General features: G+C 49.5%; 61 protein-coding genes, 1 tRNA gene and 1 riboswitch (2 of these 63 only partly in view). Of the genes, 56 read left to right on the plus strand and 6 right to left on the minus strand.

Annotation, left to right across the window (positions count from 1 at the left end):
- The 20 genes from B2U90_RS06645 to B2U90_RS06740 all read left to right on the plus strand — a co-directional run.
- Window positions 1-1,342: the 3' portion of a phage portal protein gene (locus B2U90_RS06645; protein WP_292017427.1), read on the plus strand. The gene continues 26 nt to the left of window position 1, outside the view; only the last 1,342 of its 1,368 coding nucleotides appear in the window; the start codon falls outside the window, past its left edge; the stop codon is at window positions 1,340-1,342.
- Window positions 1,284-2,921: a minor capsid protein gene (locus tag B2U90_RS06650; protein WP_292017428.1), complete on the plus strand. Its 1,638-nt coding sequence runs from the start codon at window positions 1,284-1,286 to the stop codon at window positions 2,919-2,921. Before B2U90_RS06645 ends, B2U90_RS06650 begins: the two co-directional genes overlap by 59 nt.
- A 5-nt stretch (window positions 2,922-2,926) precedes the next feature.
- Window positions 2,927-3,118, plus strand: a complete 192-nt coding sequence (locus B2U90_RS06655; RefSeq protein WP_292017429.1) for a hypothetical protein — start codon at window positions 2,927-2,929, stop codon at window positions 3,116-3,118.
- Between the two features lie 195 nt (window positions 3,119-3,313).
- Window positions 3,314-3,949: a DUF4355 domain-containing protein gene (locus B2U90_RS06660; RefSeq protein WP_292017430.1), complete on the plus strand. Its 636-nt coding sequence runs from the start codon at window positions 3,314-3,316 to the stop codon at window positions 3,947-3,949.
- Window positions 3,950-3,964: 15 nt separating this feature from the next.
- Complete coding sequence (locus B2U90_RS06665; protein WP_292017431.1) at window positions 3,965-4,870, plus strand: phage major capsid protein; 906 nt, start codon at window positions 3,965-3,967, stop codon at window positions 4,868-4,870.
- Between the two features lie 16 nt (window positions 4,871-4,886).
- The gene (locus B2U90_RS06670; protein ID WP_292017432.1) at window positions 4,887-5,243 is read left to right on the plus strand and encodes a hypothetical protein; all 357 of its coding nucleotides are present in this window, start codon (window positions 4,887-4,889) and stop codon (window positions 5,241-5,243) included.
- 12 nt (window positions 5,244-5,255) lie between these two features.
- A complete protein-coding gene (locus B2U90_RS06675; protein ID WP_292017433.1) occupies window positions 5,256-5,624 on the plus strand; it encodes a hypothetical protein in 369 nt (122 codons plus the stop codon).
- Window positions 5,624-5,992: an HK97 gp10 family phage protein gene (locus tag B2U90_RS06680; RefSeq protein WP_292017434.1), complete on the plus strand. Its 369-nt coding sequence runs from the start codon at window positions 5,624-5,626 to the stop codon at window positions 5,990-5,992. Before B2U90_RS06675 ends, B2U90_RS06680 begins: the two co-directional genes overlap by 1 nt.
- Window positions 5,989-6,456 carry a phage tail terminator family protein gene (locus B2U90_RS06685; protein ID WP_292017435.1) on the plus strand — a complete coding sequence of 156 codons (468 nt, stop codon included), beginning with the start codon at window positions 5,989-5,991 and terminating at the stop codon, window positions 6,454-6,456. The genes B2U90_RS06680 and B2U90_RS06685 overlap by 4 nt, the downstream gene beginning before the upstream one ends.
- Window positions 6,457-6,459: 3 nt before the next feature.
- Window positions 6,460-7,593, plus strand: a complete 1,134-nt coding sequence (locus tag B2U90_RS06690) for a phage tail sheath C-terminal domain-containing protein (protein WP_292017436.1) — start codon at window positions 6,460-6,462, stop codon at window positions 7,591-7,593.
- A gap of 13 nt (window positions 7,594-7,606) precedes the next feature.
- A complete protein-coding gene (locus B2U90_RS06695) occupies window positions 7,607-8,062 on the plus strand; it encodes a phage tail tube protein (protein WP_292017437.1) in 456 nt (151 codons plus the stop codon).
- Between the two features lie 12 nt (window positions 8,063-8,074).
- Complete coding sequence (locus B2U90_RS06700; RefSeq protein ID WP_292017438.1) at window positions 8,075-8,437, plus strand: phage tail assembly chaperone; 363 nt, start codon at window positions 8,075-8,077, stop codon at window positions 8,435-8,437.
- 181 nt (window positions 8,438-8,618) lie between these two features.
- Window positions 8,619-11,405, plus strand: coding sequence for a phage tail tape measure protein (locus B2U90_RS06705; RefSeq protein WP_292017439.1), 2,787 nt, complete (start codon window positions 8,619-8,621; stop codon window positions 11,403-11,405).
- Window positions 11,405-12,145, plus strand: a complete 741-nt coding sequence (locus tag B2U90_RS06710) for a hypothetical protein (protein WP_292017440.1) — start codon at window positions 11,405-11,407, stop codon at window positions 12,143-12,145. Before B2U90_RS06705 ends, B2U90_RS06710 begins: the two co-directional genes overlap by 1 nt.
- A complete protein-coding gene (locus B2U90_RS06715) occupies window positions 12,142-13,632 on the plus strand; it encodes an XkdQ/YqbQ family protein (protein ID WP_292017441.1) in 1,491 nt (496 codons plus the stop codon). The genes B2U90_RS06710 and B2U90_RS06715 overlap by 4 nt, the downstream gene beginning before the upstream one ends.
- Window positions 13,633-13,643: 11 nt before the next feature.
- Window positions 13,644-14,039: a DUF2577 family protein gene (locus B2U90_RS06720; protein WP_292017442.1), complete on the plus strand. Its 396-nt coding sequence runs from the start codon at window positions 13,644-13,646 to the stop codon at window positions 14,037-14,039.
- Entirely contained in the window at window positions 14,036-14,461 is a 426-nt protein-coding gene (locus B2U90_RS06725; protein WP_292017443.1) for a DUF2634 domain-containing protein, read from the plus strand. Before B2U90_RS06720 ends, B2U90_RS06725 begins: the two co-directional genes overlap by 4 nt.
- Complete coding sequence (locus B2U90_RS06730) at window positions 14,454-15,488, plus strand: baseplate J/gp47 family protein (RefSeq protein ID WP_292017444.1); 1,035 nt, start codon at window positions 14,454-14,456, stop codon at window positions 15,486-15,488. The genes B2U90_RS06725 and B2U90_RS06730 overlap by 8 nt, the downstream gene beginning before the upstream one ends.
- Window positions 15,481-16,026, plus strand: a complete 546-nt coding sequence (locus B2U90_RS06735) for a putative phage tail protein (RefSeq protein WP_292017445.1) — start codon at window positions 15,481-15,483, stop codon at window positions 16,024-16,026. Before B2U90_RS06730 ends, B2U90_RS06735 begins: the two co-directional genes overlap by 8 nt.
- Before the next feature lies 1 nt (window position 16,027).
- Entirely contained in the window at window positions 16,028-17,266 is a 1,239-nt protein-coding gene (locus B2U90_RS06740; RefSeq protein WP_292017446.1) for a gp53-like domain-containing protein, read from the plus strand.
- Between the two features lie 13 nt (window positions 17,267-17,279).
- On the opposite strand, the gene B2U90_RS12600 is transcribed toward B2U90_RS06740, so the two are convergent.
- Entirely contained in the window at window positions 17,280-17,558 is a 279-nt protein-coding gene (locus B2U90_RS12600; protein WP_422655663.1) for a gp53-like domain-containing protein, read from the minus strand.
- Between the two features lie 187 nt (window positions 17,559-17,745).
- Window positions 17,746-18,771: a tyrosine-type recombinase/integrase gene (locus B2U90_RS06745; protein ID WP_292017447.1), complete on the minus strand. Its 1,026-nt coding sequence runs from the start codon at window positions 18,769-18,771 to the stop codon at window positions 17,746-17,748.
- 40 nt (window positions 18,772-18,811) lie between these two features.
- On the opposite strand from B2U90_RS06745, the gene B2U90_RS06750 reads away from it, so the two are divergent.
- Genes B2U90_RS06750 through B2U90_RS06770 form a run of 5 tightly spaced genes read left to right on the plus strand, consistent with a single transcriptional unit; the run spans window position 18,812 to window position 20,760 of the window.
- On the plus strand, window positions 18,812-19,288 hold the full coding sequence (locus tag B2U90_RS06750) for a hypothetical protein (protein WP_292017448.1): 477 nt from the start codon (window positions 18,812-18,814) through the stop codon (window positions 19,286-19,288).
- Window positions 19,288-19,446: a hypothetical protein gene (locus tag B2U90_RS06755; RefSeq protein ID WP_292017449.1), complete on the plus strand. Its 159-nt coding sequence runs from the start codon at window positions 19,288-19,290 to the stop codon at window positions 19,444-19,446. The genes B2U90_RS06750 and B2U90_RS06755 overlap by 1 nt, the downstream gene beginning before the upstream one ends.
- A gap of 2 nt (window positions 19,447-19,448) precedes the next feature.
- Window positions 19,449-19,901, plus strand: coding sequence for a phage holin family protein (locus B2U90_RS06760; RefSeq protein WP_292017450.1), 453 nt, complete (start codon window positions 19,449-19,451; stop codon window positions 19,899-19,901).
- Window positions 19,888-20,463, plus strand: a complete 576-nt coding sequence (locus tag B2U90_RS06765) for a GH25 family lysozyme (RefSeq protein ID WP_292017451.1) — start codon at window positions 19,888-19,890, stop codon at window positions 20,461-20,463. The genes B2U90_RS06760 and B2U90_RS06765 overlap by 14 nt, the downstream gene beginning before the upstream one ends.
- 12 nt (window positions 20,464-20,475) lie before the next feature.
- Complete coding sequence (locus tag B2U90_RS06770) at window positions 20,476-20,760, plus strand: hypothetical protein (RefSeq protein WP_292017452.1); 285 nt, start codon at window positions 20,476-20,478, stop codon at window positions 20,758-20,760.
- A 106-nt stretch (window positions 20,761-20,866) separates the two neighbouring features.
- On the opposite strand, the gene B2U90_RS06775 is transcribed toward B2U90_RS06770, so the two are convergent.
- From B2U90_RS06775 to B2U90_RS06785, 3 genes are all read right to left on the minus strand, one after another.
- Entirely contained in the window at window positions 20,867-21,034 is a 168-nt protein-coding gene (locus B2U90_RS06775; protein ID WP_292017453.1) for a hypothetical protein, read from the minus strand.
- Window positions 21,035-21,046: 12 nt separating this feature from the next.
- On the minus strand, window positions 21,047-21,961 hold the full coding sequence (locus B2U90_RS06780) for an SDH family Clp fold serine proteinase (protein WP_292017454.1): 915 nt from the start codon (window positions 21,959-21,961) through the stop codon (window positions 21,047-21,049).
- Between the two features lie 388 nt (window positions 21,962-22,349).
- A tRNA-Arg gene (locus B2U90_RS06785) sits at window positions 22,350-22,424 on the minus strand.
- 143 nt (window positions 22,425-22,567) lie between these two features.
- Here B2U90_RS06785 and B2U90_RS06790 point away from each other — a divergent pair.
- The 17 genes from B2U90_RS06790 (at window position 22,568) to ribE (ending at window position 41,596) form a co-directional block, all read left to right on the plus strand.
- Window positions 22,568-23,722: a cysteine desulfurase family protein gene (locus tag B2U90_RS06790; protein ID WP_292017455.1), complete on the plus strand. Its 1,155-nt coding sequence runs from the start codon at window positions 22,568-22,570 to the stop codon at window positions 23,720-23,722.
- Complete coding sequence (gene mnmA / locus B2U90_RS06795; protein WP_292017456.1) at window positions 23,719-24,804, plus strand: tRNA 2-thiouridine(34) synthase MnmA; 1,086 nt, start codon at window positions 23,719-23,721, stop codon at window positions 24,802-24,804. Before B2U90_RS06790 ends, mnmA begins: the two co-directional genes overlap by 4 nt.
- A gap of 19 nt (window positions 24,805-24,823) precedes the next feature.
- Window positions 24,824-26,626 carry a translation elongation factor 4 gene (gene lepA / locus B2U90_RS06800; RefSeq protein WP_059075876.1) on the plus strand — a complete coding sequence of 601 codons (1,803 nt, stop codon included), beginning with the start codon at window positions 24,824-24,826 and terminating at the stop codon, window positions 26,624-26,626.
- Window positions 26,626-27,747: a radical SAM family heme chaperone HemW gene (hemW, locus tag B2U90_RS06805; protein ID WP_292017457.1), complete on the plus strand. Its 1,122-nt coding sequence runs from the start codon at window positions 26,626-26,628 to the stop codon at window positions 27,745-27,747. Before lepA ends, hemW begins: the two co-directional genes overlap by 1 nt.
- Window positions 27,748-27,787: 40 nt before the next feature.
- Complete coding sequence (gene priA, locus B2U90_RS06810) at window positions 27,788-30,148, plus strand: primosomal protein N' (RefSeq protein ID WP_059075878.1); 2,361 nt, start codon at window positions 27,788-27,790, stop codon at window positions 30,146-30,148.
- Between the two features lie 97 nt (window positions 30,149-30,245).
- Entirely contained in the window at window positions 30,246-30,707 is a 462-nt protein-coding gene (def, locus tag B2U90_RS06815; protein ID WP_059075879.1) for a peptide deformylase, read from the plus strand.
- Window positions 30,707-31,639, plus strand: coding sequence for a methionyl-tRNA formyltransferase (fmt, locus tag B2U90_RS06820; RefSeq protein WP_292017458.1), 933 nt, complete (start codon window positions 30,707-30,709; stop codon window positions 31,637-31,639). The genes def and fmt overlap by 1 nt, the downstream gene beginning before the upstream one ends.
- Before the next feature lie 15 nt (window positions 31,640-31,654).
- Window positions 31,655-32,446 carry a DUF116 domain-containing protein gene (locus B2U90_RS06825; RefSeq protein ID WP_292017459.1) on the plus strand — a complete coding sequence of 264 codons (792 nt, stop codon included), beginning with the start codon at window positions 31,655-31,657 and terminating at the stop codon, window positions 32,444-32,446.
- A complete protein-coding gene (gene rsmB / locus B2U90_RS06830) occupies window positions 32,394-33,731 on the plus strand; it encodes a 16S rRNA (cytosine(967)-C(5))-methyltransferase RsmB (protein ID WP_075581111.1) in 1,338 nt (445 codons plus the stop codon). Before B2U90_RS06825 ends, rsmB begins: the two co-directional genes overlap by 53 nt.
- Window positions 33,724-34,749, plus strand: coding sequence for a 23S rRNA (adenine(2503)-C(2))-methyltransferase RlmN (gene rlmN / locus B2U90_RS06835; RefSeq protein ID WP_075581110.1), 1,026 nt, complete (start codon window positions 33,724-33,726; stop codon window positions 34,747-34,749). Before rsmB ends, rlmN begins: the two co-directional genes overlap by 8 nt.
- Before the next feature lie 81 nt (window positions 34,750-34,830).
- Window positions 34,831-35,541 (plus strand): Stp1/IreP family PP2C-type Ser/Thr phosphatase, encoded by a 711-nt coding sequence (locus B2U90_RS06840; protein ID WP_059075884.1) that lies wholly within the window; start codon window positions 34,831-34,833, stop codon window positions 35,539-35,541.
- Window positions 35,542-35,576: 35 nt separating this feature from the next.
- Window positions 35,577-37,499, plus strand: a complete 1,923-nt coding sequence (gene pknB / locus B2U90_RS06845; protein ID WP_059075885.1) for a Stk1 family PASTA domain-containing Ser/Thr kinase — start codon at window positions 35,577-35,579, stop codon at window positions 37,497-37,499.
- Between the two features lie 24 nt (window positions 37,500-37,523).
- Window positions 37,524-38,390 carry a ribosome small subunit-dependent GTPase A gene (rsgA, locus tag B2U90_RS06850; protein WP_059075886.1) on the plus strand — a complete coding sequence of 289 codons (867 nt, stop codon included), beginning with the start codon at window positions 37,524-37,526 and terminating at the stop codon, window positions 38,388-38,390.
- Complete coding sequence (gene rpe / locus B2U90_RS06855) at window positions 38,384-39,028, plus strand: ribulose-phosphate 3-epimerase (RefSeq protein ID WP_059075887.1); 645 nt, start codon at window positions 38,384-38,386, stop codon at window positions 39,026-39,028. The genes rsgA and rpe overlap by 7 nt, the downstream gene beginning before the upstream one ends.
- 69 nt (window positions 39,029-39,097) lie before the next feature.
- Window positions 39,098-39,231, plus strand: a riboswitch (FMN riboswitch).
- Window positions 39,232-39,325: 94 nt separating this feature from the next.
- Complete coding sequence (ribD, locus tag B2U90_RS06860) at window positions 39,326-40,462, plus strand: bifunctional diaminohydroxyphosphoribosylaminopyrimidine deaminase/5-amino-6-(5-phosphoribosylamino)uracil reductase RibD (RefSeq protein WP_059075888.1); 1,137 nt, start codon at window positions 39,326-39,328, stop codon at window positions 40,460-40,462.
- Window positions 40,443-41,087, plus strand: coding sequence for a riboflavin synthase (locus B2U90_RS06865; protein WP_059075889.1), 645 nt, complete (start codon window positions 40,443-40,445; stop codon window positions 41,085-41,087). Before ribD ends, B2U90_RS06865 begins: the two co-directional genes overlap by 20 nt.
- Before the next feature lie 44 nt (window positions 41,088-41,131).
- Window positions 41,132-41,596, plus strand: a complete 465-nt coding sequence (ribE, locus tag B2U90_RS06870) for a 6,7-dimethyl-8-ribityllumazine synthase (protein WP_059075890.1) — start codon at window positions 41,132-41,134, stop codon at window positions 41,594-41,596.
- A 76-nt stretch (window positions 41,597-41,672) separates the two neighbouring features.
- Here the strand turns inward: ribE and B2U90_RS06875 are convergent, their stop codons facing one another.
- On the minus strand, window positions 41,673-42,143 hold the full coding sequence (locus B2U90_RS06875) for a DUF6173 family protein (RefSeq protein ID WP_240937093.1): 471 nt from the start codon (window positions 42,141-42,143) through the stop codon (window positions 41,673-41,675).
- 144 nt (window positions 42,144-42,287) lie between these two features.
- Here B2U90_RS06875 and hslO point away from each other — a divergent pair, with 144 nt between their 5' ends.
- The 14 genes from hslO to B2U90_RS06945 form a co-directional block, all read left to right on the plus strand.
- The gene (gene hslO / locus B2U90_RS06880) at window positions 42,288-43,169 is read left to right on the plus strand and encodes an Hsp33 family molecular chaperone HslO (protein WP_075581107.1); all 882 of its coding nucleotides are present in this window, start codon (window positions 42,288-42,290) and stop codon (window positions 43,167-43,169) included.
- 6 nt (window positions 43,170-43,175) lie between these two features.
- A complete protein-coding gene (gene mtnP / locus B2U90_RS06885; protein ID WP_059075892.1) occupies window positions 43,176-43,970 on the plus strand; it encodes an S-methyl-5'-thioadenosine phosphorylase in 795 nt (264 codons plus the stop codon).
- Window positions 43,970-45,028, plus strand: coding sequence for an S-methyl-5-thioribose-1-phosphate isomerase (gene mtnA / locus B2U90_RS06890; RefSeq protein WP_059075893.1), 1,059 nt, complete (start codon window positions 43,970-43,972; stop codon window positions 45,026-45,028). Before mtnP ends, mtnA begins: the two co-directional genes overlap by 1 nt.
- Before the next feature lie 5 nt (window positions 45,029-45,033).
- Window positions 45,034-46,275, plus strand: coding sequence for an adenosylhomocysteinase (locus B2U90_RS06895; RefSeq protein ID WP_059075935.1), 1,242 nt, complete (start codon window positions 45,034-45,036; stop codon window positions 46,273-46,275).
- A 16-nt stretch (window positions 46,276-46,291) separates the two neighbouring features.
- Window positions 46,292-47,581: an amidohydrolase gene (locus B2U90_RS06900; protein ID WP_292017461.1), complete on the plus strand. Its 1,290-nt coding sequence runs from the start codon at window positions 46,292-46,294 to the stop codon at window positions 47,579-47,581.
- Between the two features lie 239 nt (window positions 47,582-47,820).
- A complete protein-coding gene (locus B2U90_RS06905; RefSeq protein ID WP_292017463.1) occupies window positions 47,821-48,861 on the plus strand; it encodes a rod shape-determining protein in 1,041 nt (346 codons plus the stop codon).
- 2 nt (window positions 48,862-48,863) lie between these two features.
- Window positions 48,864-49,784, plus strand: a complete 921-nt coding sequence (mreC, locus tag B2U90_RS06910) for a rod shape-determining protein MreC (RefSeq protein ID WP_075581104.1) — start codon at window positions 48,864-48,866, stop codon at window positions 49,782-49,784.
- A complete protein-coding gene (mreD, locus tag B2U90_RS06915) occupies window positions 49,781-50,287 on the plus strand; it encodes a rod shape-determining protein MreD (protein WP_059075897.1) in 507 nt (168 codons plus the stop codon). The genes mreC and mreD overlap by 4 nt, the downstream gene beginning before the upstream one ends.
- Window positions 50,288-50,315: 28 nt before the next feature.
- The gene (gene mrdA, locus B2U90_RS06920; protein WP_059075898.1) at window positions 50,316-52,151 is read left to right on the plus strand and encodes a penicillin-binding protein 2; all 1,836 of its coding nucleotides are present in this window, start codon (window positions 50,316-50,318) and stop codon (window positions 52,149-52,151) included.
- Between the two features lie 21 nt (window positions 52,152-52,172).
- The gene (locus tag B2U90_RS06925) at window positions 52,173-53,246 is read left to right on the plus strand and encodes an AAA family ATPase (protein WP_292017464.1); all 1,074 of its coding nucleotides are present in this window, start codon (window positions 52,173-52,175) and stop codon (window positions 53,244-53,246) included.
- 12 nt (window positions 53,247-53,258) lie between these two features.
- A complete protein-coding gene (rodA, locus tag B2U90_RS06930) occupies window positions 53,259-54,359 on the plus strand; it encodes a rod shape-determining protein RodA (RefSeq protein ID WP_059075899.1) in 1,101 nt (366 codons plus the stop codon).
- Window positions 54,360-54,390: 31 nt separating this feature from the next.
- Window positions 54,391-56,280 carry a TIGR03960 family B12-binding radical SAM protein gene (locus tag B2U90_RS06935; RefSeq protein WP_292017465.1) on the plus strand — a complete coding sequence of 630 codons (1,890 nt, stop codon included), beginning with the start codon at window positions 54,391-54,393 and terminating at the stop codon, window positions 56,278-56,280.
- The gene (locus B2U90_RS06940; RefSeq protein WP_292017466.1) at window positions 56,255-56,965 is read left to right on the plus strand and encodes a TIGR03936 family radical SAM-associated protein; all 711 of its coding nucleotides are present in this window, start codon (window positions 56,255-56,257) and stop codon (window positions 56,963-56,965) included. Before B2U90_RS06935 ends, B2U90_RS06940 begins: the two co-directional genes overlap by 26 nt.
- A gap of 51 nt (window positions 56,966-57,016) precedes the next feature.
- A protein-coding gene (locus tag B2U90_RS06945) for an Rne/Rng family ribonuclease (protein WP_075581100.1) crosses the window boundary here: on the plus strand, window positions 57,017-57,671 show its start. 782 nt of this gene lie beyond the right edge of the window; the window shows 655 of its 1,437 coding nt (coding positions 1-655); its start codon is at window positions 57,017-57,019; its stop codon lies off the right edge, out of view.

Consider the following 57,671-nt stretch of genomic DNA (forward strand, 5'->3'; position numbering starts at 1 on the left):
ATTATCTATGCAGGATATTGCCCAGGTCTGTTTGCGGCATGACACGTTTTATCAGCGTATCCTGCACTTGAAAGACTATTACCTTGGGCATCACGATATCCTGCATAAGGAAGCCCGGGCGAACGGCGCACCGAATAACAAGGTCATAGCCAATTTCTGTAAGTATATTTCCGATATGAACACCGGCTTTTTTATCGGCAAACCAGTAGCCTATGCGTCCTTTACAGGCAATGGTGACGAAGTGCAAGCCCTGCAGGAAGTATTCAAGTATAACGATGAAGCCGCCCATAACATGGGTCTGGCAGAGGAAGCCAGCATTACAGGGGACGGTTATGAACTGCTGTACATGGATGATGACGCCAATATCCGTTTTCAGACGATTCCTTCAGAGGAAGTCATCCTTATTTGTGATGCATCCCTGGAAGAAAATATTCTATATGGTCTTCGCCATTACCGGGTTTATGATCTGGACGGCGTGACGTATCAGGAATTCGTAGATGTGTATGACGAACATACCGTAACCAACTACGCATACAATTCCGGTACACTACGTCAGATAAGCGGCCCGCAGCCTCATTTTTTTGACGGTGTACCTATCGTCGAATACGCCAACAATCAGCTCCATACCGGCGATTTTGAAGGTGTGATTACTCAGGTTGACGCCTATAACCTGGCCCAGAGCTGTACAATGGATGACATGGAGGACTTCACGGATGCGTATCTGTGTCTGTGTGGTTTGGGTGGAACGACAGCCGAGGATATACAGGAAATGCGCCGGAATAAAGTGCTGATGCTTCCGGATGAATCCTCAGATGCGAAATGGTTGATTAAGAACCTCAATGACACGTATATCGAGAACATGAAGACCCGGCTGGAGAAAGATATCCATAAATTTTCCAGCGTGCCGGATATGAGCGATGAGGCGTTTTCCGGGAATGCTTCCGGTGTCGCTATCAAGTATAAGCTCATCGGCATGGAGCAGATCCGCAGCCGTAAGGAAGTCGGATTCAAGAAGGGCCTGCAACGCCGGATAGAGCTGATTGCAGGTATGTTGAAGACGAAAAGTGCGGCAACGATTGATTTCCGGGATATTGAAATCGCCTTCACGGCGAACATCCCGGCGGATATCAAAGAGCAGGCAGATATCGTTAAAGAGCTGTATGGTCTGGTTTCCCAGAAGCGGCTGTTGTCCCTGCTGCCGTTTATTGCCGACCCGGCGACTGAAATGGATGAACTTAAGAGGGAAGAAACGGAACGCCAGGACGCTTTCGGGAGTGATATAAATGACGGACGAACAGTACTGGGCCCAGCGGATGGCGGAGCTGGAGGAGAAATGGAATAAGAAGTGCCGACAGGAACTGGAAGTCGAGCTGATTGCTTACTACCGACAGGCATTGGAGCATATCCGTAAGGACGTTAACGACCTGTATGCCAGATTTGCCAGGGATAACGAGTTGACATATGTAGAAGCATCCCAGCTCCTGCAAGGCAGTGAGTACCGTGTATGGCGTATGGATATACAGGACTATTTGAAACAGTACCGGGATACAGGCAGCGCGGAAATTCTCCGGGAGCTGAATACGCTGGCCATGCGCAGCCGGATTACCCGGCTGGATAAGCTGTACTCTGAAACACTGGTACACCTTGCAGACCTGACAAAGAAAACGGAAGACAGAGTAGACCGGTTCCTGCCGACAGCCTATAAGGACTTCTATTATCATAATCTGTACAATATCGGTCAAAAAGCCGGGTTACAATCTGCGGTAACGGCTGTTGACGATAAACAGGTGCTGGATATCCTGAAAACACCATGGAGCGACAAAAACTATAGTCAGCGGATCTGGAAGAATAATGCAAAACTGGCCCAGACTATCCAGCAAACCATAGTCCAGGCTACGCACAGAGGCACCAGTATAGATACACTGTCCCGGCTGGTCTCCCGGCGAATGGATGTAGGTGTCAGTGATGCCCGACGTCTGGTCCGGACGGAGTTGAATTTCAGCGAGAACAGAGCCGCTTATGACAGCATCAAAGATGCAGGTATGAAATACTATCGGTTCATTGCAACGCTGGACCGTCGTACGTCAGCGACCTGCCGGGAACACGATGGCCATGTCTACGAACTGGACGAATACAGCCCCGGCAGTACTGCTCCGCCACTGCATCCAAACTGCCGTTCTACTATCAGTGGCAGCCTGTACGGACCAGGGAAGAAGAAAACCGGGACACGGATTGCCAGAGACAATAATGACAAGGCATACTATGTACCGGCTGACATGACGTACCGGGAATGGTATCAGCAATATGTAAGCGCTGCTTCCGTTCAAAATTTTAAAAAAGTGGTTTTATCAAATGAAGAAGAGATTGTTAAAAGGTCGGGAAAAAATTTGGCTTTTAGGCAGATTGCCACTCAACCCAATTTACATATTGCTAATGGCATAACATTAAAGCCAAAACAGATGCATGTCTTGCAACAACGGGTTGCAAGCGCTGCTAAAGTTATAGGTGTTGCTAATTATAGTTTACCTGATTTCTACATAGCAACTGAGTTGCAACTTGATACGAACTCACTGGCCATGTATAACTGGAAACAGAACAGGGTATTTATTACGCTTGCATTACTCGATGAGTCAAAGATGATGACACTGCAAAAAGATGGGGTACTGCCTGATAACCCACTAAGCACCATAGTTCATGAGCTTATACATTGGAAAGATGCAGAAAGGTATAGGAATTCACATCATACTATGGATGGATACATGGACTGGGTAATTCGTAAGTGTAGGGAAAAGCTTGTAGAACTTCAAAAGAGAGGATATAATATAAGTGTGAGCAATTATGCGCAGGAAATGCTTATTCAACAACGCTTTGATGAGGTTTATACGGAAATTCGAACCCTGAAACTTTTAGAAAATAGGTGAACATTATGAGATTTAATACCTCTGATGATATGAAAAAATTAGAAAAAATATTTATGCCCTATCTGGATTTCTCAAAAATAAATTGCCCCTTTAAGCCAGGTACCCCTGATAAGGTAAAAGAAGCAAAAGAAGAATGGGATAGAAAGATGAATTCCATGATAAAAAAACACGAAGAGTTAGCATCATTCACAGGTTAAACTAAAATAACATAAAAGCACCCAGCCTTTTCTGAGCTTGGTGCTTTTTTCGTATCCGGAACAGGAGGCAGTTATGCAGTTAGACTGGTACAATAAGGCTCCCCGGAAGAAGGGGCCGCCAATAACAAGTACATAGTGATCCAGCGTCTGAGAAATCAGGCGCTTTTTTGATGTATATTTTTAAGGAGGGAGAGCATGGACGATTTTATTTTTGACCTGCAGCGCTTCGGCAATAGCGATGGAGGTAGTAACGGCAGTACAACAGGTACCACAACGCCAGGTACTACCGGGTCAGATGAGGGCAACTCCGCAGGCACTAATGACGACGAGCAGAAATCCGGCACGACTGGCCCCGCACAGGAAACGGATGTCCAGAAACGGATTGACGAGGCGCTGGCTAAAGCCAAAGCACGATGGGAAAGGGAATACCAGCTAAAGGCAGAAAAGGCTAAGAAAGAAGCTGAACGCCTGTCCAAACTGTCTGAAGAAGAACGGGCTAAGGAAGAACAGGAGGCCATGAAAAAGGAACTGGAGACCAAAGAAAAAGAGCTGAACCGTAAAGAACTGAAGCTCGAAATGGTCAAGGTACTGGCTGACCGTAATCTGCCTGTGGAGTTCATGGATTACCTTATCGCCGATGACAATGAGTCTACTATGGAACGTATCAAAACATTTGATAAGCAGTTCAAGAAAGCCGTAGAAACAGCTGTAAATGAAAAACTCAAAGGCAAGGCCCCAAAAGCCGGGAGTACTGGGAGCGGTAACAATGCAGGTGCAGGCGTGAAAAACGGCTTCTTTGAAGCAATTTATAAGAATCAGGCTAAACGATAAGAGGAGGAATTTATTATGGCAGATACTACGTATTTAAAAGACAATTTAACAGGGTTTGTCCCCACTCCGATTGCGGCTGAAATCATTGCGGATGTTGTCCGGGGCTCCAGCGTGATGCGCTTATCCACAGTGCAGCCGATGGAATCGGAAACGAAGAAATTCCCGGTCATGGTATCCGGTCCTGGGGCGTACTGGGTCGGTGAAACGGAACGCATCCAGACATCTGTTGCTCAGTGGATTTTTCCGGAACTGGTGGCTAAGAAAATCGGCGTTATTATTCCGGTTAGCAAGGAAAAACTGGAAGATACGACAATCGACGTATTTTCTACTGTTAAGCCGTACATTGCGGAAGCCTTTTACAAAGCTATTGATGCTGCCTGCTTATTCGGCACAAACAGCCCGTTTGCAAAGAACATCGTAGGTGTGGCTACAGCCGGGAAATATACAGTCACGGAAGGTACGAACAAACAGCTGGATTTGGACATCTCGGATGTCATGGCAAAAGTAGAAGACAACGGCCTGGATGTAGACGGTTTCGTTGCTGGGTATGATATGAAGAATTCCCTGCGTAAACTCCGTGACGCTAACGGCAATCAGCTGTATGTACAGGACGTAGACCAGAATACACTCTATGCTCAGCCGATTGAATTCTGCCGTAATGGTGCCTGGGATGCTACGAAAGCCCGTGCAATCGCCGGCAACTGGAAGTATTCCATCATCGGCATCCGTGACCAGATTCAGTATGAAACACTCCGGGAAGCGACACTGACTACGATTACCATGGAGGACAGCAAGCCGTTATCCCTGGCAGAGAATGACATGGTGGCCATTAAAGCCACTATGCGTCTGGGCTTCCTGCCTGTAAAGGAAACAGCATTTGCCGTACTGGCACCAAAAACAACCACGTCTACAGCCGGTTAAGAAGGAGAGATAGCCTATGCGTGTGATTACTGCAGATGAGGCCGTCTCCCAGATTACGGAAGCCGTTGCAGTGACCTCTGCAACGGCAGCTCCAGCTGAACGACTGGCCCGGAAATTCGTGTACGATGTGCTGGATTATTGCAACCGGGGGGATTTCCCGGAAGCGCTGGTATATGTAGCAGAGGAAATGGTGACACGCTGGCTGGAGGATAAGGAGACCGGCGGCCGGACACCGGTAAAGAGCATCGAACAGAATGACACCAAATATGAATTCGCAGTATCGGATACGACGGCTACAGGTAGCCCAATAGAGGATGATTTTAACAGCATCAAGCCGAAACTGAATCTGTATCGCCGTCCTATGAGCTTGTAAGAGGTGATAGGTATGACTATGCCCTGGAACCGATGCAAGGCCCTGTTATCGCAGTATATGTACACTGATACAGTGACAGTATACCGCCAGCAGTCCGTAGAGGATGCGGAGGGGGCCGATGATTATGACCTTGTGGCCGTGTATACGGATACCCCGTGTCATCTGACGCAATACGGGAAAGAACTGCAGAGCGGGCAGCTGGCACGGGAATTTTTCACAAGGACGGACCTGCGCATCTGTCTGGATCCTAAGTACGATATCCTGCCGAACGACATACTGACGATTACCCATGATGGGCAGACGTTCCAGCTCAATGCCGCAAAGGCCTTCAAGTATCCGACGCATCAGGAAATCAGCGTCCGAAGAGAGGAGGAAGCCTGATGGGAATGCATTTTGGTGGCTTCGACGCCTTCGATGAGCGATTAGCCAAAATCGAGGAACAGGGAGCTAGAAAGATGAACACGTTCGTCGCCCAGGAAGCAGAAGTAATCCGGGGGAAAGTTCAGGACAATACTCCTGTTGATACAGGCCGGCTGAAAGGTGGCTGGAAACGGTCCAGGGCGGTACAGGGCAAGGTGGAAATCTATAATAACGTCGAATATGCCGCTCATGTCGAATACGGACACCGGACCCGTGGCGGGAAAGGATTCGTAAAGGGGAGCAAAATGCTCCATCGTGGGATGCTGCAGGCGGAAAAGACGTTCCGGGATGATGCTGATACCATCATGAAGGCGGTGCTTGATGAATGATTACACTGCGTGAAATCAAAGCGGCCATCGTAAACGTACTGAAAACAAAATACCCGGAATGCAGGGTGCACTTCGATAATGTAGAAAAATCGGATGCGCCTTATTTTTATGTCGAACTGATGCCGACAGCGACAACAGTCGATGATGTATATAGTGACCGTCTGATCCAGGTGGATGTTACCTACATCCATCCGAAAGACGCCATGGGCCGGGTTAACCGCACAGCTGTCTATGATGTAGCGGATACCCTTGACAGGACAATCCGGCCGGTGCTGGCCATTATGGACCGGCACATCACTATTTTGGATGCAGAGATGACCGTCGTGGATGACATCCTGCATTATATTTTTAATCTTGATTTCCGTGACGCCTGGACCGATGAAGAAGCCGGCCGCGTCCAGTATGAACTGATGCAGTCGATGCAGTTGCAGGTGAACGGGACTGATCTGACAGAGGAGGAATAGACTATGCCAGCACAGGAACAGGAATTATTCGGTCTGCCGCAGGTACTGATTAATTTCCGTACGAAAGGCACGACAGCTATTAAACGGAGTGCCATGGGGATCGTTGCGATGATCCTCCACAATGAATCGAAAGATGAAATCCATAACTATACGATCCGGGATGTATCAGATATCCCGGAAACGGGTCTTACCGATGAAAACGTAGACCTGATCAAGAAATGTCTGCTCGGGACACCACTTCGGGTCCTGGTGTACACACTGCCCCTTTCAACCGTAGAAGGCGCGACTAAGACACAGGCCAACGTCCTCAAGATGCTGGCCAACATCAAATGGAACTGGCTCTGTGCCCCGACATCCACGACGCAGGAACAGAATGACCTGGCATCATGGATTAAGACGCAGCGCACGACAAAACGGAAAACTTTCAAGGCCGTATTGTCTGAACAGGCCGCCGACCATGAAGGGGTTGTCAACTTCTGCACGAACGATATCAAGGTGCAGACTGATACCGACAGCTCTGGCAATCCTGTCTATACAACGTATACGTCGTTACAGTATACAGCCCGTATTGCTGGTATTTTGGCAGGGCTGTCTCTGGACCGCAGTGCCACGTATTTTAAACTAACAGAAGTAGAAAGCGTAGAGGTCTACGAAGATATCGATACGCTGATTGACAAAGGCGAACTGCTTCTCATCGATGAACAGGATGGCGATGGTGTTAAGATTGCCCGCGCCTGCAATTCCCTTACGACCTTCACCACGGACAAGGGCGAAGAATTCCGTAAGATTAAGATCATTGAAGGCATGGATATGATTACCGATGATATCCGTGATACGTTCAAGAAATATTATGTCGGCAAGGTCATCAATGATTACGACCATAAGATGCTGTTTATTTCGGCTATTCTGGTCTATTTCTCCGAAATCAAAGGGAACGTACTGGATGCTGATGCCGATAATACGGTAGATATCAATGAAGAGTATCAGAGCAACTATGCTAAGCTCCATGGTGATGACCCGACGGAAATGTCGGTCATGGAAATCCGCCAGTACAATACCGGTGATACGGTTGCGCTGGTCGGCAATATCCGTCTCGTAGATGCTATGGAAAATCTGACGATTGATTTTACCCTGTAAGGAGGTCTTATAAATGGCAAGAAGCCCATTTGATGTGCAGTATCGAGGTCGTAGACGCTGGAACGGGTCCCACGGCAAGGTATGGTGGGACAATGAATTGCTTTTTGAAATCGAAAAGTTTGAGGTAAACGTAGAGCCACAGCGTGAAGATGTGCTGATCGGTAACAGCGTAGATAGCAAAATCGTATCACTGAAAGGCACCGGGACGATTACAATCAAGAGCGTCATTAACCGCAATCTGAATAAATTCCTCGAAGAATGGAAAGCCGGGCACGACCCGCGGACAACTCTGGTAGGTCTGCTGGAAGACCCGGATATGATTGATGCCCAGAAAGAACGCGTCTCGATCGATAATGTCTGGTTCAACAAATTGGATCTGATGAGTTTTGAAAAAGGCAAGGTAGTTGAAAAAGAATATCCCTTCGGCTTCACGCCGGAAGATGCAGCTTATGTAGAAACCGTAGAATAGGAGGAGTATTACATGGCAGTCAGTGTGCAGGATCTGATTAATCAGAAAGAAAAAATCGAGCAGAAGAAACAGGAAACATTTGATATCACTACCAGCGTCGGGGTAATGACCGTAAAGAAAATGTCTGGGAGCCTGATGGCCGACATTATCGATATGTCGGATGGCGGGGATGAATACTGCATCCTCAACAGCGTCGTAGCTCCGAATCTGAAAGACGCGGCACTGCAGCAGGCCTATGGCTGTGCAGAACCGACGGATATCGTTGATAAGCTATTTGACGCCGGAGAAGTACCGGCCATTGCAAGAAAAATCGCCAGTCTGTCGGGCTATGGTGAAAATATCGAAGCAAAGGTACATGAAGAAATAAAAAACTGATTGAGGAGAACTGGGAAGCGGCTACGGCCGCTTTTCTGGTTCTCAGGGGGCATACACTGGACTGGTTCTTCCATCTGGATCCAGTGGAAAAGATATTCTGCTATCAGGCCATGATGCATGAACAGGAACGGCAGGAGCGGCTGATACTGCTGCCATTAAAAGTGAGAGGAGACCGGATGCTATGAGCAATTACATACTGAGCGCTACACTGGAACTCAAGGACCAGTTCACGGCGCAGGTCAATAAAGCACGGTCCGGTTTCAGGGACCTGACAGGTACATTAAAGGATGCAGGCATTGCAACGGACAATGTTGCGGCCGGAATGGGGAAGGCAGGAACGGCGGCGTCACGGGCGGCCCAGCAGGCGGATAAAGCCAAACGGTCCTTCCAGGGCATCCGCGGCACGTATGAAGTAACTATCCGGGCAAAAGACAACGCGACGGAGCCGATACGCAAAGTCAAGGCTGAATTGAATGGCTTGAAAGGGAAAGCGTATACGGTTGCCCTGAATGTGCGGGCCAATGCTATGAAAGACAAGGGCCTGCAGGATATGAAGAACGCCATGTCTGGCATGGCCGGCGGAATGCTCATGGGCACCAGTATGCAGATGGCAGGGGCTGCGGGCATCGGTTTTGGTATTTATGACGCTGTTAAAGGTTATATGGACTTCGAGCAGGAAATGAGTGCCGTAAAGGCTATTTCCGGGGCGACAGAAGACGAATTCCAACGTCTGACCGATGCTGCCATGAAGATGGGCGCCGAAACGAAATTCTCAGCCAAAGAATCGGCACAGGCTCTGGAATATATGGGCATGGCAGGGTGGAAATCAGATGAAATGATTGCCGGCCTTCCCGGTGTCATGAATCTGGCCGCTGCTTCCGGTGAAGACCTGGGGCGTGTATCGGATATCGTGACGGATGCTATGACATCGTTCAAGCTGGCAGCGTCAGATGCCACCATGTTTTCTGATGTCCTGGCGGCCACGGCGACCAGTTCCAATACCAATGTCGGCAAAATGGGCTATACGTTCCAGTATGTCGCTCCGTTGGCCGGTGCCCTGGGGTATACCATCCAGGACACGGCCCTGGCTATCGGCGCCATGGCGGATGCCGGTATCAAAGGTGAACAGGCCGGTACCAGCCTGAGAGCACTCCTGACCCGTCTGGCATCGCCAACTAAAGATTCGGCGGAAGCCATGCAGACACTGGGGCTCTCTATTACCGATTCCGCTGGTAATATGCGACCTCTGCGGGATATCCTGATAGATATACGGAATGGGTTCAAGCAGCTAACCCCAGCAGAACAAGCGCAGGTAGCATCAGCGCTGGCAGGGCAGGAAGCCATGTCAGGGCTTTTGGGCATTGTTAATGAATCGGATGACAAGTTCAATTCACTGGCTGATTCTATTGATAATTCGGCAGGGGCAGCAAAGAAAATGGCTGACATCCGCCTGGATAATCTGGCCGGTGATCTGGAATATCTGTCCGGGGACTGGGACGCCTTTACCATGTCGCTGATGAAAGGCAATACCAGTAATGGCCTGCGTGACTTCGTGAAGGAAGCCGACAAGCTTTTGAGCGATTTCAGCGGAGTGGTTGAGGAACATGGTCTGGGAGCCCGGTCCGTCCTGTCACTGATAGGAGAAGGAATAAAAGATCTGAAAGATAAATTCCTTGCCTTTGACGGCATCGGGTCTGTACTGGCAGGAGGCGCCCTGGCATTCGGACTGAAGAAGCTATATGACTTAGCACAGAAAGTACGCAGTTCCGTCCAGGGGCTGATAACGAAATCGTCAAAGCCACCTGCAGGACCGGAATCAAGTACGACAGGCGTAAAAGATATGATGGTATCAGCCAGGACCGTCATTGTAAATGGGAAGGAATCACCATCTAATACGCCTTCCACTCCTGCACCGGGAACACCAGGTACGAAAACGCCATCTAAAACGAAGACGCCGTCATCGTCCCGTATCGGAGGTGTAATGAGGCGTCTTCCTGTATTGGGTGGATTGACGTATCTGGCTGGCTCTGCGCTGAACGTTGCGTATGCCCCGGAAGAAGAACGAGGTGCAGCGATAAGCGGCGCCGTTGGTGGCGGACTAGGATGGCTCGGCGGTGCGAAACTAGGAGCTATGGCCGGTGGTTTGGCTGGGCCTGTCGGCGCTGCCATAGGCGGTTTAGCTGGTGGGATAGGCGGCGGCCTTTTTGGCGAAAAACTAGGTGATGCGTTCGCGCGGATTGACTGGAACCGGATGAAGCAGCCATTCTCCCGTGCCCTGTCTGAAATGAAAGCTGATTTTGCTAACATGGGGCCACGGTTTGACGCTGATGTACAGGACATGGCGCAGAAAATGGGCCAGGCATGGGAGGATATGAAGACATCGGCAGGACAGAAACTGGACAGTCTGAATGACTGGGCCAATGATACCTGGGACGATATCCAGCAGGGAGCTGAATACACAGGGCAGGGAATCGTGAATAGTTTTTCCGAAGCCTGCGCCAATGCAGAAAATGCCTGGGCTGATTTCTGCAGCTGGTTTGATAGCAATGTTTGCCAGCCTTTGGCAGGGCTGGCCAGTTCCGCTGCAGATAAACTGACGGAATTAGGTTCTGCAGCGGCATCCGTCCCTACGTTCGGTGGTTCGGGACCGTTAGACAGTGCGTTTTCATCTATTTTCCCGCTCGGGCATAACGCGTCCGGCTCGTCTTATTATTCTGGTGGCTGGACAGAAATCAATGAACGGGGTGGCGAAATCGTAGACCTGCCACGGGGAAGCCGTATTTATCCACATGCTACAACGGAACGCATCATCCAGAATGAGCTGGATGGCAGCATGCCGGCAGGCGGCCCGGTCGTCGTCAAAGGCAATACCTTCTATGTCCGGGAAGAAGCCGATATAGACCGCATCGCCTATAAACTGGCTAAACTGATTTCCCAGGGGCATGCCAATTACGGAGGTGGTTACTGATGAGTCTGGGCACGTTAGGCAATACAATACAGGTCCTTTCGGCCATCTTCTCCAGTGGCGGAGTAAGCGGAAGACGGCAGATCATCATTGAAGGTCCTACAGGGCGCCTGGTCATACCGGTAACGCCGGCAAAGTATACTGTCGGAGATGGCCAAAAGAATAAAGTCGTCGATATTACACAGGTCGGGGAAGTTACAGTGTTTGGGATGCCAAAAGCCCGGACACTGTCATTTTCCTGCTTCTTCCCGTCTACTGTGCATGATTATCCGTTCGTCGTAGGTGATTACACAGACCCGACTGCCTGTGTTGAGAAGCTGACAGAATGGAAAGCGTCCCGAAAGCCGGTGCGTGTCATCATTACCGATTCTCCGGTAAACATGCAGATGGCCATCATGGAGTTCTCCTACTGGGAACAGGATGGCAGCCGGGATATCTACTATACGCTCAATTTCACGGAGTACAAAGAACTCAATGTCCCGGCGGCCAATAATGAAAAGCCGATTGACGACGCGACAGGGCTTAAAGTACGTCCGGTTGACCTGGATGCCAAAATCAAGGAAGAACAGGCTAATGTCTCTAAAGGCAAAGCATTATTCCAGAAAGGCTGTGATGTGATGGATATCGCTAAGAAGGCCTACGGGGATTATACCCATTGGCGCCGTGTCGTAAAAAGCAATAACCTGAAGAGTCTGGTCATCAATAACGCCGGACAAATCCGGAAGTGGGTGATCAAGAATTGATCATCAAGCATAAGCAGATCGTCACGGAGACAACGAAAGACGCAAGCGGACGGGAGACAACGACTCAGAAAGACGTGCTGAATGACATATCACGGCTTACTGTTGGCAAGATTACCTGGGAAGGCTCACGGCTTCAGGTGGCCCGGAAACTGACATTTTCTTATGTCCAGGACGCCCGGGACCCGAACCTTCCGAACTACGTCATCAACTGTGGTGAGACGGTCTATGGCTATGATGAAGACGGGAACCTGCAGTTCCAGGGCAATGTGTACAGTGTCGAAAAAAATGTACAGCAGTCTACTGTCACAGTCATGGCCTACGATAATCTGTTCATCCTTTGCCGGTCTAAAACGACGCGGAAATTCACGGATATGCTGGCTGAGGACATTGCAAAAGAGGTCTGTAGTGAACTGGGTATCAAAGTCGGGAAACTGGCCGAGACAGGGAAGAAAGTCTCTTTCATTGCTCAGGAAAAGACGGGCTATCAGATTATCATGATTGCCTATACTGACGCGGCCAATCAAATCAACACCCAGAAGGAAAACAAGGATGATCCGGACGTTCTCTTCCATCCGGTCATGCGCGGCGATGAACTGAATGTCATCAAAAAAGGCGAACTCATCGAAGGCATGGAGGCCAATCAATATATAAACATCGAGAACAGCCAGTATAAAGAATCTATTGAAAGCATGGTCAACAGCGTCATGATTACGGACCAGCAGGGCAATGTCACGGGCTATCAGACAAAAGATGAGTGGATACAGAAGTATTCCATGGTGCAGGATGTCTATAAGAAGAACCCGAATGACAATACCCAGGAAGCCATCAATAAGTTGTTCCATGGCCCCGACCGGACCGGGATTATTGATATGCTCGGTAATTATGCTGCCAAATCCTCTTATTCTATCCAGATTAAGGATATCCTGACAGAATTGTGCGGAAAATTCTGGATTAAATCCGATACGCATACTTTTGAGAACGGTATCCATGAAATGCGGCTCGAAATCGAATTCGAGAACATCATGAACAAAGAAGAAAAGCCCAAAGAAATAAAAACGAAAACAGGCCGTACCGCGTCTGCCATTGGTGGGGCAAACTTAGCGGCCACTGAAGGCGTGCAGGCAGGCTTTGCCGCCTGGGAAGGTGCCACTATGCCGGATGGGCCGGAAGGCTGTGTCGAAGCGGCTACACGCATTGGCAGTTATTACAGCCCGTTCCTGAAACAGGAATATGATGACGGCGTAGCAGGTGTTGACAGGCTGGTGGGAGATGCCGGCGATGGCGTCATTGATTTCGACCAGGGACAGCTGGAAGTAGGGGATTGTGTTGTATATGGCGATAATGACCATGTAGTCATCTATAGCGGTGACGGATGCTATGTCGGTAACAACTCCAGCGCCAATAATGGCAACGGGGCTGTCGGGACTGGCGGTATCTATAATATCGGTCAGACACCAACGAAAATTATCAAAACAAGTCATATGTAGGGGGTGACAGTATGGCCGGAATCCCTGCGGCTTCCCAGTCGGTGGCCGCTATTGTAGATATCATGCATAGAGTTATAAAGGACGAGCTGCCACGGGGGGCACTGGTTGGTATTGTAGAACAGTCCCCGCCTGAACTGGTGGTCCGGGCCAATAATATCCCATTAACGAATAAGGACCTATATTGTTCCCGGTACCTGCTCCCTGGTTATACCCGCCACGTTAAAGGCGAAACCAGCGACAAAGCAGGCGGGAGTGGCGATGCCGAGTATGAAAGCCACCGGCACCCCATCGATAATGATGAAACATGGACGGATACCTTACAACCGGGTACAGCCGTGTTGCTCATCCCGATTTATGGGCAGGACGAACAGCTGTACTGGGTAGTAGACAGCGGGGTGAAATTATGAGTGAATCATATCCATTTACCGGGGCTGTATCGGCCAATACTTACACGTCAGATCTGCCGGTCCCGAAGGAATATGCCTGGGACTTTGACAAGGACTGCTTCCTCTACGATGCACAAGGGAAGCACGTTATAGTGGAAGGCGATGAAGCTATCAAAATCTGGATCTATAAGGCACTCAGCACCGAACGCTTCCGGTACCTGGCTTACAGCTGGCAGTATGGTATTGAGCTAAGGCCGTTTATCGGCAAGGTCATGGGAGTACAGCAGAGATACAGCGAAATCAAGCGTGTCATCATCGAGTGCCTGATGGTGAATCCATATATCAAGAGTATCGATAGTGTTGAGATTACCCATAAAGGCGACAGCGTTTCTATATCCATTGTAATTTCTACGATTTATGGGGAGGTGAGTGTCGATGTATGAAGCACGCGAGCAGGATGAGATTTTAAGCGAACTGCAGGAAAATACAAGCACTGATGCATCCAGTTATGAAGGTACATTTACATACGATGTACTAGCAGCGAACAGCATCGAATTTGCTAAACAGGAAGTAGAACGGGAGCAGGCATATAAAGCCGCGTTTGCGAAAACATCCTGGGGTGATTACCTCGCTATGCGGGCAGAGGAACATGGCATTTTCCGGCGGCAGGCTGTCAAAGCGAAAGGGGCGGTCACTATTACCGGGACCGGCGTAGTCCCCCTGAACAGCCTGTTCCAGACAGAATCAGGCATTACCTTCCAGACAACAAAAGCGGCTACGATTACCCGGAGCGGGGATATCCCTGTCGAATGTACGACTGGCGGTACCATAGGGAATGTAGAAGCCGGTACTATTACGGTTATTCCTATGTCTATCCCCGGTATCAGCAGTGTTACTAATGCAGAGGCAACGTACGATGGATTTGACGAAGAAGATGATGCGTCCTTATATAACCGGCTGATTTTTAAAGTCCGGCAGCCGGCGACATCGGGGAATAAGAATGAATACATCCAATGGGTTACCAGTATTGCAGGCGTAGGAAAGGTTGTGGTCCTGCCATTGTGGAATGGGAACGGCACAGTAAAGGTATTACTGACAGACAGCAACGGGAACCCGGCTTCTGGGTCCCTGCAAAAGACGGTAGCTGATTATATTGAGTCTGTCCGCCCCATTGGGGCCACGGTGACTGTTGCAGCCCCGGACATCTTTGAGGTCAAAATCGCGATTACACCATTAGACAGCAAGAATGCTGATGCAGCAGCCATCAAGACCGTCGTCAACGCATATTTCGGCTCTCATCAGTTTGCAAATATCCGCGTCACTTGTGCAATGATCGGCAAGATGATTCTGGAGGATTCGTCTTGTGGTGTCAATGATTATGAGTCCCTTACCGTTAATGGCAGTTCTACCATGGTGACCGTCACAACGGAACAGATTGCCCAGTGTACCGAGGTGACTATTAATGGCTGATTTTAATTTTCTCCGTATTGATCCAGTAGACCTGGCACGGTATCTGCCGGCATTCTTGGAAAAAGATCCAGTATTTCAACATACCCTGGCGGCGTTATCCAGTGAGCACGAGACACAACGGTTACAGCTCATGGATGTGACGAAACAGTTCTTTGTCAAAACTGCCACATGGGGAATCCCGGATTGGGAGACGTTTTTAGGTCTGCAATACAACGCAGATGATCCACCGGAAAAACGAAAGAACCGTATTTTAATTGCCCTGAAAGGCCCACAGACAACGACCTTAGAACGAATTACGGATATTGTCAACGCGTATGGCACTGGGAATGTAGAAGAACATAACGACAAATATTACTTCATCGTCTTCACAACACGGACGGATGAAGCATCTTTAAAGGAAATGCGGGAAACCATAGAGACATACAAGCCGGCCCATTTAGGATGCTATGTCTATCTGGGATGGTCCTGGAATGGAAAAATTAATTTTGATGGTACGTATACATACGGAACCAGTATGACGGAATGGAGTGATAAATAAAATGGCGAATTACCTGGATAAATGGAAAACAGATTTCCCGGAAGCAATCAACAACCAGAATCGGCCTACAGAAGGTATAGATAATACGCTGGAATTTAATACCGACGGCTTCCCACAGCGTATAACAAATGACCCTGTACACGCGAAGCTCGAAAATGACATGGCTCAACAGCTTTTTTCGAACGACCAGCGCTTAAAAGATGATATCGATTCAGCTGGAGTAAAAGAAGAAAATCACGAAAAAGATACAGCAGCGCACGCTAATGGCATCAAAGGCAATGCTGGCAGTGCGACTAAATTAGCCACTGCACGAACGATTCAGACAAACTTAGCATCAACTTCAGCTGCATCTTTCGACGGGACTGCAAATATCACACCAGGCGTTACCGGGGTGTTGCCTGTCGCAAATGGCGGGACGGGGTCTGCATCTGAAAAATACGTAAAACTAGCTGGCGATACGATGACCGGGACATTGACTATGCAAAACATAAATGTCAAGGCGGCGACAAAACCAAGTGCGGAATCTCAAAAAGATATTTTTGTGTTTACCGGTTCAGATGGTAATCGGTACGGATTCGTGCGATTGAATCATAAAACCGATGGCTCGCATACCATAAGCATTACAAACGTTAATTCGAGGAATATCCCAGGTGGTGGGATTATGTTCAATACTGATACTAGTGGTAATTTAACGAACATTAGTGGGAATACTCCATCTTATGATTCCAGAGGAACGGAAATTACGACTGCAGATTGGGTGCGTAATTTTTCCAATGCTTTAAAAGCCTTAATTGGTACGACCCCAGCCGCCGATAAAATCCCCTATTTCACCGGCGCCTCGTCGGCCGGCCTGACGACATTGTCCGCCTTTGCCCGCACCATCCTTGACGACACCAGCGCCGCCGACGTACGAAATACAATCGGCGCCAATGCACAGAACTGCGGCGGCATCGTAGCTGCGAATTTAGCGGCGAATGGGTACGCCAAATGGGCCAACGGCCTAATTATACAGTGGGGAAAAGCGGACGTTGGTAGTAACGAACAGACTATAAAATTTAATATTGCCTATACAAGCTTTTACGAAGGAGTTTGTACTGATAACGGTAACTTCACACTAGGCGAAAACGCCATCTGGTGCTTCATTAAAGATACGAATTCGCAATTCAAAACAGGAGGATATTGGCCAAAAGAAAAAGCTTTCAGTGGCGGCATTGTCCATTGGCTGACAATAGGAAAATAATATTTTTTACACATTAATATCCTATAGCGAACCAATCCATGGCATTGGAATAATTTGACTTAATGTAAAATGCAGATGTAGTTTTTCCACCAGTGTTATGGAATTCCTTTGTTAAAGTGCTTCCGATTGCCTCGGTATTCCATGTAGATGTAACTATGACTCGATATGCATTATTGCTAAAACTGATTGGCAGTGTGACTTTAGTATCTGTAGTACCCACATTTATGTTTCCCCACTGTATAAAGGGAATAGGTGAACATCTAAAACGGATGAGAAATCCATAATTATCAATATATTTTTTTTGCTAAATGAGAAACACGAAATCAACCGTATCATCGGTAGTCTGCATTAAATAAAATCAACTATGGATGCAGATTTTACCGATTTTTAGAGTATCAATAGTAACAGTAATAGAGCCGCACAGCAGACATATTTTATGCATCTGCATGCGGCTCATATAGTATCGCATTAGTAACAAATCATTTCAGTAATTCGATGCACTTGCGGAGCTGTCGCAGGTTTTTATGCGTGTAGACGCGCTCAGTTACGTCTCCGCCGGCATGGCCTAATATCCTGCGTCTTGCTGTCTCGTTCGCTCCAGCATTGTCCAAAAGCGTGGCAACGGTATGGCGGCAGTCGTGGGTAGTATGGCCGTCCGCATGGATGTCATGCATGATACGGCGCCAGATGAGACAGTAGCGGCTATAATCGTATGAGCGGCCGTTGCTGTCGGTTATCAGGTATGTACCGGATGACTGCATCCGATACGTTATAAACGGTTGGATACGGTGATGGATGGGGATAATACGGATTCCGGCGGCTGTTTTACTGTGTGTTATCCTGATGATTTGCTGACGCAGGTTGATATCCGACTTCTGGAGCGCCAGCAACTCACCAACACGCATGCCTGTATACAGCAATATCAATATAGTATCCACACCGTTATGGTTCGCTATGGACCAGAGGCGGTTTATTTTTTGCCTGGAAAAGGTTTTATGCGGATGCACTGGCTTGTTACGCCCCAGTGATAAGAGCGGTGCGTAGTTCCGGCAGGGCATATCGATTTTGATGGCGTAGAAAGCCATAAGGGATATGAGCGACCGTACTTTCTTCAGACTGGAGTATGACAGCCCAGACCTGCGCATTCCGTCAATGACGGTCTGATAATCCTGATATTTTATTTTCTCGTATTCCATGCCGTGAAGTACGGAGCAATGGCGGTATGAATTCCTATAGCCGGTTATGGCGCTGTCTGACGGGCTGGTATCGGCTATATGTCGTGTAATCCAGCGGTGGTATAGTTCGGCAAACGTGATTTTGTGACCAGGAAGGGAGCGATTTCTATGGATTTTGTTATAATCAGCCGCGAAAATTTCAGCTTCGACCTGTGTTGCAAAGTATTCAACTGGCTTCTGCCGGCCATGCTCCGACACTACAAAAACAAACGGCCGCCTCCGAGTACCAGAGAGACGTTTAATTGACCCATACCCATTAGGTTTTCTCATATGACCACCTCATAAATTATTGATAACAGGAGGATACCACATGAAAGATTATTTAATTCAATTCGGCGACGACGGGCGGCGCGGTGCGACGTATGCTGCCAACGTTCATTATTATGTTGCCCAGGACGGGACCGTTACGGATGGGAGTGTAAAAGTACAAGACCTGCTTGACCAGGGGTTTGTCTTTGTCAGCTCAAAAGACTACAATAATTTGCTCGGTAATAACGACGCCAGCCAGGAATATTGCCGGCAGTCTGATGGCACCTTTGCGCCATATGTCGCGCCTGAACCGACCGCAGAAGAACAAGCCACAACTAAACAAAATGCGCTTGATGCTGAATATGCATCGGCACAGCAGGAGCTTGGGCAGTCGTTGCTTGTTGCCACTCTCAATGGCGACACGGATACGGCTGCAAGCATCCAAAACGAATTTGCGGATTTGAACGCATACTACAAAGAGCAGACCGATGCTATTGCCGCAGAATTGGAAGCGGCGAAGAAAGGAAGTGCTGACTAATGGCTTTTAAACTCAAAAAACGTTGTAAATTCTGTGCTCATGTACTCCGTGATGACGGCACCTGCCAGAATCCGAATTGCGTGAACTATACAGATGAAAAGGCTTCCGCTGATGCTACGACATCAGACAGCAAAAAAACAGAAACGAGTGGTGATTAACGATGAATACACTACTCGCTTTTTTTCACGAGATGGCCCCATCTGGTAACCAGGTTGGATGGTGGGCAGCTGTGTCGTGCATTGGCACTGCTTTTTCATATTTGATTGGATGGGATGATGTGATTGAAGCTCTATTAGTGGCTATGGCTATTGACTATATAACCGGCATAATGGCCGCATATATCAACCCATCCCTTGCTTTAAACAGTCAGAAAGGCTTCAAAGGCATCTGCAAGAAAATTGTAATACTCATGCTCGTAGCCCTGGCACATGAGTTAGATAAAGCAACCGGGCAGCCAGCCATACAATCGCTTGTTGTATGGTTCTTTTTAGGGAACGAGGGATTGTCAATAGTCGAAAACGCTGCAAAAGCAGGATTACCCATCCCACAGAAACTACGAGATGCGTTGGAGCAATTAACAGATAAGAAAGGAGAATACCATGAAGGTCATTGATGTAAGCTATTATCAAAAGGATTTGAATTATGATACTGCCGTAGCTCATGGAATTGCGGGTGTCATCGTAAAAATCACGGAAGGGACGAGCATCGAGGATACCTGGTGGGGCCACGTATCTGAGTGCGAAACAAGAAATCTTCCGTGGGGCGTATATTGCTATAGCCAGGCATCCACACCGGAAGAAGCGGCAGAAGAAGCCAATGAAGTACTGTATCTCTTAGGCAAACGGATTCCGCCTATGGGCGTGTGGTTCGACTTTGAATCTCGAGCCTGCTTGAACGCAGATGATCCGACGGCAGTTTGCAGTGCCTTCATCAATGCAATCAACGCAAAAGGTATTCCTTGCGGCATCTATGCCAGCCTGTCCACACTGGAAGATGTTATCAACGTCCAGGCACTGGCTGGCTATGTGCCTTATTGGGTAGCACAGTACAGCAACCGTTGTGACTTCACGGATGAATTCCCAGTACATGTACTGGCGGGCTGGCAGTACAGCGACCAGGGATATATTGGCGATACCAATGTAGACATGAACGAATGGTATTTGGATTTAAACTAGGAGGAAAAAATCATGAGTAAATGGACAGAAATCAGAGACGGTGTACTTGATACCTTGAACGTCGATGAAGTAACAGAAGAATTAAAAGAAATCGTTACCCAGAAAGTACTGGAAGAAGTGTTGCCAGCAGTGGAAGATGTAGCAAATAAATTTGTCGCTACCATCCAGGATCAAGCAAAAACAGAGACAGGATGGGATAAAGCCCGTGACGGCATCATCCTACCACTGCTCATCAACGGATCTATCTGGCTGACAAAATATATCTTGAATAAGACAATCCCAACAGCACAGGCATAAGAAGTAAATAGTTGTTTAATGACAAAAGCTCCTTTGTACTATCAAAAATAATAGTGCAAAGGAGCTTTTATTTAGCATAAAAACTTGATTTATACTATAAAGTTGTTCATTGATTACATTTTATATTTTCGTAACTAATATTTCCATAATTAATATTGGTGTCTTCTAATATTGAGCATTTTTTTATTGCTGCGCCTTGTTCTTCTGGGGTATTAAATTTCTTTGGTAATTCTCTCCCTACAATTGTTTTGTAGTCTTCGTAAATAACACTCATTGATAAAACCTCCTAATTACTGCTTACAGTAAACATCATACAGTTTGCATTTTGATTTTCTACAATTTTTAATGCATTACTATTTGCTAAAGTTTGCATATAAATATGATGCAAAGTTAGCACACAATCTTGCAAATCTTTACAATCATCTATCGCCCGAGAATCCAAAGTTTCTAAGGATTGTATTTTTAAGCCTAACTTTAACAAATCATCGCTATGTATGTGCCTAGAGTGCGAATATGTTTTGTTATGGCTAGATAAAAATTTAACGACATTATTTGCTTTATCTTCTTTGTTTTGAGTTCTATAAAACATGTTATCCATTAACCAGTCTTTTACCATGTGGTCTGCCCATTCAATTGCATTTTTACAATCTCCAACAAAAGTAGGATGATATTTACCAATGATTAGTTTCCATATTAATGCGCTATTAGGGTCTTCTCTAACTGCTTTGAGTGCCTCGTTAAATTCGTCCAAAATTCCAGCACATGACATTCCACCATATTGGGGATCTATGGGTCCTAAATTTGAATGTTTACCCATAACGATTTCTTTGGCAGAAAGAGAAATCATTGCCCCGGCAGACATAGCTATTTGAGGGACAAAGACACGAATATTTCTGCCAAACATCTGTTTAAGATAAAACACCAGAGATTCTGTTGCGGCAATGTTACCACCAGGAGTGTGAAGTATTAAATCTAATCCTTTTTTCCGATCAAGATCACATACTGCTTGCATGAAAGCATTTTTATCATTATCATCAATGGCTGTTTGAGCAAGATTTGGTTTTTGTAGAAAAGCAGAATAATAGGCAATGATATTTCTACCAGTATATTTACACATAGTAGATAAATATTGTTTTCTTAACGCAAGAAGCGGATCCGGTGCATTTTCAATAGCACGTGATACTTCCATCCAATTTGGCATAACCCTCACTCCTATAAAATTTATGTAGTTAAATTATAGCATTTAAATGTCAACAAATAAAGATAAGAAGTAGAAGTTCGGCGCTTCTAGGTATTGATGATACAGACTAAATGATTATTCTGTCGCTTGTAATCAATAGTTTCATCTGGCTGATTAAGCTTGTATTTAGCAAGAGTGCGACCGACACGGCAGCACAGGCATAAAACCAATATTTGTTCAACGGCAAAAGCCCCGGCATTGCGCTGGGGCTCATTTTTTTTGCACTTATATTATAGTTATATAGAGTTATATCTACTTTTACAGACTTTTACAGAAATAAGACCCAAAAATAAGACCCAACCATAAAAATAAGCGGTTCCTCATTCGTGAGGAACCGCTTATTTACTAGTGGTGCGCCTAGAAGGATTCGAACCTTCGCACCCGGTTCCGGAGACCGGTGCTCTATCCCCTGAGCTATAGGCGCATGTCATATAACGTACTTTCATATAATATCACGAATTAAAAATTATTTCAAGACCGGATACGCAGGTTCTTGCTATATTTTTACTGGCAACACGTATCTATATATGGTATTATATAAAATAGGCTTAAAATGGAGTTGACGCAATGATGGAACGTATTTATCTGGATCATGCAGCGGCTACCCCTCTGGATCGGAGGGTGCTGGAGGCCATGATGCCGTATCTGACAAACCAATATGGGAATCCGTCCAGTCTGCATTATTTTGGGCAGCAGGCCCGTGCGGCTGTGCAACAGGCACGGCAGCAGCTTGCCCATTGTCTGGGAGTGGCCTCTGGTGATATTGTATTTACCAGTGGCGGTACGGAAGCGGATAATCTGGCCATACGGGGTTATCTGCGGGCCAATTATCCCAGGGGCGGGCACCTGATTTCATCAGCTGTGGAGCACCAGGCCGTTTTGAATACGTTCAGGGCGCTGGAACGTGAAGGATATGCACTGACGATACTTCCAGTGGATTGCGACGGCCGTGTCTCTCCTGAAGCGTTACGGCAGGCAATCCGTCCCGATACGGTCCTCATTTCCATCATGTATGCCAATAATGAGACTGGCACGATTCAGCCTGTACAGGAACTGGGAGCTATAGCCAGAGAATGCGGAATCGTATTTCATGTCGATGCCGTCCAGGCCTTTGGTTACCTTCCCGTACATCCTATAGAAGATGGCATAGATCTGCTAACCGTCTGCAGCCACAAAATATACGGTCCTAAAGGCATAGGAGCTCTATATATCCGCAAAGGGCTGCAGCTGGCTTCTGAGGCTTATGGAGGACCACAGGAACATCGTCTGCGTGCAGGAACGGAAAATGTAGCCGGAATCGTCGGATTTGGCATGGCGGCAGCTCTTCTGGAAAAGGAACGGCCGGAACGGATTCAAAAAGTCCGTATAGTGAAAGATCTGGTTTACCACGGCCTTATCGAAGGCAATGACTTGTTGCACCTGAATGGCAATTTGTCCCAGTCTTTGCCCAATATTATAGATTTTAGTGTAAACGGCATGGAAAGCCCGGTTCTTCTGATTGCCCTGGACCGGCAGGGCATTGCTGTGTCAGCAGGATCAGCATGTGAAGCCGGGGCAGTTGAACCTTCCCATGTACTGATGGCTATGGGCGTCGGTGAGAAATGGCTCCGCAGCAGTATCCGCATGTCCTTTGGTCCGGAAAATACAACAGAAGAGATTTATACGGTGATACAAGCGATTCAGGATATTACCAGATCTCTTAGAAAAGGAGAAAGATTATGACGAAATGTGTCGCCGTTGCTATGAGCGGTGGAGTAGATAGTTCTGTAACGGCAGCGCTCTTAAAGGAACAGGGCTATGATGTCATTGGCATTACGCTGCGTTTATGGGAAGAGGATCCGTCCTGTCCGGCAGTCGAAAATGTCCATTCCTGCTGTTCTTTATCTGCCGTTGATGATGCCAAAGCAGTGGCTTCTGTCATTGGCATTCCCCATTATACCTTGGATTACAGGAAGTTATTCCGTGACGATGTCATTGATTATTTTGTCCAGTCCTATGTAAAAGGGCAGACTCCCAATCCCTGCATTGCCTGTAATAAATTCATTAAATTTGGCCTGTTATGGCAGCAGGCTCAGCAATTTGGCGCCCAGTATCTGGCGACGGGCCATTATGCCCGTGTCAGGCATAATGAACAACGCGGCGTCTATGAACTGCTGCGGGGGACGGACCGGCGGAAAGACCAGTCATACGTCCTGTATCAGCTGACACAGGAGTTACTGCCCCATATTCTATTTCCCATGGCGGAACTGGAAAAGGTACAGACGCGGGAACTGGCTAAAAAATTTGGCCTGCCCGTTTTCAATAAGCCGGAAAGTCAGGATATATGTTTTATCCCTGATAATGATTATAAAGGTTTCTTAAAAAAACGGGTCCCAAAATGTTTTAAACCCGGAAATTTTGTCGATATCCGCGGTCATGTGGTCGGCCGTCATCAGGGAATTCCTTGTTATACCATCGGCCAGCGCCGTGGCCTTCATCTGGGCGGTCCCGGTGGTCCGTACTATGTCGTCGCTCTCGATGTGAAACGCAATCAGGTCATCGTCGGTTCGGAAGCAGATTTATTCCGTACAGAAGTGATGGCCCGGGACCTCTCATGGGTGGAAGGACGGCCGGAAGGGCCGTTTGCAGCATTAGGAAAGATACGTTACGCGGCCAAGGAATCTCCTTGCATGGTGTACCCCGGCAAGGATGCTATGCGCGTCGTATTTGACACGCCGCAGCGGGCTGTAACGGCTGGACAGGCACTAGTATTGTATGACCGGGAATCGGGGGAACGGGTTCTTGGCGGTGGTGTCATTATTTAATGCTAGAGGAGTAATGAACGTGGCAACTAAATATATCCGTAATTTTTCTATTATTGCACATATTGACCATGGTAAATCGACGCTGGCAGACCGGCTGCTGGAAATGACCGGTACAGTATCCAAAAGGGAAATGGAAGACCAGCTCCTCGATACGATGGACCTGGAACGGGAACGGGGCATAACCATCAAGGCCCAGTCGGCCCGGCTGATTTATGATGCCCAAGATGGCCATCAGTATACCCTGAATCTCATTGACACACCGGGGCATGTCGATTTCAATTATGAAGTATCCCGAAGTCTGGCGGCCTGCGACGGGGCTCTCCTGATCGTCGATGCGACGCAGGGCGTAGAAGCGCAGACCCTGGCTAACGTGTACCTGGCTCTGGAACATGACCTGGAAATCATCCCGATCATCAATAAAATCGACCTTCCCAGTGCAGACCCCGAACGGGTACGTAAGGAAATAGAAGATGTCATCGGCCTCGACGCCAGTGATGCTATCGAAGTCAGTGCCAAGACTGGATTCGGTGTCGATAAGGTGCTGGAAGCTATCGTACAGCGGATTCCCGCACCGGAAGATGCACCGGACAAGCCGCTGCGGGCCCTGATTTTCGATTCTCATTTCGATTCCTATAAAGGAGCTATTGCCAACATCCGCATTATGGAGGGCAGTCTCAAGACTGGGGACCGGATCCGCATGATGTCCAGCGGCATGGAATTTGAAGTGACAGAAACGGGTGTCTTCATTCCCCAGATGCACCCCGTGGCCTCTCTTGAATGTGGCAGCGTCGGTTATCTGGCGGCGAGCATGAAAAATGTCCGCGACTGTCGTGTCGGTGATACGGTCACGCTGGCAGATTGTCCGGCATCGGAACCGCTGCCGGGATACCGCAAGGCGACACCTATGGTGTATTGCGGCCTCTATCCGGTGGAAACCAATGATTATGACAATCTGCGCGATGCATTGGAAAAGCTGCACCTCAATGATGCGGCCCTGTTATTTGAACCGGAAACATCGACGGCTCTGGGCTTCGGCTTCCGCTGTGGCTTCCTGGGACTCCTCCACATGGATGTCGTCAAGGAACGGCTGGAACGGGAATACGGATTATCTCTGATTACGACAGCTCCGTCTGTTATCTATCATGTGTACTGCACAGATGGCACGATGGTCGCTGTCGATAATCCGTCCCTTATGCCGGATATGACGAAAATCGATCATATTGAAGAACCCTTTGTCAAGACGACCATCATCATCCCGAAAGATATGGTAGGGACGGTCATGGAAATTTCCCAGAACCGGCGGGGTCAGTATCTGACCATGGATTATCTTGATGAAACACGGGTTTCCGTTGTGTACAATCTGCCGTTGTGTGAAATATTGTATGACTATTTTGACACGCTGAAGTCTTCGACACGGGGATATGCTTCGCTGGATTATGAACTCAATGGCTATCAGGCATCGCCCATGGTCAAAATGGATATCCTGATCAACGGGGAAGTAGTCGATGCACTGAGTGTCATCGTGCATAAAGAATTTGCAGCCCGCCGTGGCCGGGCTCTGGTAGAAAAGCTTCGCAGTCTCATACCGCGGCAGCTCTTCCAGATTCCTATCCAGGCGGCCATCGGCAATAAGATTATTGCCCGGGAAAATGTAGCGGCTCTGCGCAAAGATGTACTGGCCAAATGCTATGGCGGCGATATTTCCCGTAAGCGCAAACTTCTGGAAAAACAGAAAGAAGGGAAGAAGCGCATGAAGCAGGTTGGCAGTGTAGAAATCCCTCAGGAAGCCTTTATGGCCGTATTACAGGTAGATGAAAAATAATGATTGGTCTGTATATCCATATTCCGTTCTGCCGTCATAAGTGCCGGTATTGCGATTTTCCTTCTTATGGCGGCGTAGAATCGTATATACCGGCTTATACGGAGGCCCTCTGCCGGGAAATCAGCACTTCCCCCCGGGAGGGCCTTGCTGTCGATACGATTTATTTTGGCGGTGGCACACCGTCACTTTTGAAAATACCCCAGATTGCATCAATTCTGCAGGCTGTGACACAGCATTTTGCCGTCGATTCCCATGCAGAGATTACCTTGGAGGGCAATCCGGATAGTCTCGGCAGAGAGTACTTGAAAAGCCTTCATGAGTTGGGCATTAACCGGCTGAGCATCGGTGTCCAGAGTTTTCAGCCACAGCTTTTGCGCTCTCTGGGACGGATCCACTCATCCCGCCAGGCCGTCGAAGCGGTGGAGAATGCGGCCTGGGCGGGATTTGATAATCTGTCTGCCGATTTGATGTATGGCCTTCCCGGACAGACTGTGCAGATGGCAGCCGATGATCTGTCACAGCTTTTACGGCTTCCTCTATGCCATGCTTCCGCATACAGTCTCATTCTGGAACCCGGGACGTGTCTCTATCATGATGTAACCGCCGGTATGGTATCATTACCACCGGATGATCAGGTGGAGGAAATGGCATCCGTGGTACATCAGGTTTTTAAAAGATACGGCTTCGATCATTATGAGATTTCCAGTTATGCCCGTCCGGGACGGCGGTCCCGGCATAATGTCAAGTACTGGACGTATGTGCCGTACCTGGGATTCGGCGTTTCGGCCCATTCCTTTGATGGACATGTGCGGTCTGCCCATATATCCAACATTCCTCAGTATATCCGCTATGCCGGAAGACAGTCTGTCCTGGCGGAATCCGTCGTTATAGATGTGAATCGGGCCCAGGAAGACTACTGTTTCCTCGCACTGCGTATGCGCGATGGCATTGCATACGATGACTTTGCCCGCCGGTTTGGTGTCCCAATGGAATCCGTCTTTGGCAAGGTTGTTGATAAACTGGTGAAACAGGGATTGTTGGAACGGAAAGAAGGCGGCTGCCGTCTCACTAGTCTGGGGCTGGCTTATGGAAATTATGTGTTCAGCCAGTTTATCCGCTGATTCTGGAAAGATGGGCAGATATGGAAAGGAGTGTACCTATATGGTAGCCGATATTATTATCAATATAACGGCCAAACAAGTACAACAGACTTTTTCCTATACGATTCCCGATGGTCTTTCCGTACGTATCGGTTCCCGTGTCCTCGTCCCGTTCGGCCCACGGCGGGAAGAGGGAATCGTGCTGGCTGTACGGGAAGAACGGGACAGTGACCGGCAGTATCAGCTGAAACCCATCCTGGCCCTGTTGTCATCGCAGGCCGGGTTCCAGGAAGAAATGATTCAGACGGCCGTATGGATCAGCCAGTATTACTTATGTGGACTGGCTGATGCGCTGCGGCTTTTCATGATAGAAAAAAAGGGAATTATCCGACGCGTATACCTTAAAACTGGTCCTGTGCTCCCTGTAACAGAAGAAGAAAGAGCCGTAGCGGCCTATGTGGACGCACGCGGAAAGGCGGAAAAAAAGCAGGTGTGCCGTCAATTTTCCGCCGATTGCGTCGAGGAGATGGTCAGACAACATCAGCTGGACCAGGAGGATTATCTCCAGAATCAGATTGCCGATAAAATGGAAAAATGGCTGGTTTTCCAGTCCGATGATACGACGGGTATCCTGAAGCGGCGTCCCCGTCAGGCCGCTTTACTGGCGCAGCTGAAACAAATCCGGTCTGCCCCTTTCTCGTACTGGATCGGGAAGGGCTATTCGCGGGACGTTCTGCTGCATCTGTGTCAGAGCGGTTGTGCTACGATGGAAGAAAAGCTGAGCCATACGGTGGACCTGACGCATCCACTCGAAGGAGATGTTCCTTTCAGGCTCACAGAAGAACAGCAGCGGGCCGTTGATGCCGTACGGAATGATGCAGGCGGCCGCACCTATGTCCTTCACGGCGTTACAGGCAGTGGTAAGACGGAAGTGTACATGCAGCTGACCGAAGACGTGCTGCAAAAAGGAGGACAGGTTCTCGTCCTCGTTCCGGAAATCGCCCTGACCGGACAGATTGTACGCCGTTTCATCCGCCGCTTCGGCAATGATGTCGTCGTTATGCACAGTCAGCTGTCCAAGGGAGAGCGGCGGAATAACTGGCTGCGTATGGCAAATGGGGAAAGTCATATCTGTATCGGCGCCCGTTCGGCTGTCTTTACGGCAGTCCGTTCTCTGGGACTGGTCATCGTCGATGAAGAGCACGACAGCTCTTACAAACAGGAAGAGGCTCCCCGTTATCATGCCGTAGAAGTGGCACGCAGACGGGCTTCCTATTACGGCTGTCCTGTCCTCTTAGGCAGCGCGACGCCGTCTATTGCCGATTATTACCGGACACAGACTGGTCAGTACGTCCTTCTGGAATTAACGCAGCGTGTGCTTAACCGGCCTCTGCCGTCTGTACAGGTCGTCGATATGCGGGAAGAATTGGCCCGTGGAAACCGCCATGTGCTATCAGATGCCATGACAGATCTTTTGCAGGAAACACTACAGCAGAAACAGCAGGCGATCATCTTGTTGAACCGCCGTGGCTTTTCTACTTTCGTCATGTGCCGTAAATGCGGCTATGTTGTCAAATGTGACACCTGTGATGTCGCTATGGTGTATCACAAACAACAAGATCAGCTGCGATGCCATTATTGTGATGCGGAAAAGCCGGTTCCTCTGCGGTGTCCGGAATGTGGCAGCAAATATATCAAATTTTTTGGGACGGGGACGGAAAAAGTAGAAGAACAGCTTCGTGAACAATTTCCCCATGCCCGGATCGTCCGCCTGGATCAGGATACGACGACACGCAAAAACAGTGGTGATCACATCATCGAGGCATTCCGCCGTCATGAATACGATATTTTACTGGGGACCCAGATGGTCGCCAAGGGGCATGACTTTGCCGATGTCAGCGCCGTGGGGATACTGGCTGCGGACAGCCTGCTCAACCTGCCGGCTTACTGGGCTGGGGAACGGACCTTCCAGCTGCTGACCCAGGCTGCCGGCCGTGCCGGGCGCGGTACGATTCCCGGACGGGTCGTCATGCAGACCTATGCACCGGAACATTACGTTATCCAATGTGCAGAGCGGCAGGATTATGCAGCCTTTTATGCACAGGAAATACAATACCGGAAGGAACTGTTGTATCCGCCATTTCATCAGATATTGAAAATCGTCATTACTGATGAAAATGAAAAGGCCCTATGGGATACAGGCAACACGCTGGCTCTTTTGTTGCAGAACTGGCATACGGAAAGCGGCAGTGATACGGCCGTCATCGGGCCCTTCGTCGATATAATCAAGAAAGTACGGAATAAATACCGCATTGTTATTTTATTGAAAGGCCCGGATCTGACGGCCGTCAAAGACTTTATCCGCGCGCAGCGGGAATTCTGGCGTCCCGGAGTCATTCTCGATGTAGACAGCATGGGCTGAAAAGCCTGTTCCTTTCAAAAGAAAACTGTTATAATGAATACGAATGTTTTTTATCAGCAACATACTTGCATTTTTATTATCTATTGAGGTGGGTATTATGGCACTATTAAAAATTGTCAAAGCGGGTGCTCCGATTTTAAAAGAAACGGCATCTCCGGTCAAGACTATTACTAAAAATACAAAACGGTTACTTAATGACATGGCGGAAACCATGTATGAAGCAGAAGGCGTAGGGCTGGCGGCTCCACAGATTGGCAAGTCTTTGCAGATGATTGTTCTCGACGACGGGAACGGCCTCATCGAACTCATCAACCCGGAATTACTGGAAGCATCAGAAGAATTGCAGGATGGCCCCGAAGGCTGCCTCAGCGTTCCCGGGTATTATGGCGATGTAAAGCGTAGCCAGCGCATCAAGGTGAGGGCCCTGAATCGCCATGGCAAAGTCATCGTGTATGAACCGGAAGGATTCCTGGCCCGGATTTTCCAGCATGAAATGGATCATCTCGTAGGAACACTGTTTATTGAAAAAGCAACGAATTTGCGGAAAGTAGAAGAATAATGGAATCATTACGTATTGTTTTTATGGGTACACCCGATTTTTCCGTCCCGTCGCTGAAAGCGATTCACGCTGCCGGGTTTACCATCCAGGCTGTCTACACACAGCCGGACAAGCAGCGGGGACGTGGTAAGAAAGTATCGTCTTCGCCTGTCAAAGAATGCGCTGAAAAACTGGGGATTCCCGTGTTTCAGCCGCAGTCCCTGAAGGATCCCGATGTCATTGCGGCGCTGGCAGATCTTCAGCCCGATGTCATCGTCGTCATTGCGTATGGCAAAATCCTTCCCAAGGCGATTCTCGACATTCCCCGGTATGGCTGTCTGAACGTGCATGGTTCTCTGCTGCCGGCATATAGAGGGGCAGCGCCTATCCAGTATGCTATTAAAGATGGCGTCCGGACCAGCGGCGTTACGATCATGATGCTCGATGAAGGCATGGATACGGGGAAGGTGCTGAAAAAATCAGAAATAGTCCTCGATGCCAAGGAAACGACCGGTACTCTGTTTGATAAACTGTCTGTTATCGGTGCGGAAACGCTGATTCCGGTACTAAGAGACCTGCCCGCCTATGAAGCGGCGGCACAGAGCCAGGACGAATCTAAGGCGACCTATACCGCCAAGATTACGAAAGAAATGACTCAGATTGATTTTTCCCAGCCGGCCGTCGTCATTGAACGGCTCATACGGACGCTGGATCCCCATCCTGGCGCCTATGTCCTTCACGAAGGACACCGCCTGAAAATATGGGCAGCCGACGTCGTACCGGGGACGGAAGCGGAACCGGGCACGATCATTGAGGTCACAAAGACATCTATTACCGTGCAGACCGGACGCGATGCCCTGTGCATACGGGAAGTGCAGCCGGAAAGCCGTAAACGGATGGCGACGGCCCAGTTCCTGCAAGGCTGCCATCTGACTGCTGGCACCATGTTGTAAGGAGAGATGCGTTATATGGACAAGGGGACGACTTTTTTTCTAGTCTATGCCGCATTGGCAGCCGTCGTGACAGCCCTCTGTTTATGGCTGCTATGGACGGTGATGAGACCTGGACTGGCTTATTATTTGCCGGCCATGGCAGTAAATCTCGTCTTTGGACTCCTCGTATGGGGATTTTTACTGCCGTTCCCGCTGCTTCTGGTCTTTACGTCGTGGAAACAGCCGGCACCGGTTCGGCGGACCGTCATGCAATATATTAGATTTCTGTATCCCATGATGCGCCATCTGGCCGGGACGAAACAGCGGAAACATGTTCTGGCCCGCTCGTATATACAGTTTTTGAACGGACTTGTGTTGAAACAAAATCTGCATATCCCGGCAGAACGTATATTGGTTCTGGCGCCTCATTGTCTGCAATGGGATCAATGTCCCCACAAAATAACGCGCCGTGTAGATAATTGCCGGCAATGCGGCCATTGTACGATTGGGAGTCTGCTTGACCTTTCCCGCAGATCTGGCGCCCATCTGGCCGTTGCCTCAGGCGGTACGCAGGCCAGACAGCTCGTCTGTGCACTGCGCCCAAAGGCCATCGTGGCTATTGCCTGCGAACGGGACCTCATCAGCGGTATGGAAGATGTCCTTCCCTTACCTGTTTTAGGCCTCTTAAATGAAAGGCCTTATGGACCATGTTTTAATACCCATGTAGATGTATCGGCATTGTGCCGGTTTTTAGAACGACTGACAGGAGAGAATTATGAACGTACGCGAAACAGCTTTTCACAGTTTACTCACTATATGCAAAGATGACGGATATAGTAATATCGTCGTCTCCCGCACGATTCAGAAAGGAGATATGAATGACAGGGACCGCCGCTTTTATACGGAACTGGTCTATGGGACCGTCCGCTGTCTGAATTATCTGGACTGGATCATTGGAAAACTGAGTTCCCGTACGATCAATAAGCTCGACCCGGTTTGCCTGGTTATCCTGCGCATGGGGTTGTATCAGATTTTCCGTATGTCAAAGATTCCCGAATCGGCGGCCTGCAACGAAGCCGTCAAGATGGCACGGCGCTTTGGCAACCGCGGCATGGCCGGCTTTGTCAATGCCCTGTTACGGAACAGCATACGCCGCCGCTTAGAATTCCAGATTCCGGATCTTTCTGAAAATGCACCGCTTCATCTGTCTCTGACCTATCATCAGCCCGTATGGCTGGTAAAGAAATGGATTCATGATTATGGTACAGATGACACGGTACGTATTTGTCAGTACTTCGATTCCATTCCTGACCTGTGTCTGCGGACGAATACACAGCGTATCAGTCGTGATGAACTGCTGCAGCAGCTTTCGAAGCGGGGATTGCAGGCCGTGGCGGCTTCGTTTTCACCGGAAGGCATTTATCTCAAGGATAATCCGGGCATACAGTCTTTGCAGGAAATCCACGATGGACTGGCTTTGATACAGGACGAGCCGTCCCAGCTCGTCGCCCACGCACTGGATCCGCAGCCCCATGAAGTCATTTTTGATGTCTGTGCGGCGCCCGGTGGCAAGACGACCCATATAGCAGCTCTTGCCGGCCCCGATACGACCGTCTATGGCTGTGATATTTACGAACATAAGCTGAAACTCATCGAAAGCAATGCACGCGCACTGCATCTTACGAATGTGCGGACATTGCTGCAGGATGCCTGTACCATTGGAGACAAGTATAGGGAAAAAGCGGACCGGGTACTGGTAGATGCTCCCTGTTCCGGTCTGGGTGTCCTGCGCCGCAAGCTGGATTTGCGCTGGCGGAAACGGGCAGAGGATTTACAAAAACTGCCTGTACTTCAGAGCCGCATTCTGGAAAGTGCCGCTGCCTGTGTCCGCCCCGGTGGTGTTCTCGTATACAGTACCTGTACGATGAACGATGGGGAAAACAGTCAGGTCATCCAGCAGTTTCTGCAGGCTCATCAGGAGTTTAAGGCCGAGAATTTGGGAAACCTCTGCGGACTCAGCCAGCCTGGCCCTTTTATTCAGCTCCTGCCACAGAAGGATGAACTCGATGGATTCTTTATTGCCCGTCTGAGAAAGGAAGGACATCGTGACTGATATTTTGAGCATGACTGAACAAGAATTGCGTCATTTTTTGGAAGATAATGGCATGAAGCCGTTCCGGGCCAGCCAGATTTTTCATTATCTGTATAAGGAAAATATATGGAAGTGGCAGGATATGCGCCTGCTTCCGCAAAAAGACCGGGACTATCTTCAGGAGAAAGCACCGCTCTATATTCCGGAAGTCGTATCCCGGCTGGAAGCACCGGATGGAACGGTCAAACTGCTGCTGCGCCTTTTTGATGGCCATACAGTAGAAACCGTGCTCATGCGTCATCCCTATGGGAATTCCATCTGTCTGTCATCCCAGGTGGGGTGTGCCGTAAACTGTGCTTTCTGTGCCTCGGCCAAAAACGGATTTGTCCGGAATCTGACGACTGGGGAAATGATATCCCAGCTCCTGGCATTCCGGAAATATGTAACGTCAGATCTCCATTCCATCGTACTTATGGGAACCGGTGAGCCCCTTCTCAACTATGATGCCGTCATTAAATTCATGCGCCTCATTCATGAAAAAAATACGTTCTATCTGGGATACCGCAATATGACTCTTTCGACATCGGGCATCGTTCCCCGTATGTACGACCTGGCAGCCGAAGACATGCCGATTACTCTGGCCGTGTCTCTCCATGCGCCGACGGATGAACTTCGCCGGAAAATCATGCCTATTGCAGAAAGATACCCCTTGAAACAGGTACTGGAGGCAGCGGATCATTATTTCCAGGAAACAGGACGGAAGGTTACTTTTGAATATATCCTGATCAAAGACGTCAATTGTAATCCAAACTGTGCCCGGAAACTGATTGAGCTCCTGGGCGGGAAAAATATATTGATTAATGCAATCCCTATCAATGATAATTATGATGTAGGATTATACCGGCCGGGTCAGAAGGCCATGCGGGATTTTGTAGAAACGCTGCAGCATCATGGCTTGTCAGTTACGCTGCGCCATGAAATGGGCAGTAAAATCCAGGCGGCCTGCGGGCAGCTGCGCATAAAACATCTGAATACGTAAGAAGCGATTGACAGTATTCTTCAGATATGCTATGTATTATAGGAGCATAGTCTATACGCACCGTCGAGAGGACGTGAGAGTTTGGGAACATATGGTGAATCTAAAATAGGCCTGGTGCGCAAAGTGAATGAAGATTCATACTATATCAGTGCTGATCAGGATGTATTGGCCGTTGCCGATGGCATGGGCGGGTACGTAGGTGGTGAGATAGCCAGTAAAACGGCTGTTAAAGCGATTGCCTATTATTTTGAAAATTACACATTTACAGCTCCCGTACAATTGGAAAAAGCCGTTCAATATGCTAATTCCTGCATTCTTAGCAAGACCATGATTGATCCGTCACTGAAAGGAATGGGGACGACCGTATCGTTAGTGACCTTATCGGGTGAACGGGCTTTCTGGGCACATGTCGGCGACAGCCGGATTTATCTGTACCATGATCATAAATTACAGCAGATTTCCAAAGACCATACGATTGTACAGGTCTTGTTGGAAAAAGGAAAGATTACCGAAGAAGAAGCTGAAAATCATCCGAAACGGCATGTCCTTACCCGTGCCGTCGGCGTTGACCGTAATTTGTTAGTTGACAGCGGTATTTTCCAGATACATCATGGGGACCGCCTGCTCCTTTGTTCCGACGGATTAACCTCTTTTGTCAGTCAGGAAGAATTATGCGAGGCACTGGGAAATACAGCACTCAGTGAACGGGAAATCATTAATACGTTATTTGACCGTGTTTATGAAAACGGTGCAAAAGATAATGTGACAGCTGTACTTAAAACCGTTGAATGAACAGATACCTGCTATGAAAGTGGTGGAAATCAGAAATGATTGGTCATATCTTAGACAATCGATATAAGATATTGGAAAAAGTGGGTAGCGGCGGCATGGCCAGCGTGTACAAGGCACAGGATATTCTCCTGGACCGGATTGTTGCGGTCAAAGTCCTGCATAGCAAATATGCCAGCGACCATGATTTCGTCGTGCGCTTCCGTCAGGAAGCCCAGGCGGCAGCTAAATTATCCCATCCCAATATTGTAAATATATACGACGTCGGCTACGACGAAAACGCGCATTATATTGTCATGGAATACGTGCGCGGTGAAACACTGAAAGAATATATTGAAAAGCACGGCCATCTGCCAATCAATACGTCAATCCAGATTACCTTCGACATTGGTGAAGCATTGGAGCATGCCCATGCGAACGGAATTGTCCACTGTGATATCAAACCGCACAATATCCTGGTGACAGAAACGGGACGAATCAAAGTGGCCGATTTTGGCATTGCCAGAGCGATTAATTCCAGTGCGACCAACAAAGGGGATAACTCGGTTCTGGGATCGGTCCATTATTTTTCACCTGAACAGGCCAGTGGTGGAAAAATCGATGAACGGACGGATATTTATTCTCTTGGCGTCGTCATGTATGAAATGATGACCGGTGTCGTTCCTTTTGAAGGAGACACGGCAATCAGTGTGGCTCTGCAGCATGTGCAGGATGATATCCCGCTGCCAAGTAAATACAACCGCCGGATTCCCCAGCTGGTAGAACGATGCATTCTGAAGGCCATGGCCAAAAATCCTGACGACCGGTTTCAGTCCGTAACGGAAATGATGTCGGAACTGCGCATGGCCCAGGGATTTGTCAATACGAATAAAGCCAAAGGCGCACCGCCTATTATTAAAAACAATTTCAATACGCAGAAAATACAGCCGATGAAGGACCGGCAGGAACCCAAAAGAAAAGGCTTTTTTGCCCGGTTCGTCGATTCTATCAGCAATCATTCCAAAAAATCTATCGTCATTGGAATGATGATTGTATTTGTAGCGACTTTCGCCTGGGCCTTTTTCTCCTTCGGTAATTTCTGGAGTACAGAAAATATCACCGTTCCTGATGTGACAGGGAAACAGGTAGAAATTGCCAAGAATATATTGAAGAAGAAAAATCTCGATGTGTCTGTCAAGGAAGTCGAAAGTTCAGATGTGCCGATTGGTGAGGTCATCAGCCAGACGCCGTCAGGCGGTGCTGTCGTCAAAGCCCAGCGGACAATCCATCTGACGGTCAGCAAGGGCAATAAGGGAGAAGAAGTCCTGATTCCGGACCTGAAAGGGCTGACGATGGATGAGGCAGAAAAGATTCTGAAAGAAATCGGTCTTTCCATCGGCAAGGTCAAGTATGAATCCAGTGATTCTGTCGAAAACGGCCATATCATCAGCCAGAATCCCAAATCACCTGATAAAGTAGAAAAGGGAACGAAAATCAACCTCGTGATCTGCCGCAAGAACAGTGATGAAACAAAACCGTCCAAGGCACTGCCCGATACGTCTGGCATGAGTCTCGATGCGGCCATCAAAGCCTTGCAGGATGCCGGTTATAATGTAGGTAATATTTCTAATCTCGACAGCTCGAAGGACCAGAGCCAGGCTAAAGTCACCAGTCAGTCCCAGCAGGGGGATTCTGTCGATTTGTCTGTCGAATATCCGTCGGCGGCACCGGCAGCTGATCCCAATGCCAACAATCAGGAACAGGCCGGAACGACTCATACGGGCATGGTCAATATCAGCGTTCCATCCGGTGCTTCCAGTCAGCATGTCCAGATTGTCGTCAGTGATGACAACGGATCCCGTGTCGTCTATGACCGGAACCAGTCTGGCGGGGATAGCATCAGTAAGAGCGTCAGCGGTACAGGCCGGACGAGAGTTAAGGTATATATCAATAATTCACTGGTTCAGGACCAGTACATTTAAAGCGCCACAGGGCAGAGGAGGATTATGACAACAGGCCGGGTCATCAAAAATTACAATGGTTTTTATTACGTCGATACAGGAGACCAGGAATTGGTGGAATGCCGGCGCAGAGGGAAGCTGAAAGCGAAGATACTCGTAGGAGACCGGCTGTCTCTGACTATGGTCGATGACCACAAAGGGGTCATCGAAGCCGTCCTGCCGCGGTCTAATGCGCTCCGGCGCCCGGCTGTGGCCAATATAGACCAGATGTTCATCATCATGGCAGCCCAGTCACCGGATCCGAACCAGTTCCTGGTGGATAAGATGCTCATGACGTGTGAGTACGCCGGCATCCATCCCAAGCTCTGCTTTAATAAGTGCGATTTGGACCGGGAAAAGGCAGAACAGTATCAGTCTTTTTATCAGGACTGCGGGTACGACGTGTACCTCGTATCGGCCCGGACAGGGGAAGGTATCGACGCGCTTCTCCGGCTCCTGCCCCAGAAGATAACGGCTTTTGGCGGCCCGTCCGGTGTAGGGAAATCCAGCCTGTTATCGCGGATCCTGGGACGGGATTTGTCTGTCGGTCAGGTAAGTGAAAAGATCAAGCGGGGCCGCCATACGACACGTCACTCAGAGATACTCTGCATGGATGACCATACGTATGTCGTCGATACGCCGGGATTCAGTTCTCTGGAATTTGAAAATCTGGAACCCCGGGAGCTGATACAGCTGTTCCCCGATATGATGCCATACACCGGTACCTGCCGATTCAATTCATGCCTCCATTATCATGAACCAGATTGCTGCGTCAAACATGCCGTAGCAGAGGGAAAGATAAGAAAAGAACGATATGAAACGTATTGCAAGATTTTAGAGTCCATTCTGGAAAGGAAACGATTTGCATGGTAGCTATTTGTCCGTCCATTTTATCTGCCGATTTTGCCCGCCTGGCCGATGAAGTCAAAGACGTTGAAAAAGGCGGCGCCGATTATATTCATCTCGATTTGATGGATGGGCATTTTGTGCCCAACCTGACCTTCGGTGTCCCCGTGATTTCCAGCCTGCGCAAGTATACGTCGACGCCCTTTGATGCCCATCTCATGGTAGAACATCCGGAAACGTATATTGATGGCCTGAAGAAAGCGGGCGTCACGTATGTTACGGTCCATCAGGAAGCCTGTATCCATCTGGACCGGGTCATCCAGCAGATTCACGAAGCCGGTATGAAGGCCGGTGCAGCACTCAATCCGGCGACCCCCGTCTCTTCGCTGGAATGCGTGGCCGGAATGGTCGATATGATCCTTATCATGAGTGTCAATCCCGGTTTTGGCGGGCAGAAATTTATCCCGTATACGCTGGATAAAATCCGGGCGGCCCGATCGCTCCTGACGAAGAGCGGCAATACGACAGCCGTCATTGAAGTCGATGGTGGTGTCAATAGCAAGACCGTTCAGGCTGTCAGGGAAGCGGGGGCTGATTTCCTCGTAGCCGGCAGCGCTGTCTTTGGTGCCAAAGACCGGGCGGCAGCTATTGCGGCCCTGCGCTGAACGCAGGCAGTGCTTGTATTTCGCATTTTATTATGGTAAAATGTCTTTTGTATGAAAGAACTGAATAGAAATAGTCTTTGGGGCAAGGTGAGAAAGCGACGCTTTCAATTCCTGACCGGCGGTAGAGTCCGCTAACTCCTTATGGGAGCTGAACCGATGGGATTTCGGTACCGACAGTATAGTCTGGATGGGAAAAGACAGCACGGACGTGTTTATTTAGTGTGCTCAAAAAGGCTATTGGTATGTATGTGTACCGATGGCCTTTTTTGTTTCTGTGACAGGAAAGGAAGGACAATCTTGGAACCGATAGAATATATGCAGGAAGCCCTGTCTCTGGCCAGACTGGCACTGGGGTATACATCCCCAAACCCGGCTGTAGGCTGTGTGATTGTCAAAGACGGTAAAATCGTAGGACGGGGCTATCACCACAAGGCCGGTACACCTCACGCAGAAGTATGGGCACTGCGGGAAGCGGGAGATCAGGCTGAAGGAGCTACGGTGTACGTCACGTTGGAACCGTGTGCTCATTATGGACGGACGCCTCCCTGCGCCCGGACGCTGGTAGAAAGAAAGGTGGGAAAGGTCGTCATGGCCATGCTGGATCCCAATCCGCTCGTCGCCGGAAAAGGTGCTGCGATTTTACGGCAGGCCGGTATTCCCGTGGAGGTAGGACTTCTTTCCCGCGAAGCCGCCCAGCTCAATGAAGTATTTATCAAGAATATGATGGTTGAAAAGCCATTTATTGCATCCAAACTGGCCCAGAGCCTGGATGGCCGTATTGCTTCGCGGACAGGTAAATCCCAGTGGATTACCAATGAAGAAGCGCGGCGGGAGGGCCATTATCTGCGCTCTATCTATGATGGAATCCTGGTAGGCATTAATACCATCCTGGCGGACAATCCTCTTTTGACCTGCCGCATACAGCGTAAAGAGCAGGAGGCGCCTCACCAGCCCGTGCGCATTGTCCTGGATACTCACGGCCGTATACCGGAAACGGCACTGGTCATAACGGATAAGACTACCGATACGATCGTTGTCACGACGACATTGTGTCATACAGATAAAATGCGCCGCCTGAAAGAACTGGGCGTCCGCGTTATTCTGGCCCCGCTGACAGGAGAAGGACATATTGACCTGGTACAGGCAGTGAATCTGTTGTGGAAAGAGGGCATACGCAGTATTCTCGTAGAAGGCGGCAGCACCGTACAGGGGAGTTTTTTTGATTACAAACTGGTCGATAAGATATATGCTTTTGTTGGAAATAAGGTTATTGGCGGTTCGCAGTCGCTCCCCTCTGTCGGTGGGAAAGGTGTTGACGATCTGGCTGAATGCATGCCTCTTTCCTATGACAGTGTCAAAATGTTAGATACTAATATATTGATTACAGCTTATAATACAGAAAGGGAGGGTGCCTATGTTCACTGGCATCATTGAGGAATTGGGGATAATCCGTGCCATGGACCGCCGCACTGACTCCATCGTCCTTACGATAGAAGCCCACACGGTGCTGGAAGGTACACGCATCGGCGACAGCATTGCCGTCAATGGTGTCTGCCTGACTGTGACATCCCTGAACGATACTTCGTTTACGGCGGATGTCATGCACGAAACGATGCGGCGGACGTCCTTCTGTGAACTGCGTACCGGTTCTCCTGTCAATCTGGAACGGGCGATGCAGGTCGGCGGCCGCCTGGGAGGTCATATCGTCAGCGGCCATATCGATGGAACGGGCCATGTGTCGCGTATAGAAAACGACGGGATTGCCCGGGTTATCACCATTTCCATTCCTAAGGACATGGCGCCCTTTATCGTAGAAAAAGGTTCCATTACCATTGATGGAATCAGCCTGACTGTCGTTTCTGCCGGAAGCAGCCAGTTTTCCGTATCCATCATTCCCCATACAATGAGTCATACGACACTGATGGGTAAACATCCCGGTGCTATTGTCAATCTGGAAACGGATATCGTCGGCAAATACATTCATCGCTTTATGGAAACAGGCCCCGTAGAAAGCCCGAAAGGCGTTACGATGGAAATGTTGTTGGAAAATGGATTTTAATCCGCTAAATAGAATATTACATACATATTAGGAGAGTGGTACAAATGGTACAAGTAAAAGAAGGTAAATTAATCGGTTCTGGTATTAAAGTGGGTATTGTCGTCGCTCGTTTTAATGAATTCATCTGCAGCCGTCTTCTCGGCGGGGCCTATGATGCGCTGAAACGTCATGGTGTATCCGATGATGACATTACGACAGCCTGGGTTCCCGGTTCTTTTGAAATTCCCCTCATAGCCCAGAAAATGGCTGAATCGGGCAAATACGATGCCGTCATCTGCCTGGGAGCCGTTATCCGCGGAGCCACCAGCCATTATGATCTGGTATGCAACGAAGCTGCCAAAGGGATTGCCCAGGCCAGCCTCAAGACGGGCGTCCCTGTCCTGTTCGGCGTCATTACGACGGAAAATATCGAACAGGCCATCGAACGGGCCGGTACAAAAGCTGGTAATAAAGGCTTTGACGTGGCAACCAGCGCTATTGAAATGGTCAATCTTATTAAAGAATTATAAGAGTAAAACGCTGCACACGACTATCCATCGTGTGCAGCGTTTTTAACTATTTATGGAAATGATTGGCCAGCCGGACTCAGTGGTCATCTTCTTCGATATCCGGCTCCGGACTTGTCGTAAAACCGATGACCCGGCGCGGTTCTTCCGGGTTGGTACGCTTGACGGCCACGAGCAGCAGGTTCAGCTGGGACAAGTGCTGGACCAGTTCAACGCGGGACCCGTCTTCCAGTTCTCCGTAGAACACAATCATGTTCGGGTCCCAATAGCCGACATCCTGGATAGAAAAGGTGATGTTGCCGGCTGATACGAGACGGCCGCCAGCCTGCAGATCATCTGGCAGGTCTTCCTCGAATTTATTGATTAACGTCACTACCCGTTTGTACATATCTGAAGCCAGATAAGGAGTTTCCGGATCTTCTTCCTCATCAGAAGCCCCGGCAGGATTGACCAGCACCAGCTTTGTCTCTTCGTCTTCTTTCTTTGTGGTCTGCTTCAGGACCGGATTGGTTTCCACCGGTTTGGCAGCGGTTTTCGTTTCTTCTGTCATATAAAGTCCTCCTCTCTGCATCTCCTGTATATATTTTATTCGACAACGTACGGTCCGATTCCTGCTTCACGAGATGACTAGTAATTTCCGTACCAGAATAGTATAATATAAAGTACCTTATTACGGAGAAAGGATACGTTACTTATGCAAATGGAAGATAAAATTATACATTATACGTCAGACGAACTGATTCGCGTTTCTGTCGCCGTGACGCGCACGATTACCCAGAAAGCCCGGACCTGCCACAATCTGTCCCCCGTAGCATCTGCTGCCCTGGGGCGGGCTATGACTGGTGCGGTCCTTCTTGCGGGAGATTATAAGAATCATGAAGGTGTATCACTGAAATTCAATGGTGACGGTCCTCTGGGAGCCGTCCATGCCGATTGTTTTGATTCTCATTATGTCAGAGGATACGTCGATCATCCGCAGCTGGATATCCCGCTTAAAGCGAATGGCAAACTCGATGTCAGCGGAGCCGTGGGCCAGCATGGGCAGCTTTCGGTGACGCGCTTTACGCCTGAAAAGATGACTTATACCAGTCAGGCCGAACTCGTATCGGGGGAAATTGCCGAAGATCTGGCCTATTATCTCCTCACATCGGAACAGGTCCCTTCGACGATCAGCCTGGGCGTACTTGTAGCCAGAGATTATTCCATTGCGGCATCGGGTGGATTCCTGGTTCAGGCTCTGCCGGGAGCCAGAGATGAGGATTTGGCACGGGTAGAAGCGAATATTACCTGTATCGGCCCGATTACATCGTATCTCAGCGGCCATCCTGATGGAGAAGAGCTGGCCGGTATCATCCTGAGTGGCATGCATTATAAGGAATTATATCGCCAGCCGTTATCCTGGCGTTGCACGTGTTCACGGGACCGCATAAAAAACGTACTCATGTCATTGCGGCCGGCTGATAAGGAAGAGTTATTGAACGATCCGCAGGTGGAGATGACCTGTCAGTACTGCGGTGCCAGATATGTCATCAGCCACGATGAACTGGTGGCGCTGTTTGAACAGAAAGAGACGTGATATTGTATGGGACATATTGCTATTATCGGAGGAACGGGACTTTGTGACCCGACAATGCTGGACCATGTGACGTCGGGGCAGATGGAAAATTATTACGGGACCATCCGTTACACGCGGGGAACGTATAAAGGAAAAGAAATCATTTTTCTGGCACGCCATGGCAAATACCATTCCATCCCGCCCCATCTCATTAATTATCGGGCCAATATCCTGGGGCTGAAGAAACTGGGCGTTACGGCGATTTTATCCACGACTGCCGTCGGGGCCATCAACAGGGACTATAAACCAGATGATTTTGTCCTTCCTGACCAGTTTATCGATTTTACCAGTCATTCCCGCCACGGTTCGTTTTTTGATGGCGGCAGCAACGGCGTCGTTCACGTCGATATGACCGAGCCGTATTGTCCGTCCCTGAGAGAAACAGTAGTACAGGCAGCCCAGGAACTGTCTTACCCGCTCCATGCATCAGGGACCTATGTCTGTACGGAAGGACCGCGGTTTGAAACGCCAGCAGAAATCAAGATGTTTGATAAACTGGGCGGCGATATCGTGGGGATGACCAACGTGCCGGAAGTGTGCCTGGCCCGGGAAGCAGAAATGTGCTATGCGACGATTTCGATGGTCACCAATTACGCTGCCGGCATTTCACCCGTTCCGCTGACCCATGCAGAGGTGGTCGAAAAAATGGTGCAGAATTCAAAACGCCTGCGCAGATTGGTCATGCGTGCAGTGGATTTGTATGATGACCGCGATTGTTCATGCCGTCATACACTGAAAGATTATGGAGGTTTTTCTGTCTGATGAAAACATTAGCCTGGGAACATCATGCCCTGCAGCTGCTCGATCAGACGCGGCTGCCGGGAGAAGAACGATATCTCTGCTGTACCCGCTGGCAGGAAGTACGCGATGCCATCCGCATACTGGCCGTCCGGGGAGCTCCTGCTATCGGGGTAGCAGCTGCTTATGCCATGGTTCTGGCCGCCCGGGATATTGCAGCCGATGAGCCGGATAAAACACAATTTGAAATCCGGCTGGCTGAAGCCGGAAGGGGACTGGACGGGGCCAGGCCTACGGCAGTCAATCTCCACTGGGCCGTACAACAGCAGATGAATCTGGCGAGAAGGGCTTTGTCCTCTCATACGGTGGCAGAAACGGTGGAGTTACTGGAACAAGGTGCTTGTACTATTGAACGGGATGATGCGGAAATGGACCGTCGTATAGGCCGTTACGGTGCCGGCGAGTTGGGAAAATCCCGGCAGCCATTGACGATCCTGACTCATTGCAATGCCGGGGCATTGGCTACAGCCGGAATCGGTACGGCCCTGGGGGTCATCCGTACTCTGCACAGTCAGGGGCTTGTCCGCCAGGTTTATGCCGATGAAACGAGACCATTATTGCAGGGAGCACGCCTGACTGTGACCGAACTCATGGACGACCATATCCCGGTTACACTGATTACTGATAACATGGCGGCCTGGGTCATGAAGACAAAGGGAATCGACGCCGTCGTCGTCGGGGCGGACCGCATTGCCGCCAACGGCGATACGGCCAATAAGATCGGCACGTATGGCGTCGCTGTCCTGGCCCGTGCCCACAATGTTCCTTTTTATGTAGCAGCGCCTGCTTCTACTTTCGATCTGACCATACCCGACGGGGCGGCTATCCCTATAGAAGAACGGAATCATGATGAAGTGCGCCGCCTGGGCGGCATCGTGACGACACGTCCTGACGTAGACGTGTTCAACCCCGCCTTTGACGTTACGCCTCATGACTATATTACAGGTATTATCACAGAAAAAGGCGTCATCCACCATCCGGATGACGCTATCCTGGCGACATTTTTTAGAAAAGAGGGTTAATGATTATGGAATCTGTTATTCGCGACATCTCACTTGCTAAAAGTGGTCATGAAAAAATCAGCTGGGTAGACCGGCATATGCCGGCATTAAATGCCATTGGCAATCAATTGAAGAAAGACCAGACCTTTAAGGGGAAGACAATATGCGTCAGTGTCCATCTGGAAGCCAAGACGGCTTACCTGGCCGAAGTATTGCACCGGGCCGGAGCCAATGTCATCGTTACGGGCAGCAATCCCCTGTCTACACAGGATGATGTAGCGGCGGCGCTCGTAGAAGACGGGCTGACCGTCTATGCCTGGTACGGTGCGACGGATGAAGAATATTTCGGTTTCCTCAATAAATCTCTGGATCACCATCCGGACATCATCATCGATGATGGCGGCGATCAGGTACATCTCCTGCATACGACCCGGGCCGATGCGATGGAACATCTTCTCGGCGGCACGGAAGAAACGACGACGGGGGTCAACCGCCTCCACGGTCTGGATAAAGCGGGGGCATTAAAATTCCCTATGATTGCGGCTAACGATTCGTACTGCAAATATTTGTTTGACAACCGTTATGGCACAGGTCAGTCTACGTGGGACGGCATCATGCGCACGACCAATCTGACCGTCGTCGGCAAGCGCGTCGTCGTCGCCGGCTATGGCTGGTGCGGCAAAGGCTGCGCCATGCGTGCCAAGGGACTGGGCGCCCATGTCATTGTTACGGAAGTCGATCCCATTAAAGCGATTGAAGCCGTTTTTGACGGGTTTGAAGTTATGCCTATGGCTGAAGCGGCAAAAGTCGGGGATATTTTTGTTACCCTCACGGGTGATAAGGATGTCATCCGCGGAGAACATATGAAGAACATGAAAGACGGTGTCGTTCTGGCCAATGCCGGTCACTTTGATGTAGAAATCAACAAGCCGGAACTGGAAGCGTTAGCGGTACGTCATTTTGAAGCCCGCCACAATATTGAAGGATATGAACTTCCCAATGGCCATGTTATCAACCTTCTGGCTGAAGGACGTCTGGTCAACCTGGCTGCCGGTGACGGACATCCGGCAGAAATCATGGATTTATCCTTTGCCGTCCAGGCTCTGGCTGCCAAATATATCCTGGAACATCATGGCGAACTGGGAAATCACGTATATGTCCTGCCTCATGAAATTGATACGGAAATTGCCAAGATTAAGTTAGCTTCTATGGGATATGCCATCGATACGTTGTCGGAAGAACAGCGGAAATACCTCAATCTGGACTAAGGGGGCTGTGACAGGGATGAAAAAGACACTGATTAAAAATGTCGGCATATATCAGAATCATACGGTCAGCGAACACCAGAACATCGAAATCACCGATGACAAAATCACAGGTTTCCCAAAGGATAAAGACGTATTATTCTGTGCCTATGACGAAGTAATCGATGGTCACAATATGCTGGCTCTGCCAGGATTTGTCAATGCTCATAATCATATTGCCATGACGGTGTTCCGCAGCTATGCCGACGACATGGATCTCATGGACTGGCTGCAACATAAAATATGGCCAGCTGAAGACCACCTCGACGGCGATGTCGTCTATGCTCAGACCATGCTGGGGATTGCCGAAATGATCCGCTGTGGCACGACGAGTTTTGCCGATATGTATTTCTTCATGGACGATACGGCCCGGGCCGTTGAAGAATCGGGCATCCGGGCCTGCCTGTCCCGGGGGATGACGGGCATCACGCCCAGCTCGGAAACGGCGCTTAAAGAAAGTAAACAATTATTCCTGGACTGGCATAAAAAAGGAGATGGCCGCATCACGGTCATGCTCGGCCCTCATGCGCCATACACCAACACGCGGGACTATCTGCACCGGGTCGTTGATCTGGCCCATGAACTGGGAGCAGAAATCCACACCCACCTTTCAGAAACGAAAGGGGAAGTGGAAAATATCAAAAAGCAGTACGGCAAATCGCCTATTGCCTGGTTTGACGAACTGGGGTTGTTCGATACGGGATGCCTGGCGGCTCATTGTGTCTGGGTGGACGATGATGACTTGGATATCATGGCCAGGAAGCACGTCCGTGTTGCCCATAATCCGGGCAGCAACTTGAAACTGGCCAGTGGTTTTGCCCCGATTCACAAGATGCTGGATAAAGGCATTGTCGTCGGTCTCGGGACCGATGGCGCCTCAAGCAATAATAATCTGGATATTATGGAAGAAATGCGTCTGGCTGTACTGGTACATAAGGCCAATACGCTGAATCCACTGGTCATTCCTGCGGAAACAGCTGTCCAGATGCTAACCGAAGGTGGAGCGAGAGCACTGGGCTATCGTGATATAGGCCGGCTGGAAACGGGGTATAAGGCTGATATTACCCTCATAGACCGCAGCGGCCTTCACTGGTATCCGCGTCATGATATGCTGTCGCTTCTGGCATATGCGGCTAACAGCATGGATGTCGATACGGTCCTGGTCAATGGCAAAGTTTTGTTGCGGAACAAAGAATTTACGACTATTGATATTGAAAAAGTCAAATCCGAGGCAGAACGGACAAAAATTAAACTATTTGCTTCCTTGTAATACTGTAAAGGACATTCTGCAGCTGTGACTGCAGGGTGTTTCAGGATATATGGCTTCGTTGCGGATTATCGGATGTATCTTCGCAACGGAGACAGGAAAAGTGAGCGGCCCGGAAAATTCCCGGCCGCTTTTTTCTGTATGACACTGGTTCATAAGCAGGGTTTGTGATAAAATATATGGATGACTGTAGCAATGAAATATAATACATACCGGTAAGGTGTGCAGCGAAAGGAAATGACATGGGGTCGATGTTTTCACCATTAACGAAAAATATTGGGATAGATTTGGGAACCTGTACGACACAGGTATTCGTAGAAGGACGGGGCATTGTCATGTCGGAACCGTCCATTTTGGCGACAGACGAACGCAACCGCAAGACGATTGCCGTCGGTCATGCAGCAGAACAGCTGCTTGCCAAGTCACCAGAAACGGTTAAGATCCACAGGCCCCTTTTAAACGGCGTCATAGCCGATTATAATGTGACGCGCACCATGCTGGGGTACCTGCTCAGCAAGTGTGTCCGCAGTGTGCAGCGTCTGCGCATCATGGTGGGTGTACCGGCGGCTGCATCCAATGTAGAAAAAAGAGCTGTCATGGAAGCTATTTTCCAGGCCGGTGCCAAAGAAGCGTATCTGATTGAAACGGCGGCTGCTGCAGCAATCGGTGCCGGTCTGCCTGTCTATGATCCCGTGGGGAATATGGTCATCGATATCGGCGGAGGAACGACGAATATAGCCATTATTTCCCTGGGAGGCATTGTCCTGTCCCGTTCTATTCATCTGGGCAGCCTCGATTTCGATGATGCCATTAAAGAATATATACGTCAGCAGTATGCCATTGTCACAGAAGATTCGACACTGGAAGAAATGAAGATACATAATGGCTCGGCCGTTCTGCCACTGGAAGACCGGGGGTACTACTTTACAGGCCGTGGCATAGACGACGGCCTGCAGCAGGAAGTGGGCGTCAAATCCAGTGAAATCTACCGGGTCATGGGAAAACCGCTGGTCAAGATACTGGATCTGGCCCAGGATGTCCTGAGAGAAACGCCACCGGAACTGGCAGCAGATATTATGGAACGCGGTATCGTCCTGACCGGGGGAGGCTCTATGCTTCTCGGCATGGATCAGCTCTTTTCCCAGGAACTGGGGGTGCCCGTAGTATTGGCGGCTGAACCTGAGCTGGCCGTCGCCCGCGGAACCGGCAAGGCTCTCCATGACAGAGAAAAATTAGGTGCTCTCATCGAAGGGGCAGAACGTATTTACAGAAGGAGATTTTAACATTGTATTCGTTCGGTAAAAAGAGTATCATCGTCGTACTCGTATTATTCATTATCATAGCTGTTGTCGGCTGGGCCTGGCGCCAACGGGATTCCCTGCCTTTTATTACCAAACCGCTGCAGATTGTGGCGGCGCCGTTTGAATATGGTGCCAGCCGCATCATGGATACTCTGTCTTCTACGTTCCACATCGTAGATATCAGCCTGAAAAACCGCATTGAATGGGAATCTCTGGAAAAAGAAAATGCTGAATTAAAGGAACGCAGCGTCGATTATGATGAAATTCTGGCCGAAAATAAGCGGTATCGCGAGCTTCTGGATTTTAAAGCTGCCCACCGTCAGTTCAATGTGCGGGCCGGTTCGGTCATTTCCCGTGATTATGGGACGTGGAGCAATACGATGGTCATCGATATCGGCAGTGAAGACGGCATTGAAGAAAATATGGCCGTCGTGACCCCGGCTGGCGTCGTAGGATTCATCAGCGACGTGTATCCCCATTCGTCGCGGGTACAGCTCCTGACTGATCCCAGAACGAGCATCGGGGCTATTGTACAGCGCCCGGAATCCCGCGTTTCATCCGTAGTCCGCGGGAATGGCAACGTCCCGACAGAACCACAGTTTGTCAATATTGCCAAAGACGCTGACATTCTCGAAGGCGATACGCTCGTAACGTCCGGTTTCGGATCCATTTATCCAAAGGGATTGTATATTGGCACCATCGTGTCCATTCACCAGGATGACAATGATTTCGTCAAATATGCCGTCATCCGTCCCGGCGTCGATTTTTCGAAACTGGAAGAGGTGTTTGTCATTACTCATTCGACAGACAATTCCTCTTATGAAAAACCCGATGTTTCACCGAAGCTCGTGCCGCAGACACAACGCGATAAAGTAGAAGGAGTCAAAGGAGCTGCTACGCTATGAGAAAATTAGCCTGTCTGGTTACGGCCTTCGTCGTATTCATACTGCAGGGATCGGTGCTTCCCTTCCTTTTCGGCGGCGTGACCCAGCCCAATCTGATTTTTCTATTTGTGGTGCTCATGTCGCTCCATCACGGAAAAAAAGTGGCAATCTATACGGCGCTCTTAGGCGGATTTGCCCAGGATGTCGTCCTTGGCAATTTCTTTGGCATCCACTTGCTGCCGTATCTGATCATCGCCTGCATAGCCAGCTACATCGGCCAGTACATAGAAGAAGAACAATGGCTGCTTACCTTGCTGGTTGTGCTGGCAGCGACTTTCCTGGACCTGGTCCTGACCTGCCTTGTCCTGCTCGTTTCCGGGCAGTATATCAATATCATCGCATATCTTGTTGAATTCAGTGTGCCCATGCTTATCTATCACGGAATCCTGGCGCTGCCGGTGAACCATCTGGTCTGGAAGCTGCGCCGTAAGGAAATGTATTATAGTTTTGCCGATTTCCGCTGACAGGCCTGAAGCACGAGGAGTGTAATACATGCTAGAAGCTTTAATGAAAAAAAAGAACCAGGACGGGCGGTTCCGCTATCTGTACTGGATTGTCATTTTTATCTTTGCGGCCCTGATCTGCCGACTAGTGTACCTGCAGTTGTTTGAAGGCAGCTATTATCATGGACTAGCAGACGGCAACCGCCTGCGGGCTATCCCCATAGCCGCCATGCGTGGTGTCATGTATGACCGCAATGGTCAGATCCTTGTCGGTTCCCGACCCAGTTTCATGGTTACTTACGTCCCGACAAAAAAGGGAATATCGGACGCTGAACTGGATTCTCTGTCCAAACTGCTCAATGTTCCCAAAGATAAGCTGCAGGAAAAGATTGCCAAGGGGAAAAACTCCTTTGAACCGACAATCCTGGCCCAGGACCTGACACAGGATATCGTCACCCGGGTGGAAGAACGGCGCAATGACCTGCCGGGCGTATCTGTCGATGTCCAGCCAATCCGCTATTATCCGTACAATTCCATGGCGGCGCAGGTATTCGGCTATGTCGGGCAGATCGACGAAGAAGATATGAAACGGCTCAAGGGACAGGAAGGCGTTTCCAGCATCACCCAGATTGGCCGGGCCGGTCTGGAAGCGTACTATGATGACCTGCTGCGCGGCAAGGATGGCGGCCGTCAGGTCGAGGTCGATGCCAGCGGTACGCCGGTCAAAGAAATGGAACGCAAAAACCCTGTACCGGGGCATAATTTTCATCTGACTATTGATCTCAATTTACAGAAAGCAACAGAAGATGCCCTGGACCGGCAGGTTGCCAACGGTATCGGTACGCATGGGATTGCCGCCGTGGCTATCGACCCCAATACGGGAGCTGTCCTGGCTATGGCCAGCCGTCCCTCCTATAATCCGAACTGGTTTACCCGGGGAATTACAGAAAAGGAATGGGCCCAGATCAATAATAATCCGGCTCATCCCATGGAAAACCGTGTCATCGCCGGCGAATATCCTCCCGGTTCAACCTTCAAACTGATTACCGGTACGGCCGCTCTGGAATTGAAGAAGGTCACGCCTGATGAATTGATTTTCGATAGTGGCCGTCACTGGCTGGTCGATATGCGCAACGCCGGCGGCGAAGCGCTGGGCTGGCTGAATTTTACGGAAGCACTGGCCAAATCGGATAACGTCTATTTCTATGAATTAGGGCGTCGTGTCGGCATCGATAAACTGGCCGAATATGCCCGCATGTTCGGCATGGGTAAAAAAACGGGTATTGCCCTGCGCGGTGAAGCGACAGGGCTGGTTGCCAGTGAAGAATATAAGAAGAAGAATTTCAATCAGGACTGGTATCTCGGCGATACATTCAACTCGGCAATCGGACAGGGGTTCCAGCTGGTTACCCCCCTGCAGGCTGCCATGATCGTCAGTGAAGTCGCCAATGGCGGCATCCAGTACAAACCATTCCTGGTCAGCCGCATCGACAATCTCGATGGCACGCCCTATAAGATTTTTGCACCTGAACAGGTGGGAACGCTGCCTGTTTCCAAATCCACCCTGGACCTGGTCCGGGAAGGGATGCGCAACGTTGCGGAAGAATCGGGGACAGCCGGTTCCTTGTTTGCCGGATTCCCTATCCAGGTAGCCGGCAAGACCGGGACGGCAGAAAATTTTGGCGGTGCCGATCATGCCTGGTTTGTCGCCTATGCCCCCTTTGATCATCCCCGCATCGTCATAGCCGTCCTGACGGAACAAGGCGGTTTTGGTGCCCTGGCTTCCGGCCCGGTCGCCAAGAGCATGCTGGAAGAATTTTTCCAGGTAGGCGCTTATGCTGATGGCAAGAGCCCTGCTCATGATGGGAAAGATAAAAAGAATTGATAGAGAAAGGAGCTATTTCCCATGTCCTATATAATCGCTGTTGCCTCAGGTAAAGGCGGCGTCGGCAAGACTCTGGTCACGGCCGCTCTGGCTGTCTCATTAGCCAAAAAGGGATATACGGTGCTGGCAGCCGATGCTGATATGGGTCTGCGTGACCTCGATTTGCTTTTTGGCGTACAGGATGAGGTCCTGTATGATGCCGTCGATGTCATGAAGCAGCGCTGCAAAGCAGAAGACGCTATTATACCGGTCATGCCGCACCTTGATTTCCTGGCGGCCAGTCAGAAACATACATGGGAAAAAGTAGATGCCCCGACCTTTCAATATACATTGGAGTCACTGGCTCCGGATTATGACTATATCCTCATTGATTGTCCGCCAGGGCGCGGGAAAGCTTACAAATATGCCGTAGCGATCGCCGACAAAATCCTCTTTGTCGTCGAACCGTCCTGGTCTTCCATCCGTGATGCATCCCGGGTCATGCAGTTCTGTAATAAGCATAAACAGTTCCATTATGCGGCGCTGCTCAATAATTTTTACGGCCATTCCGATGGTTTTGTCTCTGCTGATGAAGCATTGGAATCATTGCCGGCAGAGCATGTTGCCGGTATCCTTCCCCATGATCGTGCAATCAACCGGCTGGCCCAGGAAGGGGATATGATCCATATGGATGAAGGCCTTCCTTTTTACCAGGCCATGGAGCGGACCACAGCCTATCTTACGGAAAACGAACCTGTCCCTGTCGCGGAGCTCATAGCCGGCCTGCCTCATGAAGAAAAGGCAATGCCTGCAGCAGGGGAAGGGAAGACAGGAGAAATTGCAATATGCGGTGAGAGCACAGGCGTGGACGAAGCTATTCCTGCCGGCGCAGTGGAAGAACTGGCAAAGGCCGCGGCCCACGTTATCCCCGGGTGCAGAAACATGGCGGGTGGACTGGAAACAGTCCCACAGGAACAGGAGGATGGGGCTTCTGAAAACGGCGGTCCCGGGATAGAGACGATCAGTGACGAGAATCAGCCTGTTCCTTCCCCGATGCGCATATCATTGAAGCAGCGGCGCAGCCAGTCCCGCATGTGGCGTCAGTACCGCCGATAGGAGTCAGTAAGAATGTTTAAAAGAGAATGGAAAAATTTAGATAAAGTCATGTTATTTTCGACAATCCTGATTGTCTGCTGCAGTCTGTGTATCATTGGCAGTGCAACTCACATAAACAAAGGGGTCATCAATTACGATTTCGTGGCCAAGCAGGGCGGGGCATTCGTGCTGAATCTCCTGATAGTCCTGTTTTTCAGCCGCTTTGATTACACACGGCTGAAGCTTTTTGCCAAGCCTCTCTATGTGCTGAATCTGCTCATCCTGCTGGCGGTCATGTTCGTCGGTACATCGGCCCTGGGGGCGCAGCGCTGGATCCAGGTCGGCCCGATTACCATCCAGCCGTCGGAATTTTCCAAGCTGATTATGATCATCTGCACGGCAGCCTTGTTATCCAATAAAGTGGATAAACTGAATTCTTTTAAAAGCCTGCTTCCTATCGGTCTGTTTGTCGGGATTCCCTTCCTGCTGGTACTGAAACAGCCAGACCTGGGGACCAGCCTGGTATTTCTGGCTATTACTTTTGGCATGCTCTTTGTTTCCAATGTCAAAATGTCCCTGCTGCGGAATATCTTTGCCGCCGGCGTCGTTCTGGCGCCGATAGGATGGCATTTCATGAAAGATTACCAGAAGTCCCGTATTCTCGTCTTCCTCGATCCCAATGCCGATCCGTTTGGTGCCGGATATCATATCATCCAGTCCAAAATCGCCATTGGTTCCGGTGAATTATTTGGCAAAGGCCTCTTTCAGGGGACCCAGAGCCAGCTGAATTTCCTGCCGGAAAACCACACGGACTTTATCTTTTCAGTCATTGGGGAAGAACTGGGCTTTATGGGCTGTATCGTCATTTTATTCTTATATTTCCTGCTCGTCTACCGGGGACTTGTCACGGCTAAAGAGTGCAAAGACCCCTTTGGCATGCTTCTGGCAACGGGGATTGTTTCCATGTGGGCCTTTCAGATACTGGTCAATGTAGGTATGACCTGCGGTATCATGCCTGTCACGGGGATTCCGCTGCCATTCATGAGTTATGGTGTCAGTGCCCTGACGACGAACATGCTGGCTATGGGCCTGTTGATGAGTATTTACATGCGGCAGCAGACGATGATTTTCTGATGCCGGTCTGCACCTGATAGGAGGTTTCTCTTTGTCACGAACTGTTGTAATCGATCCTGTCCTGCTGAGCAAAGTCAGTAAACCCGCCCGCTACGTGGGAGGAGAATGGAATAGTGTCGTAAAAAATCATGAAGACGTCAAACTGACGGTAGCCTATTGTTTCCCCGATGTGTATGAAGTGGCTATGAGCCATCTGGGACTGCGCATCCTCTATGCCCTGCTCAACGAACGGCAGGACGTGGCGGCTGAACGGGTCTATGCCCCCTGGCCGGATATGGAAGAGCTCATGCGCAGTAAAGGATATCCGCTTTTTTCACTGGAAACGAAGACGCCGGTCATTGATTTTGACTTCGTAGGATTTACACTGCAATATGAAATGAGCTTTACTAATATCCTCAATATGATGGATCTGGCAGGAATCCCACTGTTTTCCCGGGACCGGGGAGAAGACATGCCTCTCGTCGTTGCCGGAGGCCCTTGTGCCTATAATGCCGAACCACTGGCTGATTATATTGACTTGTTCTGTCTGGGCGAATCGGAGGAATCGGTACAGCTTCTGGCCGATACGATCATCGCCTGGAAAGAAGCAGGAAAACCGGGTGGCAAGAAGGGACTGTTGAAGCAGCTGGCCGGCCAGCAGGGAAATTATGTTCCCGCCTTTTATGAACCGACGTATGGTAGTGACGGCCAGTATCAGGGACTTACGGTCGTGGAAGAAGGCGTTCCGGCCCAGATTGAGAAGTGTGTCGTATCGGATGTGGAACATGTGTATTTTCCGACGAAACCTATCGTGCCCAATATCGACATCGTCCATAACCGGGCCGTACTGGAATTGTTCCGTGGCTGCAGCCGTGGCTGCCGCTTCTGCCAGGCCGGGATGCTCTATCGCCCGGTGCGGGAAAAATCGCCGCAGCGGCTGGTGCAACTGGCGAAGGATATTATAAAAAATTCCGGATACAACGAAATATCCCTTATGAGTCTGAGTTCAGCGGATTATTCCTGTCTTCCTGAACTGGTGGATCAACTGCTGGATGCCTTCAAAGACCAGAAAGTCAGTGTCAGCCTGCCATCTTTGCGTATTGACAGTTTTTCCATCGATATTGCCAAAAAGGTACAGCAGGTCCGTAAAAGCGGCCTGACACTGGCCCCGGAAGCGGGGACGCAGCGGCTGCGCGATGTCATCAATAAAGGCGTCACTGAAGAAAACCTCATGCAGGCCTGCGAAAATGCGTTTAAGAATGGCTGGTCTACAGTCAAGTTATATTTCATGATGGGCCTTCCTACGGAAACCGATGAAGACCTGGCCGGCATTGCCGACCTGGCCTATAAAGTATTGAATCTATACCGCCAGATTACCCATAAAAATAATGGGAAAGTGACCGTTTCCGTATCCAGTTTTGTACCCAAATCACATACGGCCTTCCAGTGGTATGGCCAGCTGCCGGTTGAAGAAATCCAGCGCCGTCAGCAATATCTCAAAGGGCTGATCCGGGACAAACATATATCCTATCACTACCATGATGCCAAAACGGGCCGTATGGAAGCCACCTTTGCCCGGGGAGACCGCCGCATGGGCCGCGTGCTCTATGAAGCGTGGAAACTGGGCTGTAAATTTGATGGCTGGACAGAATTGTTTGACTATGATAAATGGATGCAGGCCTTTAAGAATGCCGGCATCGATCCCGATTATTATGCCGCCCGTACGCGGTCTACGGAAGAACCACTTCCCTGGGATCATCTCTCCGATGGGGCGGGTAAAGCCTTTCTCAAGAAAGAATGGCAGAAAGCTGTCGAAGGCAGCCTGACTCATGACTGCCGCCATCTGAGCTGTACTGGCTGTGGCGTCTGTCCTTCGCTCGGTGTCCATGTCAAAGACTATAAGGAAGGAGACAGCCATGGAAAGATTACGTTTAGCTGTTAAAAAAGAAGGGGCACTGCAATTTCTTTCTCATTTGGATTTTGCCCGCTGTGTGCGCTACATCATCATCCGTGCCGGACTGCCTGTTTTGTATTCCGAAGGGTTCAACCCCCATATGAAACTGAGCTTTGCTTCGGCTCTGGGTGTCGGCGTCGGTGCCGATGTGGAATACCTCGATATGGAACTGGCAGAACCCGTACCCGTCACCGATGTCATAGAACGGATGAACGCTGCTTCGCCCGACGGTTTTTCCGTCCGGGACGGAAAGTACATCGATGCCAAAGCTCCCAAACTCATGGCAGTTGCCAACTATGCCGTGTATGATATCAAAGGACCCGCTGCGCGCCCGGTAAGTCAGGATGAACTGGACGGTATTCTCCAGGCATTCAATGAAGCGTCCGATGTGACCTATGAAAAGGTATCAGTCAAGAAAGGCCACAAAGTACGCCTTATAGCCGTGAAAAACCATATCGTCGAACCGGTGTCTGGCATAGTAGAAAAGGATGGCATCTGCCTTCGTGCGGGAATTCTGGAGACGGAAGACGGGGCTATCAAGCCGCAGCAGTTATGGGACGTGCTGATGGCACAGTTCGATCTGCCTGTACAGGCAGATCTCGTTCTGGCCTGGCGGCGAGGCATCTATGTCCGCAAAAATGGAACGAATTATTCGCTGTTTGATGGTGTATAGCATATAGTAAAAGACGGAAGGCAGCGTCATTGCAAAGGCAGGTGAAGACGGATGAAGACAATTATTGGCAATATCATGCCGGAGGAAACGAGGATAGCCATTCTGGAAGAAGGGATGCTGCGTGACTTTTCCGTAGAGCGGAATGATGAAAATCACATTGTCAATCATATATACAGAGGGACGATACAGAATATCCTGCCGGCTATGCAGGCCGCCTTTGTCAATATAGGACGCAGGAAAAATGCCTTTCTCTTCCTTGGCGACCTATTCCCGCGGGCAGCGACGAAGGAACAGATCCAGCAGACCCGCATTTCTGTCGGTCAGAGTGTTCTCGTCCAGGTCGTAAAGGAAGAACAGGGTAGCAAGGGCCCGAAAGTGACGGCCAATATCAGCCTGGCCGGCCGCTATGCCGTGCTGATGCCGACAGTGGATTATATCGGCGTTTCCAAGAAAATCCGCGATGAAAAGGAACGGGACCGCCTGCGTGCCATAGCCAGCCAGTTGAAACCGGAAGGCATGGGCATCATTATCCGGACCGTCGCCAGAGATATAGCAGAAAAGGACCTCACGGCGGATATTACGTATCTCCTGCATACGTGGCAAAGCGTACTGCGCCGGTACGAACTGGCACGCAAGCCCAAATTGCTGTACCGCGAAGCCGACCTGGTCATGAGGACAATCCGTGACTATTGTACGGATGATGTAA

It is taken from the genome of Megasphaera sp. UBA4233, assembly GCF_002395615.1.
In the GTDB taxonomy this organism is placed as follows: domain Bacteria; phylum Bacillota; class Negativicutes; order Veillonellales; family Megasphaeraceae; genus Megasphaera; species Megasphaera hexanoica.

Coding starts and splice junctions, on each gene's coding strand:
- B2U90_RS06760 (WP_292017450.1), top strand. CDS start 19,449: ATGAATACACTACTCGCTTTTTTTCACGAGATGGCCCCATCTGGTAAC.
- B2U90_RS06720 (WP_292017442.1), top strand. CDS start 13,644: ATGGCCGGAATCCCTGCGGCTTCCCAGTCGGTGGCCGCTATTGTAGAT.
- B2U90_RS06745 (WP_292017447.1), bottom strand. CDS start 18,771: ATGAGAAAACCTAATGGGTATGGGTCAATTAAACGTCTCTCTGGTACT.
- B2U90_RS06680 (WP_292017434.1), top strand. CDS start 5,624: ATGGGAATGCATTTTGGTGGCTTCGACGCCTTCGATGAGCGATTAGCC.
- mtnA (WP_059075893.1), top strand. CDS start 43,970: ATGAAAACATTAGCCTGGGAACATCATGCCCTGCAGCTGCTCGATCAG.
- mreD (WP_059075897.1), top strand. CDS start 49,781: ATGAGAAAATTAGCCTGTCTGGTTACGGCCTTCGTCGTATTCATACTG.
- hslO (WP_075581107.1), top strand. CDS start 42,288: ATGCAAATGGAAGATAAAATTATACATTATACGTCAGACGAACTGATT.
- B2U90_RS06865 (WP_059075889.1), top strand. CDS start 40,443: ATGTTCACTGGCATCATTGAGGAATTGGGGATAATCCGTGCCATGGAC.
- B2U90_RS06940 (WP_292017466.1), top strand. CDS start 56,255: ATGGAAAGATTACGTTTAGCTGTTAAAAAAGAAGGGGCACTGCAATTT.
- mtnP (WP_059075892.1), top strand. CDS start 43,176: ATGGGACATATTGCTATTATCGGAGGAACGGGACTTTGTGACCCGACA.
- B2U90_RS06725 (WP_292017443.1), top strand. CDS start 14,036: ATGAGTGAATCATATCCATTTACCGGGGCTGTATCGGCCAATACTTAC.
- priA (WP_059075878.1), top strand. CDS start 27,788: ATGGTAGCCGATATTATTATCAATATAACGGCCAAACAAGTACAACAG.
- rpe (WP_059075887.1), top strand. CDS start 38,384: ATGGTAGCTATTTGTCCGTCCATTTTATCTGCCGATTTTGCCCGCCTG.
- B2U90_RS06825 (WP_292017459.1), top strand. CDS start 31,655: ATGGACAAGGGGACGACTTTTTTTCTAGTCTATGCCGCATTGGCAGCC.
- B2U90_RS06765 (WP_292017451.1), top strand. CDS start 19,888: ATGAAGGTCATTGATGTAAGCTATTATCAAAAGGATTTGAATTATGAT.
- mnmA (WP_292017456.1), top strand. CDS start 23,719: ATGACGAAATGTGTCGCCGTTGCTATGAGCGGTGGAGTAGATAGTTCT.
- B2U90_RS06780 (WP_292017454.1), bottom strand. CDS start 21,961: ATGCCAAATTGGATGGAAGTATCACGTGCTATTGAAAATGCACCGGAT.
- B2U90_RS06660 (WP_292017430.1), top strand. CDS start 3,314: ATGGACGATTTTATTTTTGACCTGCAGCGCTTCGGCAATAGCGATGGA.
- B2U90_RS06700 (WP_292017438.1), top strand. CDS start 8,075: ATGGCAGTCAGTGTGCAGGATCTGATTAATCAGAAAGAAAAAATCGAG.
- B2U90_RS06895 (WP_059075935.1), top strand. CDS start 45,034: ATGGAATCTGTTATTCGCGACATCTCACTTGCTAAAAGTGGTCATGAA.
- B2U90_RS06710 (WP_292017440.1), top strand. CDS start 11,405: ATGAGTCTGGGCACGTTAGGCAATACAATACAGGTCCTTTCGGCCATC.
- B2U90_RS06685 (WP_292017435.1), top strand. CDS start 5,989: ATGATTACACTGCGTGAAATCAAAGCGGCCATCGTAAACGTACTGAAA.
- B2U90_RS06755 (WP_292017449.1), top strand. CDS start 19,288: ATGGCTTTTAAACTCAAAAAACGTTGTAAATTCTGTGCTCATGTACTC.
- B2U90_RS06790 (WP_292017455.1), top strand. CDS start 22,568: ATGATGGAACGTATTTATCTGGATCATGCAGCGGCTACCCCTCTGGAT.
- pknB (WP_059075885.1), top strand. CDS start 35,577: ATGATTGGTCATATCTTAGACAATCGATATAAGATATTGGAAAAAGTG.
- B2U90_RS06730 (WP_292017444.1), top strand. CDS start 14,454: ATGTATGAAGCACGCGAGCAGGATGAGATTTTAAGCGAACTGCAGGAA.
- B2U90_RS06650 (WP_292017428.1), top strand. CDS start 1,284: ATGACGGACGAACAGTACTGGGCCCAGCGGATGGCGGAGCTGGAGGAG.
- B2U90_RS06670 (WP_292017432.1), top strand. CDS start 4,887: ATGCGTGTGATTACTGCAGATGAGGCCGTCTCCCAGATTACGGAAGCC.
- rsgA (WP_059075886.1), top strand. CDS start 37,524: ATGACAACAGGCCGGGTCATCAAAAATTACAATGGTTTTTATTACGTC.
- B2U90_RS06775 (WP_292017453.1), bottom strand. CDS start 21,034: ATGAGTGTTATTTACGAAGACTACAAAACAATTGTAGGGAGAGAATTA.
- B2U90_RS06655 (WP_292017429.1), top strand. CDS start 2,927: ATGAGATTTAATACCTCTGATGATATGAAAAAATTAGAAAAAATATTT.
- fmt (WP_292017458.1), top strand. CDS start 30,707: ATGGAATCATTACGTATTGTTTTTATGGGTACACCCGATTTTTCCGTC.
- B2U90_RS06690 (WP_292017436.1), top strand. CDS start 6,460: ATGCCAGCACAGGAACAGGAATTATTCGGTCTGCCGCAGGTACTGATT.
- B2U90_RS06770 (WP_292017452.1), top strand. CDS start 20,476: ATGAGTAAATGGACAGAAATCAGAGACGGTGTACTTGATACCTTGAAC.
- B2U90_RS06675 (WP_292017433.1), top strand. CDS start 5,256: ATGACTATGCCCTGGAACCGATGCAAGGCCCTGTTATCGCAGTATATG.
- B2U90_RS06750 (WP_292017448.1), top strand. CDS start 18,812: ATGAAAGATTATTTAATTCAATTCGGCGACGACGGGCGGCGCGGTGCG.
- hemW (WP_292017457.1), top strand. CDS start 26,626: ATGATTGGTCTGTATATCCATATTCCGTTCTGCCGTCATAAGTGCCGG.
- ribE (WP_059075890.1), top strand. CDS start 41,132: ATGGTACAAGTAAAAGAAGGTAAATTAATCGGTTCTGGTATTAAAGTG.
- B2U90_RS06705 (WP_292017439.1), top strand. CDS start 8,619: ATGAGCAATTACATACTGAGCGCTACACTGGAACTCAAGGACCAGTTC.
- B2U90_RS06900 (WP_292017461.1), top strand. CDS start 46,292: ATGAAAAAGACACTGATTAAAAATGTCGGCATATATCAGAATCATACG.
- def (WP_059075879.1), top strand. CDS start 30,246: ATGGCACTATTAAAAATTGTCAAAGCGGGTGCTCCGATTTTAAAAGAA.
- B2U90_RS06905 (WP_292017463.1), top strand. CDS start 47,821: ATGGGGTCGATGTTTTCACCATTAACGAAAAATATTGGGATAGATTTG.
- rodA (WP_059075899.1), top strand. CDS start 53,259: ATGTTTAAAAGAGAATGGAAAAATTTAGATAAAGTCATGTTATTTTCG.
- B2U90_RS06735 (WP_292017445.1), top strand. CDS start 15,481: ATGGCTGATTTTAATTTTCTCCGTATTGATCCAGTAGACCTGGCACGG.
- B2U90_RS06665 (WP_292017431.1), top strand. CDS start 3,965: ATGGCAGATACTACGTATTTAAAAGACAATTTAACAGGGTTTGTCCCC.
- B2U90_RS06875 (WP_240937093.1), bottom strand. CDS start 42,143: ATGACAGAAGAAACGAAAACCGCTGCCAAACCGGTGGAAACCAATCCG.
- B2U90_RS06925 (WP_292017464.1), top strand. CDS start 52,173: ATGTCCTATATAATCGCTGTTGCCTCAGGTAAAGGCGGCGTCGGCAAG.
- B2U90_RS06695 (WP_292017437.1), top strand. CDS start 7,607: ATGGCAAGAAGCCCATTTGATGTGCAGTATCGAGGTCGTAGACGCTGG.
- rsmB (WP_075581111.1), top strand. CDS start 32,394: ATGAACGTACGCGAAACAGCTTTTCACAGTTTACTCACTATATGCAAA.
- mrdA (WP_059075898.1), top strand. CDS start 50,316: ATGCTAGAAGCTTTAATGAAAAAAAAGAACCAGGACGGGCGGTTCCGC.
- B2U90_RS06740 (WP_292017446.1), top strand. CDS start 16,028: ATGGCGAATTACCTGGATAAATGGAAAACAGATTTCCCGGAAGCAATC.